Genomic DNA, 46564 nt, shown 5'->3' on the forward strand with positions numbered 1-46564 from the left:
GCCCTTCGCGGCGAGCGCCCTGTTGGTGGCGCTGAACTCCGCGAGCGCGGAGGCCGGGAGTTCGATGTTGAGCACGGTCGGGGTGCAGTCGGCGGCCGTCACATAGCGGATGTGCCGGACGCCGCCGGTGTCCTTGGCGCTCTCCGAGTAGATGAGGTCGGCGTCGGCGGCCCACTTGCGGAACGACGCGAAGTACTGCGCGTACCGGTCGTTCCCGGGGGCGTGGACGTACACGACCTGGACGCGGTTGCCGCTGCTGCCGTCGCCCTCGCACTGAACGGTCTGCCCGGCGGGCCCGTTGGCCGCGCGGGCCGTGGTGCCGGCGCCACCGGCGGCGGGCGGGCCGCCGGCCTTGCGGGCGGACGCGTCCAGCGCGGGGGTGGAGGTGCGCGGCAGCTCGCCGCCGGAGGGCTTGGCGCCGCCGGTCCGGGTCGGGTCCTGGACGGGCGCGGCCGTCTTCACCGCGGGCGGGGTGTCCTTCTTGATGTCGACGCCCTTCGGCGGGGCGTCGGGGCCGTGGGTGCAGTGCCCGCTCGCCGTGCGGTACACCCCCGCGCACGGATCCCCCTCGGGCGCGGGCTTCAGCCCTTCGTAGACCAGGCCCCGCTCCGGATCGCTCTTCGGAACGTCCTCGATGGGCTCGGGTTCCTTCTCCCGGGCCGGCTCCTTGGCCGGCTCCGTGGCCACGGCGGCGTCGGCGCCGTTCTCCCCCTGGGCGAGCGGAAGCGGTCGTTCCGCGTCCGCACCCTGCAGCGACTCGTAGGCCACTCCCCCGATGACCGCCATCACGGCGACGGCGGCCGTGCCGAATATGAGTCGGCGGGATCTGCGGCGCTGGGGCTTCTCGAGTCTTCGGCGTCCGGGCAAGTCGTTCGCACCTCTTCCTTGGTCAGGGAACGGTGCGCGGATCTTGCCAGACGCAAAACGAGTACGTTACGGGGCAAACCGGGCCAGGAGCCCAGTCACTGGCTGTGCCGATCTGATGAACCCTCAAAAAACTTACGGCGTAAGTCAGTTACGCGCGTCAATCGCACGTGGTCCAGTCCTCTTTAAGGATGTCGTGACCCAATCGAGATCTGCGTCCGGGTTTGAATCGAGCGGACATCAACCCGCTTGCACACAGGGCGAGTTGCGACGACCACGAACAGTGCGCCCCCACCTCGGCGACGGGATGGGGGCGCACGGTTGCGACCGAATGACCGGTGAGGCCGCTCAGGCATTGCGTGCTCTCAGCGTCGTTGCGCTGTGTTCAGCTTGGCCATCTGCTCGGACACAAGGTCATCCGGCTCTCTCTGCTTGGCCATGGCCTCGGCAACGAACTCCGTTTCCCCGGGTTGCCGATGCCTTGGAAACGAAAGTGGCGATCACCGTGCCGGATCGGACGATGGTTACCGGGAAGAACACCGCGTCGTGCTCGCGCTGAGCCCGTCGAGCAGCCACACAGCAAGGCCAATGTGGCAGCGCCGGCCGCCGCGCCAACCGGTATCCTCCGCGTCGGTTTCATGCGATTCCTCAGGTAATGGTCTACAGAGCCGAGAGCTTGAGGAGGCTACGTCACGGGGCCTTACGTCACCAGGGCGGGCAGACGATCGTGATCACTTCGACCCGGCCCACAGACACCGGCTCTGCTTTCTCGGTCCATGGCACGGGCGCCGGCCAGTTACCGGCAAGCCGTTCGGGGGTCGTGGAGTGCCGGGGAGTCGATCAGTGACGAGGAGACCGTCGGCGAGTCTGGGGGACAGGTCCAAGGGCGACGAGCCTGTCTCGACTCAGCATTCTCCGAGCACCCGCCGGCGCCGAGGGCAGCCGGCTCCCCTCGGCCGGGGTACCGCATCCGCGGCCTCGCGTCGCGCCGCGCTGTCCGTGAGGACGGCCTAGGTGGAGCCGAGCCCGCCGCGAGCGGCCGCCTCGACGAACGCCGTGAAGGCGCCCGGGGTGAGGGCGAGATGGGGGCCGTCGGGGACCTTGGAGTCGCGGACGGCGACGAGGTGGGGGGCTTCGGCGATCTCGACGCATTCGCCGCCCTGGTCACCGCTGTAGCTGGACTTGCGCCAGGCGGCGCCGAGGGGGGCGCACTCAATGCAGGAGCCCCCCGTGTCGCTGCTGTAACTGGACTTACGCCAACGGGCGCCGGTCAGCTGTGCCTTGCTCCCCATAGCGTTCCTCCATCACCTGCCGGATCACCTCCGCCGAGTCCTTGACGGACAGGGCTGCGGCCTGCAGGTGATCGTAACGGAGCGAGCGCGACTCGACGGCGTGTGGATCGGCGGTCGGATGCCCGGTCTCGTAGTCCTCGGTGTAGGCGAGGGCCGGATCATCCGGGAAGCGGAAGAGGTCGAACGAGCCCGGCAGGCCCGTGTGCACTCCCGCCGTGAACGGCAGCACCTGCACGTTCACCCGCGGATTCCGCTCGTACGACAACAGCCGGAGCAGTTGGTTTCGCATGACCTCTCGGCCGCCGATCTCCTGGAACAGCACCCCCTCGCCGAACACCGCCCAGAACACCGGCGGTTTGTCCTTCACGAGGATGCGCTGCCTCGCCAGCCGCGCGACGGTCCGGTTGTCCAGGTCGCTGTCGTCCACTGCGGCGAGCACGGCCCTCGCGTACTCCTCCGTCTGCAACAGCCCGTGCACCAACTGGGGCTGGAACACGTAGATCTCGGTGGCCCGCGACTCCAGCTCCGCCACCTGCTGGAACCACGCGGGCAACTGGCTCCGCAGCACCAGCCCCACCAGCCTCGACAGCAGCCCACCCGTCCCCAGCGCCGCGTCCACCCGCTCGCTGAAAGCCTCCGTCGGCAGTTTCCGTGCCGTCTCGATCTGGCCGACCAGCGAGCCCGTGTAGTTGATGACGTCGCCCAGCTGCCTCTGTGTGAGCCCGGCCGCCTCGCGGTGACGGCGAAGCTCGTAGCCGTAGTAGTCGAGCGGCGAGGCGCTCGGGTCGAGGATGTTGATGTGGGCCACGCCGTACCCCTCGTGCGCGGACAACTCCGCCCACCACAGGACGGGTTGTATTCGGTCAGTAGCCGAGCGTAGCCGTCGGCGTCCACGCTCGTGGCGTGACCGAAGACATCACCCGCACCTGCGCCCCCGCACCCGCCTCCCAGTACGGCATGCGGTTCACCGTCGGAGCGCACTCCGCCCGCCATGTGCGCCGGATCCTCCGCAGCTACCTCGACCTGTGGGGCATGCCGGGCCTCGTCGACGACGCCTCTCTCGCACTCACCGAACTGCTGGCCAACGTCGTACGCCATGTCCCCGACCGGCGCTGCGCGCTGCTGATCGAGCGCGGCCCCGAGGGCGTGCGCGTGGAGGTGCGCGACGAGTCCCCCGTACTCCCCCGGCTGCTGAGCGCGTCGCCGGAGGACGAGTCCGGGCGCGGGCTGGCGCTGCTGGGCGCGGTGGTGCACAAGTGGGGCGTCTCGCAGACAGGCGCGCCGGGGAAGACGGTCTGGTTCGAGTGCCGTGACGTGCCCCGGCCGGACGACAGCAGCGTCAGAAGGTGACGGGGTGTGAGGGCTGGACGGCCATGGGCACCGAGGCCGTCAGCCAAAGTCCGAACCCGTCGGCATGACCACGATGTCGCGGACGCAGATACGCTGCGGCTGCTTCCAGCAGAACATGATGATCTCGGCGAGTTCCTCGGCGCTGATGAAGTCGGGATGGCCGAGGCGCTCGCCGTACTCCTCGAAGCTGATGCCCATCTCGGCGTGGATGTTGGTCCTGACGAAGCCCGGCGCGACGTTGATGACGCGGATGCCGCTCTTCGCCTCGCCCTTCTGCAGGGAGCCCGCCAGTGATCGCAGTGCCGCCTTGCAGGCGTGGTAGACCTCGCCGTCGGGGCCCGGCGCCCGGTCGCCGACGGAGCTGATGTTGATGATCGTGCCGCTGTTGCGTACCTTCATGTCGCCCAGCACCGCGTGGATGCCGTTGAGCACGCCCTTGAGCAGCACGTCGACCTCGTACGAGATGTCCACCGGGTCCCGGTCCTCCAGGGTGCCGATCCGGAGGAACCCCGCGCAGTTCACGAGACATTCGGTCGGTCCGTGCAGGGCCTCCGCCGCACGGATCGCGGTTTCGAGGGCCTCGTGGTCGGAGACGTCGACCGCGGCCGTGGCGATCTGCTCGGAGGGCAGCCCTTCGAGCGGCGTGGGGTGCCGCGCCACCAGGAGCAGAGGGTGCCCCTGCTCGGCGAAGGCCGAGGCCACTGCCCTGCCGATGCCATGGCTCGCTCCGGTGACCACGACCAGGGGTGCTGCATCCATGAGGCCCTCCGAGCGGACAGTGGGTGGAAGGGGGCGAGGTGGGAGTGGCACGGCGTAGTGTCACACCCCGCTACGGTGCCGACTGGCACACACGCCGGGCGTGTCACTTCGGCGGAGCGGCGATGAGTTCCGGCCGCGGCGGTAGTCCTACCCTCCGGACGCACTCTGCGGAAGGGGACCGATGAGCGGCCTGCGCGAGACCCTCATGAGACACGTCGACGACGGATCGGTGCCGGGCGCCGTGGGGCTGGTGGCGCGCGGCGACCGGGTGGAGGTGGCGGCCGTCGGGACTGTCGACGTCGACGGCAGCGCCCCGATGGCCAGGGATTCGATCTTCCGGATCGCTTCGGTCACCAAGCCGGTCGTCGCCGCGGCGGTCATGCTGCTGATCGACGAGGGCCGGCTCGCGCCGGACGACGCGGTCGCTCCGTGGCTGCCGGAGCTTGCGGCGCCCGTGGTCGTCCGTACGCCGTCCGGTCCCGTCGACGACGTCGTTCCCGCCGCCAGGCCCATCACGGTGTTCGACCTGCTCAACTCCTGTGCCGGGTACGGCTTCTCGTCCGACTTCTCGCTGCCGGCGCTCGCCCCGTTGTTCAGCGAGCTGAAGCAGGGGCCGCCGCAGCCGCAGTCCGTCCCCGCGCCGGACGCCTGGACGGCGGCGCTGGGCCGGATCCCGCTGCTGCACCAGCCCGGCGAGAAGTGGCTCTACAACACCTGCTCCGACATCCAGGGCGTCCTGATCTCCCGGGTCACGGGCCGGCCGCTGCCCGAGTTCCTGTCCGAGCGGCTGTTCGAGCCGCTCGGGATGGCCGACACGGGCTTCGCGGTGCCGCCGGACAGGCTGGACCGCTTCACCAGCCATTACCGGCCCGACGAGCCCGGCGGGCTCGTACTCGTCGACGGAACCGACGAGCACGGGCAGTGGAGCAGCGTGCCCGTGTTCCCGTCCGGCGCCGGCGGCCTGGTCTCGACGGTCGACGACTGGTGCGCCTTCGGCCGGATGCTGCTCGCCGAAGGAACCTTCGGGGACCACCGGATCCTGTCGCCCGAGTCCGTACGCCTGATGACCGGCGACCGGCTGACCAAGGCCCAGCGCGAGGCGAGCGACCTGTTCCTGGAGGGCCAGAGCTGGGGTTTCGGCGGGGCGGTCGACATCGAGACCGAACAGCCGTGGAACGTGCCCGGCCGCTACGGCTGGGTGGGCGGCACCGGCACCACCGCGCACATCGTCCCGGCCACCGGCACCGTGAGTGTCATGTTCAGCCAGGTGGCGATGACCGGGCCGACACCACCCCTGCTGATGAGGGACTTCTGGCGGTACGCGGCCGCTTACTGAAGGTCACGGCCGAATGGCGCGCCGGCCGTGGTCGGGGGATGCTGGCTGAACGCGACGATCCACCCGGGGAGGCGCCGCATCGGCGTCTTCCCGGGCCCGACCGGGCGGGCGGCGTCGGGCCCCGATGGTCGTGCGCCGTCGTGCGGGCGGGTGGGCGTGTGGTGGTCGCGGTCGCCGTGGATCGGGCCTGAGGCAGAGGAAGTCCGCGGAGCCGTGGCATCGCTCACCGTGGACGGTGGAGGCCGGGTCCGGGATGCGTGTCCCCGCCCGGGCGTTCGGACTTGGGATACGTTTCCGGTATGTCTGAACAGCAATGGAACGCCGTGGACGCCTACTTCACCGACCTGCTGGTTCCCGAGGACGACGCCCTGAGGTCCGCCGTGGCCGCGAGCGACGCGGCCGGCCTGCCGCAGATCGCCGTCGCGCCCAACCAGGGCAAGCTGCTGCATCTGCTGGCCCTCACCCAGGGCGCGACGAGGATCCTCGAGATCGGCACGCTCGGGGGTTACAGCACCATCTGGCTCGGCCGGGCACTGCCCGCGGACGGACAGCTCGTCTCGCTCGAGTACAGCGCCGAGCACGCGGACGTGGCCCGCGCCAACCTCGCCCGCGCGGGGCTGGACAAGAACGTCGAGGTGCGGGTCGGGCCCGCGCTGGACAGCCTTGCCGCGCTGGAGGCCGAGGGCACGGCCCCGTTCGACTTCTTCTTCGTCGACGCCGACAAGGCCAACAACCCCCACTACGTGGAGTGGGCGCTGAAGCTGTCCCGCCCGGGCAGCGTCATCGTCGTCGACAACGTCGTACGCGGCGGCTCGGTCCTCGACGCGACGAGCGAGGACCCGGCGATCGTGGGCACCCGCCGGATGTTCGAGGTCGTCTCCGAGCACCCGCGGCTCACGGCGACCGCCGTCCAGACGGTGGGCGCGCGCGGGTACGACGGTCTTCTGCTGGCCCGCGTCACGGGCTGAGCCCGGGCGGAGCACCGGCAGGGCGGCACCGTACGCACGTCCGCGGACGGGACGCCGCCCGCCGGAGTTCCGCCCGCCGTCCCGCGGTCCGGGGCGGCGGGCGCCCGGTGCGCCGTCCCCGCCGCCCCCGCCGGGTCGGGCCGCCGGGCGGCACGTGCCCGCCCTATCCTGCACCTCATGAGTGTCGTGAAGATCAATGTGCTGACCGTCCCGGCCGAACAGCGTGAGGCCCTGGAGCAGCGGTTCGCCGCTCGTGCGGGGGCCGTGGAGTCCTCGGACGGCTTCGAGTGGTTCGAGCTGCTCCGCCCGCTGGAGGGCACCGACGACTACCTCGTCTACACCCGCTGGCGCAGCGAGGAGGACTTCCAGAACTGGATGTCCGGCCCCATGCAGGCCGCCCACCGCGGCGAGGGCGGCGGAGGCGACCGCCCGAAGCCGGCCGCGACGGGCTCGACCCTGTGGTCCTTCGAGGTGGTCCAGCAGGCCGCGCCGAAGCAGGGTTGAACTCCCGGCGTGCGGCAGGGTGTCGAGGGTGACCGTCCGTACGGGGACCGCCGGTGGCGACGCGCCGTGCTCTTCGCCTCCGAGCGGAGCTTCAGGGTCTGGCGCTACGGCGTCGGCCATTCGCAGCTGCTGCTCCGTGCGGCTCCGGACGCCGGGCACCCGGTGCGTGCGGATCTCCTCTTCGAAGGCGTGGAAGCCATGCAACTGGTGACCCGCTACGAAACCCTGGAACTTCATACGTTCGACGAAGCGGAGAGCGAGCGCATCTTCGAGAGGTCCGGTGTGCCTCCCCGGTGGAGATCGGACCGGCTCGTCCTCGGTCTCCGGTCCCGGAGCGGTGCGGGCTACGTGCAGTGCCAGAAGGTGTCCGCCCTCCTTGGCTGCACGAAGGTCCTCGGGCCGGACGATCCGTCCGAGTCCCTCGACGTCGTGTGGAGTCTGCGCGGCTGACGCCGCGTGAGCGCAGACCGAGGGGAGCCCCGCCGGAACGTCGTTCCGGCGGGGCTCCGCGCTGTTCGGCGGAGGTGGCGTGTCAGGGCCCCGCGCCCGGGACCACCGGCCGACGCGGTGCCGGCGGGAGCGGCGGTGGGGGCGGGAAGGCACCGCGGGGGCCGCCGCCGGGTGCCGGGTCGCCCGCCGGGGCGGTCGACTGCCAGGCGGCGAAGAGGGGGAGCCGACCCGAGGCGTCGAGAACGACGACGCCGAAGGGGCGGTCGTAGGCGAGCCGGTGGGTGCGAACGGGGCGGGGCGCGCCGCCCGCACGCGCGAGGACCGCCGTCGCGGCCGCCGCCTCCACACCGAGTTCCGCGATCTTCAGGACGGCTTCCTGGACGACCATCGAGATCGCGAGCGGCTCGGGCGACAGCGCGGAGAAGTCGGCGAGCGGAGTGGTCGCCTGCCGTACCCCCAGCGCGGGCAGTTGGGGTGTGACGTCCGTCGTCGTGCGCAGGGCGAGGCGGGGCACGGCGAGGCTGACGGCCTCCGCTTCGACGGGTGCGCACGCCTCCCGCGGGGCCCATGCCGCGGGCAGGACCTCCGCGGGGCCGGCGTCCGGCGAGCCGAGGACAAGGCGGACGACCGCGCCCGCCGCGCCCTCGCAGCGCAGTTGGGACACCTGGGCCGGGCCCGTGGTCCATGCCTCGCCGGGAGGCAGCCGCCGGTGCATCGTCGGCACCTGGTGGACCGTCCCCGAGGCGTCCGTGAACGGCGCGGGCCTGGTCGTGTGACCCGGGAAGGGCGTCCGCCAACGGGCCTTCAGCGCGAGGACGTTGACCAGGGCCAGCAGCGCCTCGGGCGGGACGGGGACCGGCAGCTTCTCGATCTGCCCGCCGGTCGCCCGCTTCACCCAGGCGTCGATGTCGTCACGGTCGTCGCCGAGATGGCCGAATCCGATGGCGGGCAGTGCCTCGCGGTAGGCCCGGTGGACGGGGATCCTGCTCCACACGCGGGTCGCCACGCCCAGAGCGTCCGTACCGGCGAGTTCCCCGGCCGCGGCGGTGACGGCCGTGGCCGCGTCGGCCCCGGCCACGCCGAGCAGTGCCCGGAGTTCCTCCGCGGTGCCGCCGCGCGCGCCCGCCGCCACGGCACCGAGCGCGAGCCACAGCCCGGCGGGCGAGCAGACGAAGTCGCCCTGCCCGTCGAACTCCCGGAACCACCGCTCCCCCAGCGCCTGGACGGCTCTCGCGTGTCCGGGGTACGGGCCCGGCCGGACCGCCGGCCCGGATGTCGCCCCCGTGCGTTCCGTCCGCGCCGCGTCGTCCACCGCAACCGCCCCCCGTCATCCGCGTCTCCCGTGTCCGGGTGCAGTGTGCCAGGGGGCGGCCGGGGCCGTGTCGGGTCGGGCCCGTGCGGGCACGACGGCCGGGGTGCGTCAGATGAGGCCCTGGGCGAGCATCGCGTCCGCGACGCGTTCGAAGCCGGCGATGTTCGCCCCCGTCACGTAGTCGCCGGGCCTGCCGTAACGGGCCGCCGTCTCGTACGCCGTGTCGTGGACGGCCCGCATGACCTGGGCCAGCTCCTCCTCCACGCGGGGCGCGGACCAGCTGTCCCGGGCCGCGTTCTGCCGCATCTCCAGCGCGCTGGTGGCCACGCCGCCCGCGTTCGCGGCCTTCCCGGGGCCGAAGGCGACACCGGCCTCGCGGAGGATGCGCACCGCCGCGGGGGTGGTGGGCATGTTCGCGCCCTCGGAGACGGCCTTGACCCCGTTGCTCACGAGGGCCGCCGCGTCGTCGGCGGTGAGTTCGTTCTGGGTCGCCGAGGGGAGGGCCACATCGGTCGGCACCTCCCAGACGCTGCCGCCCGGCACGAACCGGGCGGACGCGCCGCGACGGCTCGCGTAGTCGCTCACCCGGCCTCGCTCGGCCTCCTTGATCTGCTTGAGGAGCGGCAGATCGATGCCCTTGTCGTCGACGACGTACCCGGTCGAGTCGGAGACGGTGCGCACATGCGCCCCCAGCTCCTGCGCCTTCTCGACCGTGTAGAGGGCCACGTTGCCGGAACCGGAGACGCTGACCTGCTGGCCGGCGAGCTGCTCCCCGCGGACCTTGAGCATCTCCGCGGTGAAGAGCACGTTCCCGTAACCGGTGGCCTCCGGGCGTACGTGCGAGCCTCCCCAGCCGGTGCCCTTGCCGGTCAGTACGCCCGCCTCCCAGCGGTTGGTGATGCGCCGGTACTGGCCGAAGAGGAAGCCGATCTCCCGGCCGCCGACGCCGATGTCACCGGCGGGCACGTCGGTGTGCTCACCGAGGTGCCGGTGCAGTTCGGTCATGAACGACTGGCAGAAGCGCATCACTTCGGTGTCGGTCCGCCCGCGCGGGTCGAAGTCGCTGCCGCCCTTGCCGGCGCCGATCCCCAGGCCGGTCAGGGCGTTCTTGAAGATCTGCTCGAAGGCGAGGAACTTCACGATCCCCAGGTTGACGGACGGGTGGAAGCGCAGGCCGCCCTTGTAGGGCCCGAGGGCGCTGTTGAACTCCACCCGGAAGCCGCGGTTCACGTGGATCTCGCCGCGGTCGTCCTGCCACGGCACCCGGAAGATGAGCTGCCGTTCCGGCTCCGCGATGCGTTCGATCATCTTGGCCTCACGGAGTTCGGGCCGGCTGTCGAGCACGGGTCCCAGTGTCTCCAGCACTTCGTGGACGGCCTGGTGGAACTCCGGTTCGCCGGGGTTGCGGCGCCGGATGTCCGCTTCGAGGTCGTCCAGGGAGGCGGTGGCGCTGGAGGAGATGGAGGGCATCGATCGGGTTCCTTCTCGTCGGCGGGACTGGTGCTGTGGGGGTGCCGTGAGGGTGTGCCGTGGGGACCGGGTGCGGGTCCTGCGCGCTCCCGTGCCGTCCGGCGCAGACGGTCAACGGCGCGGAGGGGACCGGGGACACGTAACGGCCGGTCCCGGGCGGGGTTCGGCGTGTCCTCTCGCGGTCGGTGGACGTCTGTCGTGCACGGGTACACATACGGACGCCGGGCCCAATATCGTCGATCATGGTTCCGCCCGGCTTCCCGCCGCTCCGCCCCACACGCCTCCCCCGCCACACCTCCCCGTCGCGGCTTCCGCTCCGCTTCCTCCCGCGGGCCCACGGGTGCGTCCCGTCAGGCGGCGCTCCTGGAGCCGGCCGCCCGCCGCCGGAGCCCGGGGGTCGCGAGCGCCGGCGGGGTCCAGACGCCGTCCGGCGGGTAGACGTCGGTACCGGGCGGCACGATGTCGTCGATCAGGTCGAGGGCGGCGTCGTCCAGCACCACCGCGGCGCCCTCCAGCGTGCTCCGCAGCTGCTTCATCGTGCGCGGGCCGATGATCACCGAGGTGACGGCCGGGTGCGCGAGTGGGAAGGCGACGGCCAACTGCGGCAGCGTGCACCCTACTTCCCCGGCCACGCCGACGAGCCGCTCGACGGCGTCGAGCTTCGCCGCGGTCCGCGGCGCCGACGGGTCGAAGCGGTCCGGGTGCAGGGTCGGACGGCCTCTGCTCAGATCGAGGGTCCTGCCCTTGCGGTAGCGGCCGGTCAGGAAGCCCGAGGCCAGCGGGCTCCAGGTCAGCACCCCCATCCCCAGACGCTCTGCCACCGGCAGCACATGCCTCTCGACGCCTCGGGCCAGCAGCGAGTACGGCGGCTGCTCGGTGCGGAACCGCCGCAGTCCCCGCTGGCGCGCCACGTGGTGCGCCTCGACGATCTCGTCCGCGGGGAACGTCGAGCAGCCGAACGCCCTGATCTTGCCCTGGCCGACGAGATCGGTCAGGGCGGCGAGCGTCTCCTCGACGTCGGTCGTGTGGTCGGGCCGGTGCACCTGGTAGAGGTCGATCCGGTCCGTTCCCAGCCGGCGGAGGCTGTCCTCCACCGCCCGTACGATCCAGTGCCTCGAATTGCCGCCCCGGTTGGGGCCCTTGCCCATCGGGAAGTGGAACTTGGTCGCGAGTACGACGTCGTCACGGCGGCCCCGCAGCGCCTTGCCGACGATGGTCTCCGACTCCCCGGCCGAGTACATGTCGGCGGTGTCGACGAAGTTGATCCCCGCGTCGAGCGCGGCGTGGACGATCCGGACGCATTCGTCGTGGTCCGTGTTGCCGATGGAACCGAACATCATGGTGCCGAGGCAGTAGGGACTGACCTGGACGCCGGTGCCGCCCAGAACCCGGTGGTGCATTCGACTCTCCTAGCGTTCGGCCCTGTTGAGAACGGCGCGAACCCTACGCGTTGGAGCGCGCTCCATGGCAAGCACGGCCGTCGCCGTCCCGCGCCCCGGCCGGGGCCGCAAACCGTTCGCGGAGCGGCCGGCCGATCGGGTACAGAAGTCGGCATGACGCGATGGACCGTGCTCCCCGAGCGCTTCGACACCCCCGACGCCACCGCCCTGCGGCGCGACTACTACGCCGACGTGGCCGGCAGCCACTGGGGGCGGCCGGCCACGGACGCGGAGATCGACGAGGGTCTCGCCGACGACGGGGTGGCCCGGCTCGCCTCCCCCACCGGCGAGTTCGTCGTCGGACGCCGCGGCGGACGGGCGGCGGCCTGCGGCGGGGTGCTGCTGCTCGACACCGAACGGGCCGAGCTGACGAGGGTGTTCGTGCGCCCGGCGTTCCGCGGCACGGGTGGTGGCGAGGCGCTGCTCTCGGCCCTGGAGGACGCGGCCCGGCGGCTCGGGGCGCGCCGGATGGTGCTCAACACCCGGCTGGACCTGGTCGGTGCCCGCACCCTCTACGCGCGGCAGGGCTACCGGGAGATCCCCGCGTACTGCGAGGGCCCGTACATGGACGTCTGGTACGGCAAGGAGCTGGTGCCCCGCGAAGGGAGCACGGCGGCCTGAGCCGTGCCCGCCCGGCGGACCGGCGGCGGGGCCGCTCCCGGTGGCGCCCGTCGGCGCGCGGTCCGCAACCGACCGCGAGCCCGGGGCGCGCACCTTCCGGCGCCGGTGGCGCGCTCAGTGCGTGGGGAAGTTCCAGGCCTGGTGGTCCCGGTGCGGTTCGCCGCCGGAGGGGCGCTCGCCGTCGGAGCCGCACAGCTCGGAGGTGAGTTCCTTCACCAGCTGGATGAGGTCGGTGGGCCGGTCCGGTCCCCACCAGTCGCCCAGCAGCTCCGCCAGGGACTCCTCGCGCGCGGCGGACAGCTTCGCCGTGGCGTCCACTCCCTTGTCGGTGAGCATCAGCGACAGTCCCTCGCGCCTTGCCAGCCCGCGTACCTCCACCTCCCGCGAGGCATCGGTCACGGCTCTGACCGGTACGTTGGTGGCCTCGGCCAGGCGGGACGGCTCCACCAGCCCATGACGTTTGATGCGCAGCAGGAGCCAGCTCGCCGCCGGGCTGATGTCGAGCCCGGACCGCGTGGTGATCTTGGCGTAGACAGCCTTGCGGCCCTCCCGCGAACCCAGCACGGACAGCGCCCGGGCGCACTCGTCGTACGACGAGCGCTGTACCGGGTTCGGGGCGATGGTCTCGCTGACCTCCGGCGCGGTGACCGAGCCGCGCAGCTTGTCCTCCCGCAGGAAGAAGGCGAGGACGAAGCCGACGACGACGACCGGCGCCGCGTACAGGAAGACGTCCGTGATGGAGGTCGAGAACGCCTGGATGACCGCCGGGCGCAGTCCGGGGGGCAGCAGGGTGATGGTGTGCGAGTCGGCGGCGAGCCGTTCGGGGCTGGTCCCGGGCGGCAGCGGGCGGCCGGCGAGCGCCTCGGCGAGCAGTTCACGCAGCCGGCTCGTGAAGAGGGTGCCGAAGAGCGCGACGCCGAACGAGGCGCCGATGGAGCGGAAGAAGGTGGCGCCGGACGTGGCGACGCCGAGGTCCTCGTACCCGACCGCGTTCTGCACCGCCAGCACCAGCACCTGCATGACCATGCCGAGGCCGGAGCCGAAGACGAAGAAGTAGGCGCTCATCTCCCAGGTCGGGGTGCCCGGCTCCAACTGGTGGAGCAGGAGGAGGCCGACGGCGGTCACGGCGGTGCCGGCGATCGGGAAGACCTTCCAGCGGCCCGTCCGGCTGACGATCTGGCCGGACGCGGTGGAGGTGATGAGCAGTCCGACCACCATCGGCAGCATGTGGACGCCGGACATGGTGGGGGTGATCCCCTGGACGATCTGCAGGAACGTCGGCAGGTACGTCAGCGCCCCGAACATGGCGAACCCGACGATGAAACTGATGGCGGAGACCAGCGTGAACGTGCGGTTCCGGAACAGCTTCAGCGGCAGTACGGGCTCGGCGGCGCGGCGCTCGGCGCGGATGAACGCGCCGAGCAGCAGCACCCCGAGCACGGTCAGGGAGATGATCTGCGGCGAGTTCCAGGCCCAGGTGGTGCCGCCGAGCGAGGCGACGAGGACCAGGCTGGTCGCGACGGCGGCGATGAGGACCGTGCCCAGGTAGTCGATGGTGTGCCGGGTCCGGCTGACCGGGATGCGCAGGACGGCGGCGATCACGAAGAGCGCGACCACACCGATGGGCAGATTGATGTAGAACACCCAGCGCCAGCTGAGGTGCTGGGTGAACAGGCCGCCGAGCAGCGGCCCGAGGACGCTGGTCGCGCCGAAGACGGCTCCGAACAGCCCCTGGTAGCGGCCGCGTTCGCGCGGGGAGACGATGTCGCCGACGATCGCCATCGACAGCACGATGAGGCCGCCGCCGCCGAGGCCCTGGACGGCCCGGTAGGCGATGAGCTGCGGCATGTTCTGGGCGAGGCCGCACAGCGCGGATCCGATCAGGAAGATGACGATCGCCGTCTGGAAGAGCTTCTTGCGGCCGTACTGGTCACCGAGCTTGCCCCAGAGCGGAGTCGCCGCGGTGGAGGCGAGGATGTACGCGGTGACCACCCAGGACAGGTGTTCCAGGCCACCGAGGTCGCTGACGATGGTCGGCAGCGCGGTGGCCACGATGGTCTGGTCGAGCGCGGCGAGCAACAGGCCCAGCAGCAGCGCTCCGATCGCCACGAGGACGGTCCGGCGGTTCGTGCCCTCGCCCGGCCGGTGTATCGGTCCGGGGCCGGCGGCCGGCGTGCTCACTTCCTGCGCCATGGAGTCGTCCTCCGGTCCGCAGCACGCTCGTCTGCTCCTCCCATCCTGGGTGTTTCATCCGGTTATGGCCTGCCGAGCGGAGGCTCGCCGTCCGGGCACTGGACAGGGGCTGCATAATCGCTGGCAGCGCAAGGGGAGGGAACCCACGATGACGGGACACGTCTGTCCTGAATGCGGCAGGCAGGACGACACCGACGGCAGATCCGGCGGGGTCCGGAGCTGCGACTGCGGGAAGGCCGCGACGGCGGACGGATTCGATCCGCTGCGGGTCCGGCCGTACGTGGCGCTTCCGGATCCGGCGGACGGGCCGTACGCGACCGTGGCCGGGCCGCCGGCCGAACTGACGCAGGTGCTCGCGCCCGGGACCCACGGCACCGACGGGCAGGGCGGCGCGCCCGAGACACCGCTGGGGGCCGCCGGGCACGGGGGCACGTACGACTACCGGTACGAGCACGGCCACGCCTACGACGTGACCGCGGCGGACCCGGCGGCCGGAGGGCGGAGTCGCGGCCGCGGCGGGCGGCGCGTGGTCGTGGCAGTCGCCGCCGTGGTGGCGGTGCTCGGCACCGCGGCGTACGCGAGCGGGCTGCTCACGAAGAACGGCGGCGGGGACGACCGGGCAATGCCCGACAGCGAGACGACGGCCCCGTTCGTGTCGGCCGCGCCCGACGCGTCGGTGTCGGCCTCACCGTCCGCGACGGGGAGTGCGTCCCCCTCCGCTTCGGCCTCCCCCTCGGCGTCGGCACCGTCCCCGGCCTCGTCGTCGGCAGGTCCGAGCTCCTCGCCCCCGGCCCCGCTCGCCGCGGGCCCGACGTCCCCGCCGACGACGGCCGCACCGACGGGCGGGGCCTCACCCACCCCCTCGTCCCCCGCCCCGGGGGTCACCCTGCAGCGCGGTGACAACGGCCCGGAGGTCGTCGAGCTTCAGGAGCGGCTGGAGCAGGTCGGCCTCTACGGCGGACGGTCCCACGGCCGCTACGACAGCCGCGTCGAGGACGCCGTGGCGGTCTACCAGTACTACCGCGGCATCGAGGACGACCCCGAGGGCGTCTACGGCCCGGCGACCCGCCGCGCCCTGGAGGCCGAGACGCGCTACCCCTACGACGGCGGCAACGGGGGCTGGGACGGCGACGGCCGCGACTGAGCGCCGTCTGCTCGCTCGACCGGGTGCGTGTCCGTTGCGCACCTCGGGCAGGGCCTCGGGGCGCGAAGGGCCGGGCGGACGGGCGGGCACGCCGCCCTCCACCGGAAGGACAACCCCGCGGACGCGCGGCGCCCGGACGCCTGCCGCCGGTCAGGCAGAAGGCGCGGGCGCGAACGTCAGCGCGCCCGAGGCGTCGGCCGTGACGTGGACGCCGGTCAGGTCGAGCGCGTGGGCGTCCGGGGCGAAGGCGGCGGCGCGGCGGCCGATTCCGAGGACCCGCATTCCCGCGGCGCGCGCAGCCGTGATGCCGGCCTCGGAGTCCTCGAGGACCACGCAGTCCGCCGGTTCGAAGCCGAGTTCGGCCGCTCCCTTGAGGAAGCCCTCCGGGTCCGGCTTGCTGGCACCGACGCACTCGGCGGTGACCCGCGTCCGCGGCATGCGCAGCCCCGCGGCGTTCATCCGGGCCGTGGCGAGCGCCTCGTCGGCGGACGTGACGAGCGCGTGCGGCAGGGCGGAGATGGTGTCCATGAACGCGGGGGCACCGGCGACCGGCACGACGCCGTCCAGGTCCGCCGTCTCCTGCGCGAGCAGCTGCCGGTTCTCGGCGAGGTTCTCCTCCATCGGCCGGTCCGGGAGCAGCGCGGCCATGGTCGCGTATCCCTGGCGTCCGTGGACGAGCTTCAGCGTCTCGTCCGGGTCGAGGCCGTGACCGACCGCCCAGGAGCGCCAGACGCGCTCCACGGCGGCGTCCGAGTTGACGAGCGTGCCGTCCATGTCGAGCAGCAGCGCCTTGAAGGCGCCGATGGCCTCGGGGCGAGACCCCGGGGCGATGGTCTCTGCGGGCGTCTCTGAGCGGGACAACGGGGCCGTCCTAGGAATCCGGTGCGGATGGCGGGCTCCGTCGACGGGAGGCCGCGGGCCCGGGTGCAGAGCGGCCTCCACCCGCCGGTCAGGGAGTGCGGGCGGAGGCCACTTTGTTCCTTCACGATACAAACCAAAGCGCTCCCGCGCCACTCCGGGTCCCGGAACACCCTCCAAAGGGTCGGCACCGATGCCGGGCTGCGGGCGAAAACCGCAGGTGGGAGGCGTCAAAGGCCGGTCAGTTCCGGCGGGCGGGCACCGGGCTCCCGGATCAGGGGCCGCCGTCGCGATCGGCCGCCGGCCCCGCCCGTCGACGTGACGGGCCGCGCCCGCCGTCCCGGCCCCGCGCCTGTCGCCAGGCCCGCCCCGCCGCCGACGTGACGGCCGCGCCCCTCGCCGCCCCGGCCCCGCGCCTGTCGCCAGGTTCAGCCCGTGATCGCCTCGTACAGGCTCAATCCGGCCAGCGCCAGCATCAGTCCCGCCGCGATCTTCGTGATCAGCCTCAGCGGCACGTACTTCAGGAGGGTCCTGCCACCCACGATGCCCAGCCCGGCAACCGCCCACAGCGCCAGTACCGCGCCCAGGCCGACGGAGAGCGGATCGTCGTAGCGGGCCGCGAGGTTCGCGGTCATGATCTGGGTCAGATCGCCGAACTCCGCGACCAGGATCAGCATGAACCCCGCGCCGGAGACCTTCCAGAAGGACTGGTCGGAGGGGGCCTTGACGCCCTCGTCGTCGTCATCCGACTTCTTCAGCAGCAGCATCGCCGCGCCCGCGAGGAAGAGCACGCCGACGACCGCCTGCACGAGCCGCTGCGGCAGCAGCGTCAGCACACTGCCCGCCGCGATCGCCAGCGCGACGTGCACCGCGAAGGCGGCGGCGACACCGGCGAAGACGTACGAGGCGCGGTAGCGGGTACCGAGCATCAGCCCGGCCAGGGCCGTCTTGTCGGGGAGTTCGGCGAGGAAGACGACGCCGAAGGTGATCGCCATGATCGTGACACTGAGCACGGGAAGAGGTTCCTCAATCGGTCGGGCCCTGCCGCACCGAGAGACCTGAGCAAGAGCGTTTCAGGGGTCGCTTCGGCGCGGCAGCGGCCATGAATGGTCATGGTCACTGCTGGCCGAAGGTCTCGCTGGCGGCCGCCGCGCGGTCGCCTCCGGGCGCCGGCCGGGCGAGCCCGGCAGTATGTCGACGTTCCGGCGAAGAGCTACTCCCCTTCTGCTCCGTACAGAGTACGGGAAGCCGGCGGAAAGCCGCCGGGAGCCCTCGGCCGCCGCCTCCGCCCGACGCCGTCGGGGCCGCGCCCGGCGCCCGACGGGCCGGCGGGCCGCCGTCAGGGCCCCTGGCCCCCGCCCCGCGCCGGCGCGACCCGGCCGTCCCGGTGCAGCCGCCCCCGCGACACCAGCTCCAGCACCACGGCGACCGCGACGGTCTGCACCGCCATCAGCGCGACCAGCACGAACAGCTGGACCGCGCCCGCCTGGAGCGGTGACGCCCCGCCCAGCAGCATCCCGACGAACGCGCCCGGGAGTGTGACCAGCCCCACCGTCCTGGTCTGGTCGAGCCCCGGCAGCAGCGCGTCGGCCGCGGCGTCCCGGGCCACCTCGAGACGGGCGTCGCGGTCGGGCAGCCCGATCGCCATTCCGGCCTCGACCTCACCGCGCCGGTTGGCGAGTTCGTCGAGCGCCCGCCGCCCCGCGAGCACCGTCGCCGTCAGCGCGCCGCCGATGAGGATGCCGGTCACCGGGATGAGCGCGATGCCCTTCACCGGGACGAGTCCGGTGAGCAGCAGGGCCGCGACCACCGGCACGACCCCCGCGCCGATCGGCAGGGCCGCGAGCCACCAGGTGCCGTTCGGGGTGACCCGGCGCCCCGCCGTGCGCACGGCGACGGCGTACATCACCAGCAGGAAGGCGAGCAGCAGCGGGACGGAGCGGACCGCCCAGCCGATGACGAGCGAGACCGCGCCCAGCTGGACGGCGGCGCGCAGGCCCGCCACCGCGATCTCGCGTGAGCGGCCCGGCCCGAGGTGGGCGACGGCCGCGACGCAGGCGGCGGCCGCCAGGAGCACGGCGAGGACGATCCCGAACGTCACGTTGACCGGCAGCAGCACGCATCAACCCTAAGCCGGACGAACCGAATTGCCGGGGCGTCAGACCCCTTGAAGTGACGTGTGCATGTCGCCACCCTGTTACCTGGCGCCCATCCCCGTGAAATCCGGCGCCGCAACGATGGCGCGGGCCCCGCCGCAAAGGGTCCGCTCCGGTCAACGCCCCCCACCCTTATGGGAGTTCGCATGTCAGGTGTCTACGCGCGTCGAGTGACCCGTACCGCCGTGTTCGCCGCGTCCGTCGCCCTCGCGTCCGCCACCGCGCTGCTCACCGCGCCCGCCGCCCAGGCCGCCCCGCCCACCCCGGTCAGCGCTTCCACGGCCCGTACGTACCTGGGCCAGCTCACGGTCAAGGCGGAAGGTTCCTCCACCGGCTACAGCCGCGACAAGTTCCCCCACTGGATCACCCAGTCGGGCGCCTGCAACACGCGCGAGGTCGTTCTCAAGCGCGACGGTTCCGGCGTGGTCCAGGACTCCAGCTGCGCGGCCGTCAGCGGAAGCTGGTACTCGCCCTACGACGGCGCCACCTGGTCCGCCGCCGCCGACGTCGACATCGACCACGTCGTGCCGCTCGCGGAGGCCTGGCGCTCCGGCGCCAGTTCGTGGTCCACCTCCTCGCGCCAGGCGTTCGCCAACGACCTGAGCCGCCCGCAGCTGATAGCCGTCACCGACAACGTCAACCAGGCCAAGGGCGACCAGGACCCGGCCGAGTGGCTGCCGCCGAGCAGCTCCTACCGCTGCATGTACGCCCGTATGTGGGTGCACACGAAGCACTACTGGAACCTGTCCGTCGACTCCGCCGAGAAGTCCGCGCTGCAGTCCGTCCTCAACGGCTGCTGATCCGCGCCCCGCCCCGGCCGGCGGGCACCGTCCCGCCGGCCGGACAGCGCAGGGACCAGGAGAGCCCGCGGCGCCCGGACACGGCCCCGGCCTGCCGCCGACGCGGTCCGAACCGGGTCCCTCCGGCATGGAACCGCGCTACCCTCCCCCGTCGTTCCGTACGGTACGGGGGCGACGGAGGAGGGCACATGACAGCGGGGCTGCGCCTGGGACCACTACTGCGGTACGTGGACTGGGAGACCGGTGAGCACGCGACCGTCTGGATCGAGGCGGACCGGCCGTGCACGGCCGAGGTGCGCTGCCTCGGCGCGCCTCCCGGCGAGGGCACCGCGCCCGCCGGAGAGGACACCGCGAACGGCGTCCCCGGCGCCGAAGGCCCCCCGGACGCCACCCGTCCGGGAGCGCCGAAGGGCGCGGGCGGCTCCTCCCGCACCTTCCAGATCGAGGGCCACCACTACGCGCTGATCCCGGTCTCGGGCCTCACCCCCGCCTCGTCGACCGCGTACGAGGTGCTGCTCGACGGCCGCCGGGTCTGGCCGCCCGCCGACTGGCCGTACCCGCCGAGCGTGATCCGCACGCCCGCCATCCCGGCCGAGGGCGTCCGGGTCTCCTTCGGCTCCTGCCGCTGGGCCGCGCCGCCGGCCCGCGAGCACGACCCCATCGGCCCGGACGCGCTGGACACCCTGGCCGGCCGGATGGCGGCCGAGCCGGGGGGAGAGCGCCCCGACGTACTCGTGCTGCTGGGCGACCAGGTGTACGCGGACGCCACATCCCGCGAGACCCAGCGGTGGCTCGCGACCCGGCGCGATCTGAGCGAGCCGCCCGGCGCGGAGGTCGCGGACTACGAGGAGTACACCCGGCTGTACGAGGAGTCCTGGCTGGACCCCGTGGTCCGCTGGCTGCTCTCGACCGTCCCCAGCTGCATGATCTTCGACGACCACGACGTCATCGACGACTGGAACACCAGCGCCTCCTGGGTCGCGGAGATGCGGGCGACGCCGTGGTGGCGGGAGCGCATCCTCAGCGGTCTGATGTCGTACTGGGTCCACCAGCACCTGGGCAACCTCTCTCCGGCCGAACTGGCCGACGACCCGGTCTACGCGGCCGTGCGGGACACCCCGGACGGCACCGACGCCCTGAGGTCGTTCGCGGCCCGGGCCGACGCCGACCCTGCCTCGGTCCGCTGGAGCTACCGGCGCGACTTCGGCAGGACCCGGCTGCTGATGATCGACACCCGTGCCGCCCGCGTCCTCGACGAGCGGCACCGGGCGATGCTCGACGACGAGGAGATGCGCTGGCTCCGCGGCCAGGCGCTGGAGGCACCGGGCTCGTACGACCATCTGCTCCTGGGGACCTCGCTGCCCTGGCTGCTGCCCCCGGCCATCCACGACGTGGAGAGCTGGAACGCGGCGCTGTGCCGCGGGGAGCGGGGCGAGCGCTGGGCCCGCGTCGGGGAGGACCTGCGCCGACGCGCGGACCTGGAGCACTGGGCCGCGTTCCCGGCCTCCTTCGAGGAACTCGCCTCCCTGATCAGGGAGGTGGGCAGCGGCCCGCTGGCGCCCTCCACGGTCTGCGTGCTCTCCGGGGACGTGCACCACGCCTATGTCGCGGAGCCCCACTGGCCCGACCCGGAACCGTCCGCCCGGGTGCTCCAGCTGACCTGCTCCCCCGTGCACAACGCGATCCACGCCTCGATGCGGGCCGGCTTCCGCTTCGGATGGAGCCGCGCGGGGCGGCGGTTCGGACGCGCCGTGGCCCGGCACGGCCGGGCCGGGCGGCCGGTCATCCGCTGGGACAAGACGGGCGGACCCTGGTTCGGGAACCAGCTGATGACCTTGACCCTGAACGGGCGCTCGGCCGAGCTCCGGCTGGACCAAGCCGTCACGGATCGTACGGGTACGCGGCTCCTGACCGTGGACGAGCGGAACCTGACGAATGGTCCGTGACACTTCACACGGCGGGTGACGATCCTCACCCCCGCCCCTCGGACTCCTCACACGGCAACGGCATGATGAGGCGGACGATCCGCTTCCCGCGCCGCCCCACGCCCCCATAACGCCCCGGGAGTCAGTGTTTTGTCCGTGTTCCCGCCAGCTCCCCCCGCCATAGCCCTCGTCGGCGCAGGTCCCCGCGGCACCTCGGTCCTCGAAAGACTCTGCGCCTCCGTCCCTGAGCTGGCCCCGGACATCCCGCTGACCGTGCATGTGATCGACCCCGCCCCGGCCGGCCCCGGGCAGGTGTGGCGCACGGACCAGTCCGACGAACTGCTCATGAACACGGTCGCCTCGCAGGTGACGCTGTTCACCGACGACAGCGTGGCCTGCGAGGGGCCGATCCGGCCGGGCCCCAGCCTGTACGCCTGGGCGGCGGCCGGCGGCGACCCGGCACTGGGTCCCGACGACTATCCGACCCGCGCCTGCTACGGGCGCTATCTGGCCTGGGCGTTCCGCACCGTCGTCGGCAACGCCCCCGACTCGGTCAGGGTGGAGGTGCACCGCGCGCGTGCGGTGCGCCTCGACGACGCCGGTGACGGCTCGCAGTTCCTCGGGCTGGACGACGGGACGGTGCTGTCCGGACTCGGCGCGGTGGTGCTGGCGCAGGGGCATCTGCCGGTGGCCCAGGGCGCGGTGCCGACCCGGCTCGGCGCCTACGCGCAGCGGCACGGACTGCGCCACTTCGCCCCCGCCAACCCGGCCGACCTCGACCTCTCCGGGATCGCCCCGGGCGAAGCGGTGCTGCTGCGCGGACTCGGCCTCAACTTCTTCGACCACATGGCGCTGCTGACGACGGGCCGCGGCGGCTCGTACGTACGGCAGAAGGCCGCGGACGGCGGGGAGCGGCTGGTGTACCGGCCGTCCGGCCGCGAGCCGCGGCTGTACGCGGGCTCGCGGCGCGGCGTTCCCCACCAGGCGCGCGGGGACAACGCGAAGGGCGCGTCGGGCCGGCACCACCCGCTGGTGCTCACCCCCGATGTGATCACGCTGTTCCGCAGGCGCGCGGAAGCGGGCGATCCGCCGGACTTCCTGGGCGAGATATGGCCGAGGATCGCCAAGGAGGTGGAGACGGTCTACTACGAGACGCTGCTCGGCCCGGCCGCCGCCCCGGACTCCGGGTTCCGGGCCGCGTTCCTCGCCACCGCGCACGGCAGCGCGGAGGAGGCGGCGGTCCTGGACGCACACGGCTGCCAGGAGTCCGCGCGCTGGTCCTGGGAGCGGATCTCGCGACCGTACACGGGAGAGTCCTTCGCCGGCCCGGACGCCTTCCGGCAGTGGCTGCTCGGCCATCTGCGGCGGGACGCGGGGCACGCCGCGCTCGGCAATGTCCACGGTCCGGTCAAGGCGGCCCTCGACGTGCTGCGGGACGTCCGCAACGAGGTGCGGCAGATCGTGGACCACCGCGGACTGTCCGGGATGTCGCGCCGGGACCATCTGGACCGCTGGTACACGCCGTTGAACGCCTTCCTCTCCATCGGCCCGCCGCGCCGCCGGATCGAGGAGATGACGGCGCTGATCGAGGCCGGCGTGCTGGAGGTGGTCGGACCGAGGACGACCGTGCGGGCGGAGGGCGGGACCTTCGTGGCCGAATCACCCGACGTGCCGGGATCCGCGGTGACGGCGACGACGCTGATCGAGGCTCGGCTGCCGGAGCCCGATCTGCGCCGCAGCCGGGACGAGTTGCTGGGCCGGATGCTGCGGACCGGCCAGTGCAGGCCGCATACGATCGACGGTTACGAAACGGGCGGCCTCGACGTGTCCGGTCGCCCCTACCACCTGATCGACCGTCAGGGACGGGTGCACCCCGGAAGGTTCGCCGTCGGGGTCCCCACCGAGGGAGTGCACTGGGTGACGGCCGCGGGGGCGCGGCCGGGCGTGGACTCGGTGACGCTTTCGGACGCGGACTCGGTGGCCCGGGCCGCACTGCGCGTGAGCGCACGGCGTGAACTTCTCATGAAGGACGGTCGCCGACCGAATATTGAACTTGCAAGTATTGATTAGGTCTGCCTTACTTACGTCTCATCGGTTTCATGTCCCCAGACCGAAGGAGACCCCCCACATGGCCACTCGTCAGCTGACCTCCCGACTGGATCAGGCCCGGCCGTACGCGCTCGGCGTGTTCCGCATCGTCGTCGGCCTGCTGTTCACCTGCCACGGGGCGCGCTCGCTCTTCGGCGTGCTGGGCGCGGAGAACGCGGGCGGCACGGTGGCGGCGGGCACGTGGCCGGGCTGGTACGCGGCCGTGATCGAACTCGTCGGCGGCGCACTGGTGCTGGTCGGCCTGGGCACCCGCGCCGCCGCGCTCATAGCGTCGGGCGCGATGGCGTACGCCTACTTCACGGTGCACCAGCCCGAGGGCCTGTTCCCGATCCAGAACAGCGGCGAGGGCGCGGCGCTCTACTGCTGGGCGTTCCTGCTGCTGGTCTTCACCGGCCCAGGCGCCCTCGCGCTGGACGGCCTGTTCTCGTCGCGGGGCGGCGCGAACGAGGAGACCGAGCACAAGGGCTCGGCGCCCGTCGCCGCCTGAGGCGCACTGCGTCCCGGGCAGTTCGTGTGAAGCGACCTGCGGAGGTTCGCCCGCGCCGATTCCTCCGCGGAGAGTTCCGAGCGGAGATTCGCTCGCGGTGCCTTCGGCCGCGAGCCGGGTCCGGGTGTCCGGGCCCGGCTCGTCGCTCAACAGCCCTCCACGAGCCCGGAGTCGGGGATCACGACGTGCCGTAGCCACCGAACGGGACCGTGAAGCAAGCCACTCGGGCGCCCGCCCCGCCCTGCACGGCGTGCAGGACGACCGAGTGCGCCCCGCCGCGCCGCAGCCCCCAGTCGTGCCGCGTCTCGGCGTTGCCCTCCCCGGCGGCGTCGGTGGTGAAGTCCAGCCACAGTTCGTTCGCGGGCTCGGCTTCCGGTGCGGCCCGGTGCTGGTAGTGGGGACCTGCCGCGGCCGGGTCCGCGTCGCACGGCGCGGTGTGCACATGGGCGCCGAAAGCGTGCCCCGGCTTCAACCCGCCCACACGCGCACGCACCACCGTCTCCGAGCGCTCGGTCGACTGCTCCACCACGATCCACGCCCCCGGGGGCACGAGCGTCCGGTCGTACGTCAGCGCCGTCGACGGAACGAACGAACCGGGCGGAGCGAACCGCCCGTACGCCGTCAGCGCCACCCCTTCGCCCTCGGCGGGCCCGCCGACGGAACCGGGCGGTCGGGTCCCGTCGGACAGCCGGATCGCTTCGGACAACCGGGCCCCGCCGGACGGTCGGGCCGGGTCGGAGCGCGTCCCGTCGGGCAGGACGAAGCCGCCGGACGTGGCCCGCGCGGCGACCAGGCCGGGCCGGTCGTCGTCGCCGGACCCCTCACCGGCGCCGTAGGCCGCGCCCACGGCCCCCGCCGCCAGTGTCACCAGGGCCGCCGCCCCCGCCAGCGCGCCTGCCGCTGCCACCATGTGCCACTCCTCGTGTCCGGGTGCTCGCCGCCCGCGTACGCACCGTGCCGGCGTACGCACCAGGCCCTCGTACCGCGACCGGCCCGGCAGGGTGTCGAGCCGCGCCCGGAGCGGGGCGACGGCGCGCCCGACTGCACTCGTACGGCCGTGTCCGACTTCACCCCCACCCTGGCGATCTCTCCGATCTGCACAGGCGTACGCTCTGTGGCTGTCATGCCGCCCCTGCCGCTCCCCTGCGACGTCGCGGCGTTGTCGTCCCGTGGGGAGTCGTGGTGTTCGAGGCGGTGGAGCTGCTGACCGGCAGTCCGTGGATCTACGCGGTCGTGGCGCTCTCCGTACTCCTCGACGTGTTCCTGCCCGTGCTGCCGAGCGGTGTGCTGGTGGTCACCGCCGCGACCGCGGCGGCGGCCGGGTCCACGGTCGCCGCGGGACACGGCACCATGGCCGGATCGGCCTCGACGACGGTCGCGTCCGCAGCCGGCCAGGTGTCCGGCGAGCCGCCCTCGCTTCCCGTGCTGCTGCTGTGCGCGGCGACCGCGTCCGTGCTCGGCGACCTGGTCGCCTACCGGCTGGCCTGGCGCGGCGGGGAGCGCCTCGACCGCGCGATCGCTCGCTCCCGCCGGCTGGTCACGGCGCAGGAACGTCTCGGCACGGCGCTGAGCCGGGGCGGCGGACTGCTCGTCGTCATCGCCCGGTTCGCGCCGGCGGGACGCTCCGTCGTCTCCCTGGGGGCGGGCGCGGCGCGGCGCAGGGTGCGGGAGTTCCTGCCCTGGTCGGCCCTGGCCGCCGTGGCCTGGGCGGGCTACAGCGTCGGCCTCGGCTGGTTCGGCGGGCAGTGGCTGGGCGCGACCTGGGTGGGCCTGACGGTGTCCGTCCTCGCCCTCTTCGCCGCCGGCTCCGTCGCTGCCTACGTCATGCGGCGTCCGGCGCCGAAGCCTGCGTAGCCTTCCTCGCGGCGCCTGGGCCTCCGCGCACCTCCAGCCCGTCGAGAAGCCTGCGCGTCGCCTCCGTCACCTCGTCCACGGCGCGGTCGAACACCTCCCGGTTGTGCGCGGCGGGCGCCCGGAACCCGGACACCTTCCGCACGAACTGCAGGGCCGCGGCCCTGATGTCCTCCTCGGTGGCTTCCTCGGGGAGGACCGGCGGTCGAAGGGTCTTGATGCTGCGGCACATGAGTCCAGTGTGGGCCACACCACCGACAAGCGGGCCTCCCCGGGGCCGTCCCTCACTCCACGGTCCCGCGGGCGGCCACCGGCGGCACGACCCTCACGTTGAACTCGTGCGTGCCCAGCGCCCCCGCCACCCCCAGGAACAGCAGCGCGAAGTGCTCCTGCCCCCGCGCTGTGGCGATCCCTCCCAGGTCCAGCAGCGAGCCCTCCGGCCAGCCGAGACCGCCCAGGAGCCCGGCCACGATCCGCTTGGCCCCGGGGTCGTCCCCGGACAGGAACAGCGTGCCCGGCTCGTCCAGCCTGCCCGGATCGGCCATCACCGAGGCGGTCACGGTGCACAGCGTCTTGACGACGGCGGTACGCGGGAACGCCTCCTGGAGGATCTCGCCCAGGCTGCGGCCGGGATGCGCGAGCCCGTCGCCCTCGAAACCGACCGCCGGGTCGAGCAGCACCTTCCCGTCCAGCACGGCCGGGCCGAGCGCCTGCAGCAGCGCGGGTGACTCCGTGCCGGGCGTCGCGTTCACGATCACCTCGCCGTGCGCCGCGGCTGCGGCCTGCCCCACGACGGGCAGGCCGGCGACGGACCGCCGCCCGGGCTCGCGGGAGCCGAGGACGACGTCGTGCCCGGAGGCTCGCCAGGCGGCCCCCAGCGCCCCGGCGACGTTGCCGGTGCCGATGATTCCGACGCGTTTCGGGCTGAGTCCGGTGCTCATAGGCCGACGCTAACCGCGCTGCGCCGGCCGCGAATCGGGCCGAGGGACCAGCCGGGTCCCGTACCGGGCCTAGGCCTTGGGAGGTACACGCCTCGTTCGGTCCGGACGAGCCATCGGGGCTGAGGCCGTCCGCATCAGGCGGAGCGGAACGGGCCGTCAGGATCAGGCGCGCATCACGCGGCGCGCGTCAGACGAAGGACCGGGCCCGTGCGCGGGGCCCGAGGGGCGGCGTCGGCGGCCCCGGCCTCCTCGTCGGCCTCGGCGGCCCCGGCCTCCTCGTCGGCCTCGGTGTCCTCCGCCCGCTCGGCGGCCACGGCAGCGGCCCACTCCACGAGCAGGACCTGGTACTTCGCCTCGTCCGCGGCGGACAGCCGGCTCCCGGACTTCGCCCACAACGCTCGAATCTCCGCATTCACCACGGCAGCGGACCGCACGGAACCAAGCTCGCGAAGGGTTGGGGACATGGGCACAAGGTTACGCGGCGGGACCGACAACCGTGACCCGCCGAACCGCCGCGGTGACGCACACCACTGGCCATCGGACCGGGGTTGTCGCTGGTGGGGCCACCGGAGACCCCGGTTCGACGTGTCCTCTCTCACACCTCCCAACGCCTTGGTCGCCGCGCGGAGTTTGCGAGAACACTGATCCGGCGTTCACGAGGATTGATGACCCGTTCCCGGGAGTGGCCGCGTCCCCCTTCCGGATCACGGCGGTGCCGCGATCAGGTCCGCCGCGGCTGGGCGCCGCTCCGGATCACGGCGGTGTCCCGTGCCCCGGCGGCGCCGCGTACGGCGGGAACCGCGGCCCCGGGCGCGCTCGTGTCCTCGTACGGGTGCGAGGGAAGCCGGCGGGTATCGCGGGGGGAACCGTGCAGATCATCGAGGTGACCGGGTACGCCGTCAGATCCGCAGTGATCACCATGAGGCGGAGGGGGACGCCGCTCGAGTTCGTGATCTTCCCGATGCTGCACGTGGCTTCGCCGGCCTTCTACTCCCAGGTGCGCATCAGGCTCAGGGAGTGCGACCTCGTAGTCGTCGAGGGAATCCGGGGGAAGTCGGTCCGGGTGAGCGCCCTCACCCTCGCGTACCGGTTCGCCCCTCGCCGACGGCGCAACGGACTGCAGGAGCAGCGCGAGGAGCTGCTCCTGCCCGAGGGGGTGCCCGTGATCAACCCGGATGTGACCGCGGAGGAGGCGATCGCGGACCTCAGGACGCTGCCGCGCTGGACGTACCTGCTGCTCATGGTCGCGGCGCCCGTCATGGGCCTGGTGTTCGCGCTGCGCGGCCCGCGTGCCTTCCTCGACGAGGACCTGGTGGTCGAGGATCTGCCGTCGACGTTGCGGGCGGAGCTGCTGGCCGACGATCCCGTGGGGCACGCGATGACCGACCGGCGCGACCGCCGGTTGCTCGACGCGCTCGGCGAGATCCACGCGGAACGCGGCGGTGAGCCGATCCGGGTGGCCGTCGTCTACGGGGCCGGCCACGTCCCGGAGATCGTCTCGGGGCTGGGCGATCGGTACGGCTACCGGCCCTGCGAAGCGGAATGGCTCACCGTGCTGGTCCCGGCGTAGCCCGCCGGCGGGAGGCCCGGCCCGCACGGATCCGTACCGGGAGCGGTCGACGGTGTGGTCTGCTGGGCCCATGACCGATCTCTGGCCCGAGACCACTCCCGGCCTCCTCCGTCTGCCCTCCGGGCGGCTCGTGCGGGGGCGCGGCCTGCGGCACCCGCTGCCGGACGGCCCCGCACCCACGTACGCGGTGTATCTGCTGGGCAAGTGGCCCCCCGAGGTCCCCTGGGAAGCCGACTGGCTGCACTGGCCGGACTTCCGGCTGCCCGGCGACAGGGACCGCGCCCGCGACGTGCTGGGCGAGGTCTGGGCGCGGGCCGCCACGCAGCGGGTCGAGGTCGCCTGCGGGGGCGGGCGCGGCCGTACCGGCACCGCTCTGGCGTGCCTGGCCGTCCTCGACGGCGTACCGGCCGCCGAGGCGGTGGCCTTCGTACGACGCCACTACGACCGGCACGCCGTCGAAACTCCCTGGCAGCGTCGGTACGTTCGCCGTTTCCCGGCTTCCGTGGGCCCGTCGCACGGAGGATGATGCGGTAGGCAGCATCCGCACCGGACCTGGGGGGAGCATGCGCTCTCGAGCCGCGGCCTCCGCACTCGCCTTGGCCTCGTTGATCACCCTCACCACCGCCTGTGAGGACACCGCCGGCCCTTCCGGCAAGCCCGCGCCGCCGTCCGCCTCCGACGACGCCGGTGCCGGCGCGACGCCCGGCGCCGCGCCGGCGCAGCTCCCGGACCTCGTCGGCATGGGGCTCCAGTCCGCCCAGGACAAGGCGCAGTCGCTCGGGTTCCACGCCCTCACCTCCCATGACGCCCTCGGCCGCGGGCGCAACCAGGTCCTGGACCGGAACTGGAAGGTCTGCTCCCAGAAGCCCCGCCCCGGCGCGCACCCCACCCGGACGAAGATCGATCTCGGCGCGGTGAAGCTCGAGGAGACGTGCCCCGCCCAGGACAAGGGCGGCACTCCCACGACCGCGAGCGCCACCATGCCGGACTTCACGGGGAAGTCGGTCAAGGTCGCCCGCCGGTCGCTCGATTCGTCCACCGGCCTCAGGATCGAGGACGCGTCGCCGGACGGCCGGATCGTCCTCGTCGAGTCCAACTGGCAGGTCTGCACCCAGGATCCGGCACCTGGCGCGCCGCTGAACGGGCGTCCGGTGACGCTGACGGCGGTGAAGTTCGACGAGGCCTGCCCCTGAGGGCCGTCCCGTAGGTGCGTTGCTCACGAGCCGTGGTTCTCCGGGCGGGCGTCCTCCCGGCGCCGGGTCGTGCGCCCGGCGCGCGCTGCGTCGCCCCCGGGCGATCCCCCGTCCGGGTGGCGGCAGCGGGTCCGCACCCCCGACCGGACCCCGACGCACCACGCTGGACCGGACCTGAAGGAGAGTCCGCATGGTGCCCAAACCTCCGTCGTGCCCGCAGTGCCCCTCGCGCCCGCCGCTGTGGAAGGACACCACCCGCACCGCGCCGGGCTTCGAGGACCGGTGGCGTTGGTACTGCACCCACTGCACGAGGCGCTGGGCACCCACGCCGGAGCACCGGCTCAGGTTCACGGTCTTCCCACGCGTCCCGCAGCGCCCGCTGCGGTGACCTCCGGCGCCCGCCGGCCCCGGGCGGACCGGCAGCGGACCGGCCCCTCAGAGCAGGTCCTCGATGGTGATCGGCAGCTTGCGTACCCTGCGGCCGGTGGCGTGGTGAACGGCGTTGGCGATCGCTGCCGCCGCGCCGACCTGGCCGATCTCTCCGACTCCCTTCACGCCCAGGGGATTGACGATGCTGTCCTCGACCTCGATGAGCTCGACGTCGACGTCCGGGGCGTCCGCGTTGACCGCGACCAGGTACTCGCCGAGGTTCGAGTTGACCCAGCGGCCGGTGTCCGGATTCATGTAGTTGGCTTCCAGCAGCGCCTGGCCGAGGCCCCACAGCATGCCGCCCGTCAACTGACTGCGGGCCGTCCTCGCGTTGAGCACCCGGCCGGGCGCGAAGGCTCCGGTCATCCGCCGTACGCGGACCAGACCCAGTTCCGCGTCCACCGCGACCTCGGCGAACTGGGCTCCGAAGGTCATCATCCCGTAGGGAACGTCACCGGACGGCGGGCTCCACTGACCCGAAGCCTCCGCGTCCGGCTGGAAGTTGCGCTGCAGCAGTTCGGTGTACGCGTCGGTGGCGGTGCCCGCGATCATGACGCCGTCCCGTACGACCACGTCGACCGTGTCGGCTCCGTGCAGCGGTGAACGGGGGTCGGTGACGGCCCGCTTGATCAGCTGCTCGCGCAGCCCGGTGGCCGCGGCGTGCACCGCCGCGCTGATCATTCCGGCGCCCGCGGAGCCGACCGCCGCAGCGATGTTGGGGAGGTCGGTGTCACCGTTCTCGAAGCGGCAGCGGTCCACGCTCACGCCGAGGCCCTCGGCGGCCACCTGGGTCATGACCGTGGCGACGCCGGTGCCGAAGTCCGGAGTAGCGGCCTGGACGACGGCGGTGCCGTCGGCGTAGAGACGGGCCCGGGCGCGCTGGGGGTTGGCGGGCGGGGCGACCGGATAACAGGCGGCGGCCATGCCGGTACCGATCAGCCAGTTGCCCTCCCTGCGGGTGCCCGGCCGGGGGTCGCGGCCGGCCCAGCCGAAGCGCCGGGCCCCGCGCTCGTAGCACTCCCGCTGACCGCTGCTGGACCAGGGTCGGCCCGACATGGCGTCCACGTCGGTGTAGTTGCGCAGCCGCAGTTCGACGGGGTCCATGCCGAGCTCGTGGGCGAGTTCGTCCATCGAGCACTCGAGTGCGTACATCCCGCTCGCCTCGCCGGGTGCCCGCATGAACGTGGGTGTCATGGTGTTGGCCCGGAACAGCCGGTAGACGCCCTCGTAGTTGGGGCACGCGTAGATCTCCGAGGAGACGCCGATCGACGGTTCGGCCCAGTCGTCGAAGTGGGAGGTCGGGGACAGCTTGTGGTGCCGGATCGCGGTGAGCCGGCCGTCGCGCGTCGCCCCCATCGTCAAGTGCTGTTCCTGCTCTTCGCGGTGCCCGACGGAGGTGAACATCTGCTCGCGCGTGAGCACGAGCTTGACCGGCCTGCCGACCTCCCGGGCGGCCATCGCTGCGAGCGCCGAATGGGCGTGGATCATCGCCTTGCAGCCGAAGCTGCCGCCGACGTAGTGGCCCATGACCCGGATCTTCGACATCGGGAGGCCGAGCAGCCGGGAGACGGTCATCTGAGTGGCGTTGACGCCCTGGGTGGTGTCGTACAGCAGGAGCTCGTCGCCTTCCCACTGGGCGGTGGTGCACGCGGGCTCGATGGGGTTGTGGTTGTTCGCCGCGTAGGTGAACGTGCCGTCCACAAGTACGTCCGCCTCCGCCAGCCCGGCTGCGACGTCGCCTCGCTCGATACGGCCCGGTATCCAGCCGCCGAAGATCTTCTCGGGCACGTACGTGTCGTCCCGGCCCTGGTCGAGGGTGGTGACGGGGGTGCTCTCCGCGTACGAGACGCGCACGAGCCGTGCCGCGTGCTGCGCCCGTTCCCAGGTGTCGGCGATGACGACGGCGATCTGCTGGCCCGCGTAGTGGACGGTGTCGTCCTGCATGGGGAAGAACGTCTGCCCCGGCGCCGCCGTGCCGGCCAGGGAGGGGATGAGCGGTGGCTGCTCGGCGATCCTCGGCAGGTTCCGGTGGGTGAGGACCGCGAGGACGCCCTCCTCGGCGCGTGCGGCGCTCACGTCGATGTCGGTGACCCGGCCGGCGGCGATGCGGGAGCCGACGACGTACGCGTACGCCGTGTCCGGCACGGGGATCTCGGCCGAGTACCGGGCGTGACCGGTGACCTTGGGGCGGCCGTCGACCCGGTCGAGGGGCTGCCCGATGGCGGAGGGCGTGGTCGTGGTCATGGCGAACTCCCGCTCCCGGCACCTGGGCCGGTGCCGTCGCCGAGCGTGTCGAGGGCGCGGACGATCGCGCGCTGTGCGAGTTCCACCTTGAAGGCGTTCATGGGCGTGGGCCGGGCGTCGGCCATCTCCACACGCGCGGCCAGGGCGAAGTTGTCGCGCACGGTGGCCGCCCCGATCAGGAAGTCCTCGGCCCGCCTCGCCCGCCAGGGCTTGGTGGCGACCCCGCCCAGGGCCATCCGCACGTCCGCGATCGTGCCGTTCATGACGGAGAGCGCGAGCGCCACCGAGACGAGCGCGAACTCGTACGACTCGCGGTCCCGGACCTTCAGGTAGAGGGAGTGCCGGGCCAGCGGCATGGCGGGGACCTCGATCCCGGTGATCAGCTCTCCGTGTTCCAAGGGGTGTTCGCGGTGCGGGGAGTCACCGGGCAGGAGGAAGAAGTCGTCGACGGGGTACGCGCGTTCGCCGTTCGGTCCCAGCGTGTGCACGCGCGTGTCGAGCGCAGTCAGGGCCACGGCCACGTCGGACGGGTGGGTGGCGATGCAGTGTTCGCTGGTACCGAGCACCGCGTGGCCACGGCTGAATCCCTCGATGGCCGAGCAGCCGGTGCCGGGCTCGCGCTTGTTGCACGCGGACTCGGCGTCGCGGAAGTAGGAACAGCGCACGCGCTGCAGCAGATTGCCGCCCATCGACGCCATGTTGCGCAGCTGCGCGGATGCCCCCAGCTCGAGAGCCTGGGCGATCAGCGGGAAGCGCTCGCGGACGACGGGGGCGGCGGCGACGTCGCTCATCCGCGCCAGCGCGCCGATGCGCAGACCGCCGTCCGGCGTGCCCTCGATACCGGTCAGCGGGAGGTCGTTGATGTCGACGAGCCGCCGGGGGTTGAGCACGTTCTGGCGGAGCAGATCGACCTCGGTGGTCCCACCGGCGAGGAAGTCGCTGGTGGGGTCGGTGCTCACGGCGGCGACGGCGGTCGCCGTGTCGGTCGCGCGGAGGTAGGTGATCGGCCGCACGGCGGGGCTCCCTACGTTCGGTCGCGGACCGTCACGGGTCCTGGTCCGCGTTCGGTGGGGGCTGCGTACGGTCTCGGACTAGGCGCGGTCGCGGACGGCGCGTATCGCAGCCCGGATGTGGGGGTAGGCGGCGCAGCGGCAGATGTTGCCGCTCATCCATTCCTTGATCTCGGCGTCGTTCCCGGCGTGTCCCTCCTCGATCAGCGCCACGGCGGACATGATCTGGCCGGGGGTGCAGAATCCGCACTGGAATGCGTCCTCGGCGATGAAGGCCCGCTGCATCTCGTGCAGTTCGCCCTCCCCGGCCAGGCCCTCGACGGTCGTCACCTCACGGCCTTCGCAGGTCATGGCGAGGGTGAGGCAGGCCAGCACCCTCCGCCCGTCCACCCACACGGTGCATGCTCCGCAAGTGCCCTGGTCACAGCCCTTCTTGGCACCCGTCAGATCCAGCCGCTCACGGAGCGCGTCCAGCAGGCTGACACGGGGCTCGATGTCCAGTGTGTGCTCGGTGCCGTTGACCGACAGCCTGACCCGGACCGGGCCAGGGCCCCGTTCCTCGAGTGCCGCCCCCCGTTCGGTCAGGGCCGGGCCGCGTGCGGACATGGCACACCTCCAGAGAAAGCACCTCTTCATGCTCATACACATGGAAAAGTGCCGCAACCGTAGGATTTGCGACATGAGCCGGAGCGTGCTTGAAGCCCGGGAAGCGGTCACCGTCGTCTACACCTGGGAGGTGGTGCCCGGCAGGGAGAGGAGTTCGAGCAGTGGGCCCGCCGGCTGCTGCGACGCCGGCTGTATCCGGAGTCCTGAGCCGGGCGGCCGAGGAGCGGCGCCCCGGCAACGCGAACGAACTCCTAGAAGCCTTCGTCCAACGGCGACAAGGTCACCTCGATCTCCCCGACAGTGGCCGACCACCGCTCTCCGCGCACCACCGCCGCACGCCCCTCGTCGAGCATGCGGGACCGCATGAGGCGCGCCGATTCGCCCAGGTTCCTGCCCTCGGGACCGGTCATGACGCGTTCCCTGATGCGTGTCACGGAACGGTCCAGCGCGGCCGCGGCACTCTCCACGTCGGGCACTTCCTCACCCGCCGACGCCACCGACGACACTTGCCAGGACATACGCACGCCCATGCGGGAAGTCTAGTGCCGATCAGGCAACCTTCGCCCCGTCGCGCAAACCGTGCCCGACGCGGCACCAGTTGGAAGGGATCAGTGCTTCAGGGCGACCTTGACCGCCACGATGAGCAGGCCGAGGACCAGGTTCGCCGCCCCTGCCGCCAGCACGATGCGCCCCGACGCCCCCGCCCTGAACGCCGCCACGGCCGCCCAGCCGACCTGACCCGCCACCGCGACGCAGAGCGCCAGCCACACCGTCCCCTCCAGCCCGAGCCCCAGCAGCGGGCTGACGGCGACCGCGACGGCCGGTGGGACGGCCGCCTCGAGGATCGGCCGCTCGGCGAGGCACACGCGCCGGATCTCGTGCGCGCTCGGCGACACGTACGCGATGCGCTCCCCGAAGAGCCGGGCGAAGACGTGCGCGGCCCAGAAGACCACACCCGTACAGAGCAGAAGCAGTACGAGTTCCAGGCGCGGGAACGAACCGAGCGTCCCCGCGCCGACGACCACCGAAGCGGCGAGCAGCGAACCGTACACGGCACCCGTGTAGTCGCCCCGCGAGGACGCGACCGCCGGTGCTGCCGGCCGGCGCTCGGCAGGGGTCTGGCCTGTCATGCCTCCAGTGTCGCGGGGCACCCCGCAGCCCGCGCGGCCACCCGGGGCCGAACAGGCACGAACCCGAGAGGAGCGGGCAGGTACGGCCCCGGGCACACCCCTGAAGCCGGTCCGGCGGGGCTCAGAGCTCGTCCTCCGCCACCGCCCACTGCGGCCGGACCGTCGACGACGCCGCCCGATGACCAAGGGGGCGCGCCTTGTCGCCCGTGTGGGGCGAACCGCCCGGGCGGCTTTCCGCGGGACGCTGATGACCGTACGCGTCGTACCCCGCTCCGGGGCCGCCGGTGCCCGTACCGCCGGCACCGGCCGTACCGTCGCCACCGCCGAAGCCGCCGCCACTGCCGACTCCGCCGCCGGCGGCCCGCCGGCCACCCACGCCGGCACCACCCCCGCCGACCCGCCCGCCGCTGCCGAAGCCACCTGATCTCGGCGCGGGCTGCTGGTCGAGGTGCCACGGTCGGGTGTCGGCGGACCCGCGGGCCGGTGACAGCCGGGCCACGGTCTGGTGGGACATGCCGAGCAGTCGACACGCGTCGCCCTGGCTCATGCGCAGGTCCTCGACCAGGGTGCGCACGGCGCCGGACAGCGCCTCCCGCTCGGCCGAGTCGGCCGCGGCGCGCCGTCTCCGCGCCTCCGTCACCGCGTGCAGCAGGGGGGCGAACTCGGGAACAACCAGGTCCACGGTGACCGCGTCGGGACGCATCCCGAGTGCCTCGGCGACGGCCTCGCGGGCCATGTCCTCGGCCTCGTCGAGGGTGCGGCACTGCGTGTGGATCGCGAGTTCCGGAATGTCGACGGCCCACCACCGGCCGATTCTGCGCAGACGCGCCTGATAGCCAGTGCTCATGGGGACTCGGCCTCCTTCGGTTCTCGGCGGCAGGATCCGGCCGTCCCGCAGCTGCCCCCGCGGGCACTTCACGGGCGCTGGAGCGCGTGCTCCACGGGCGCTTCCGCGGGGCGGTTACCGGAGGGCCCGCGTGCCGCGAGAGCGGTACGCGGCACCCGCTCGGCCGCTTCGGGGGACGGATGCAGCTCGACGGACGGATGCACGGGAGACGGATGCATCGGGGACGGACGGGACAGGGTCGTACCGGCGCCGGTGGGGTCAGCGCCGACGGCCGACCCGGTGCGGACACGACACGGCGATCAGCCGATGCACAGCCCGACCAGGCAGACCTGGACCGGCGACCCGCCCGGCGTCGTGGGCAGCAGCCCGGCAGGCGGCGTGGCCGGACCGGGAGGTTCGACGGCGGCAGGCGGCGAGCTGGTCTCCGGGGCCGGCGTCGCGGGGGCGTTGCCGCCGGGTGCCTCCTCCGGTGCCTGCGGCGTGGACGGCGGGGCAGCGGGCTGGTCGGCGGTGGACCGGGACCCGGTCGACTCGCTCGACACGGCGTTCTGCGACTGCCCGGTCGTACCCGCCCCCGTCCCGGCCCTGGCGTCCTCCCGAGGCGCCGCCGACTCGGCGGCGGGCCTCTGGTGAGTCCTGGCCGTCGGCGGGCGGTCGGTGCCGGGCCGCTGCGAGGCCTCCGTGGCCGGTGCCCCGGCCGACGCGCCGCCGGGCGACGCCGACCCGGACGGAGTCACCGCCGCCGACGGCTCCGGTGGTGCGGAGGCCTGCGCGTGGCCGGCGGAGGGCTTGCCATTGGGCAGCGCGGCGATCGTGAGACCACCGCCGACCAGGGCGACGGCCGTCGCGGCCGCGGCCCGGCGCCGGTGCTTCTTCCACCGCGCGAGCTGCCGCCGCCGAGCCGCACGGCCCTGCCCGGTGGCAGCGCCGCCGGTGGTGCCGGCGTCCGCGTCGGCGTCGTCGCCCGTGGGCACGCCGGGGCCGTCGACCGGCCCGGCAGTGTGCGGCGGGGAGGTGTCCAGTGGGGCGTCGAAGTAGGCGGCGCCGCTGGGGTAGGAGCCCCGGTCGCGGACGTCCTGCCCGTCCGTCGCCAGTCGCGCGGTGACGGTCGACGTTCCAGCGCCGTGGTGCCGATGTGAAGGCGGGGCGATGTCCGGGGCGTAGGCACCGCAACCCGGGCACACGAGTGCCCCGTTGAGGTCTCTGCGGCACGAAGTGCAGTAGTCCATCTGCGGTCTTTCTGTGCTGACTGCGCCGCCAGGGACGCCGGCGAACTGTACACGCACGCGGGATCGAGCGGCCAGTAACGCTAACGGCCCGATCCGAACGGTGCGCGCAGCCCTTGTGATACTGCTGCGAAGATTTCCCGGCGGTCACCACGGCTATTCCAGGTCCGGTCGCCACGAATCGGACGACCGGGACGCCGTGCCGTGAGGCCCGCGACTTTCCGCAAGATTCCGATCACGCTTTACGAATCGGATCACGGACCTCACCGGCATACGCGGCCCAGTCGCGCGAAATCCGTCAGAGCCGACGAACCCGCGCGGCGATCCCATGGCCGATCAACAGGTAGATCAAGGCCGGGAGACCGTAATTGAGGATGACCCGGAGACCTTCGCTGTCCATGGTGAAGATGTCCTGCGACCAGCCCGCGAGCCAGTCGGCCACGTCATGGACGAAGCCGACGAAGACGTTTCCCTGGTTGGCGCCGAGCAGATGGAGCAGGATCCAGAGAATCAGAAATCCGGCGGCTATGTCCGCGATCGTGTGGATGACCACGGCCGCCCGGTTTGCTCCGGCGCCGTCCCGGTTGGGGTGATAACCCTCCCGCTGCGGCGGATAGGGGCTGTAGGGTTCATTTACCGGCATGGGTTCATGGGGGTTGCTCATGCCCTGCCTGCTTGCCTCACGCGAATGCGGGAAACCTTTTTCAAACCTGCGATTGCATATCGATTTCACCGGTGGATCGGGCCTTGGCGCCGGAGCTGAATGAATATCGCCGTGAACGGGTCCGTACGGGCGCCCGCGCCGGAGCTCAACGCCGGAAGGCGTCCACATGCCGGGCTCGGTCTCCCGCGCCGCGCGGTCGAAGGTCGGCATGCCTCCGAAGAACAGCCCTCCGCCGACGAGCAGACCGACCACGATCAGGACGGGCACGAGCGCCGCCGCCGGTACCGCGCGTACGAACAGCGCGATGACCGTCCACACGAGTGCGCAGATCGCGTCGGGCAGTTCGACGCGCCCGAGGTCGAACGCCGCCTTCCTGCGGTCCAGTCGCCCGCGCACCGCCAGGTGGGGACGATCGCGCGAACCAACGAACGTGCGAACCACCGACCGTCTGAACCCCCGACCGTGTGAGCCGCGCCGGACAGGCCGCCGGGGCGCGCGTCCTCGTACTCCCTGGAGGCACGCCGAACCTCCGCGAGCCACGGCGGCCGCACCCCGCCACCCCGCACGGCAGGACCGTCGACCACCGCCGCGGGCCGCCGGACCGGGCGGGCCCACGGAGGGGTGATCCTGTGGGCGGGTGTGCGGCGCGCCATTCGGCCGGTTCCCCGGCGCGTCGGGCGTAACGTCGGGACCGGAAGCGGCGGGGCCGGCACCGGCTGCCCGGCCGTCTGCCAGGCGACCCTGCTGTGGAATGAGGCGAGGCCGTGGGTGGAAGCCGCCGCTGCGACGTGGTCCGCAGCACCTTCTCGACACCGGACGTGGAACGGGGCCTGGAATCCCTGGCCTCCGCGTACGGGACACGGATCCAGGTGACACGGCCGACCGTGGGCGACGGGCTCTACAGACACGAACGGCGGGCGATGGGCCCGCTCGCGCTGGACTCGATCACCTTTCCCATGGACGTGTCGTACGACGTGGAGCCGGTGGGCCCGCTGATGGTCCTGGAGGTCGTGTCCGGGGCCATGACGGTCGACTGCGACAGCCTCAGCAGCAACTCCGCCGCCGGGGCCGTCATGGCACCCGCCCAGCCGGGCATCCCCTTCCACTCCCATCTGGACCATCTCCGCACCCGCGTCGCCGTCATCGAACCGGCGCTGCTCCGGGAAGTGTCGGGTCTGGGCCGGGAGGAGTCGCCCGGATCGCTGCGTCTCCTGCGGCAACAAGCCGCGGCCGAACCGGCGCACGCGGCGCTGTGGCGTTCGGCGACGCGCTATGTCTGGGACCTCTTCGGCGCCGAGGGCGCGGCCGGCACTCCGCTGGTCCTGGACACGGCGGCCCGCATGCTGGCCGGCGCGGCACTGGCCTTCTTCCCCAACACCTACACCGCGCAAGAGCCGTTGCTGCGCGGACCCGGCCACGTCGGTGAGACCACCATGCGCCGGGCCGTCGCGTACATCGACGCCCACGCCGAGGGGCCGGTCGCGCTGTCCGACATCGCCGCTGCGGCGGGCGTGTCCGCCCGGGCCCTCCAGTACGGCTTCCGCCGCCACCACGGCACCTCCCCCATGGGCTATCTGCGCCGGGTACGCCTCGAACGCGCCCACCGCGAACTCCAGGCGGCCGCGCCGTCGGACGGCGAGACGGTCGCAGAGATCGCCGCACGCTGGGGCTGGGGCAAACCGGGGAACTTCTCGGTCGTCTACCGGCGGGCGTACGGGATCTCCCCCTCGACGACTCTGCGGGACGACGGCGGCGCGACGACAGCCCCGTCATGACCGGCACCGGCGGCGTGACGAGCACGAAGCCCCCCGGACCGGTCACCCCGAGGACCGGTGGCGCGACGCGAACGGAGCCGTCCCGCCCTGCCGTCACGAGGACCGGAGGCGGCGTCACGCGCACGGAGTTCCGTACCCGGCGCGCGGAGGAGGCCGGACGGTACCTGGGGGACGCCTACGGACTGAGCCTTCGACTGGGAGCCGCGACGGACGGGCCCGAGTACAGCCTGGTCCGCACGGACGCCGGAGCCTTCACCGACGGCGTGGTCTCCCTGCCCGCCCGCATCGAGTTCAGCACGGACGAGGTGACCGACCTGACCGTCGTCGCCATGTCGGCCGGGCTCTTCGAGCGCACGGCCGCCGGAGTGGACGAGCGGTTCACGGCGGGGGACGTCCTGCTCGTACGCCCGGGTGGACGGCCCTGCTTCGCCCGCCACACCGGCACCTGCTGCGCGACCGTGAACCTGTCGGCCGGGCTGCTCGCCGAGGCGGCCGCCACCGCGAACCCCCGGCGCCCGGGGGTCCCCCGCTTCACCGGCTCGGCCCCCTCGGACCCTTCACTCGCCGCCTTGTGGACCCGTACCCGGGACTTCGTCGCGGAGACGCTCGCCTCCGGGGTCACCTCGCCGCTGGTGCTCGGACAGGCGGGCCGACTGCTGGCCGCCACGGCGCTCACCGTCTTCCCCAACACCGCCACCGCCGAAAGCCCGTTGCCGGCCGACACCCGCGACGCGACCCCCGGCACCCTGCACAGGGCGATCGCCTTCATCGACGCCAACGCCCACGCCGACATCTCCCTGGCCGACATCGCCGCCGCCGTCCACGTCACGCCCCGCGCCCTGCAGTACGCCTTCCGCGGCCACGCCGACACCACTCCGCTCACCCATCTGCGGCGCGTACGGCTGGCCCGCGCCCACGCCGACCTCAAGGCCGCGGCCCCCGGGGCCGGGGCCACCGTCGCCGGCATCGCCACCCGCTGGGGCTTCGCCCACCAGGGCCGATTCGCCGCCGCCTACCGCCGGTTGTACGGCACGAGCCCCGGCGCCACCCTCCGCGGCTGACACCCGCGACGGGCCCCGGCCCCCCGGTCCCGCACTCGTGCGGGTCCGAACAGGGTCCCGGCCGACAAGAGTTCACCAACCGCTCGCGACGCAAAGGCTGTGCAGGACGCGCGTAACACGGCACTCTGGATCCGCCCGTGGACTGGCCACGTGGCGCGCACCAACTCCCGTCCTTGGTACGGAGGTTCTGCATGCGTCGCCGATCCGCCCTTCCGCTCGCCGCACTCGCCCTGGCGCTCCCCGCCGTTCTGATTCCGGCGCAGACCGCCTCAGCCGCCCCCGCAGACAAGCCCCAGGTGCTCAGCTCCTGGACCCAGACCAGCGCCTCCAGTTACAACGCCTGGGCAGCCGCCCGGGCCAATCAGGGCGCCTGGAGCGCCTACGGCTTCGACTGGACCACGGACTACTGCTCCTCCTCGCCCGACAACCCGTTCGGTTTCCCTTTTCAGATGTCATGCGCACGACATGACTTCGGCTACCGGAACTACAAGGCCGCAGGAACGTTCAGCGCCAACAAGACCAGACTCGACTCGGCGTTCTACGAGGACCTGAAGCGCGTGTGCGCCCGCTACTCGGGCGCCACCCGCACCTCGTGCAACGGCACGGCATGGACCTACTACCAGGCCGTGTCGATCTTCGGCTACAAGGCTCCGGAGGAGACCCGGGCCGCGTAAGCCCGTGTGCGACCGTGGGCCCCTCGCTCCGGCGAGGGGCCCACGGGACGTCCCGCCGACGGGGAGCGCCGCCCGCGTGCAGCACCCGTCCCGACGACCGGCGGCATCGAGCCCCCGTTCCGACGACGGAAACGACCTGCCCCGAACGCTCACCCTCTGCCCTCGGCCGGTCACTCGCCCACCCGTCGCCGCACCGGCTGCTGCCGTCGCCGGCGCCTGAAACACGCCGGGCTGCCGGAGGCCGCGCACTACTGCGCCTCGCCTGCCGAACGGCGCGCTCTTGCCTGCCGCGCAATAGTGGATGAGGGGGCCTTGGGCGTTGCCGCAAGCCTCACGCGAAGGAGCCGGTCATGTCGTACCCCGAGTATCCGGAACCGCGGTACCTCGGGGCAGGAGGCGAGGTCAACGCCGTCTTCAGACCGGCGGACACTCCTGCCGACATCTCCTCGGAATCGGGCAACCGGACGAGCTACCTCGCGACGCACGCCAGGACGGGCGGGGAGTACGGGCTGTACCGCGTCGACCTGGCTCCGCGCTCACCGGGGCCGAGCACGCACTTCCACCGGGCCATCTCGGAGTCGTTCTTCGTCCTGGAAGGGGAGCTGAACCTTTTCAACGGCGAGGCCTGGACGGCCGGGCACCCCGGCGACTTCCTCTACGTACCGGTCGGCGGACTGCACGCGTTCCGCAACGACTCGGACGCGCCCGTGTCCATGCTGCTGCTGTTCGTGCCGGGTGCGCCCCGTGAGGAGTACTTCGAGCGGGTCGGCGAGATGGCGCGCAAGGGCGGCAAGGAGTTCGCGGATTTCCTCGTCCGTCACGACTCGTTCTTCGTCGACACCGAGGGTTTTCCCGGCAAGACGTGACTGATGCCCGGTCGAAGCGGGAAGTTGGGAGCCACCGCGGGCTGCGGCAGGGTGATTCCGGTGCGGTCGATGGCCCGAAGCAGGGGCCCACGCGCTGGTGACGTTGAACCGATCGGTGTACCGGCAGGAGCACTCCAACTCGCTCTGGCACACAACGGAACGGGGCAAACCGTGTTGCGCAGCAGGCACGAGTCGGATTCGATCACGGTCATGACCGATGGCGCCACGATCGACATTGCCGACGACCAGATCCTCGCCAACCGGATCATCCGCGGGCTCATCGCGATCCGCGAGCACCTCGGCTGCTCCCTCCGCGAATCACTGGAAGTCTTCGCCGCCCGATACGAGGCGTTGCGCGACGAAAGGCCTGACGACTTCGTGTGCACTCGTGACGAGTACTGGGTGGGCTTCTACTCCTGAGGACCGGCGAGTCCGCTCTCACGCCCTGGACACTCGTGCCGCACCCTCCAGGCTCAGCCGTCCGCCCGAGTGCCAATCGCCCACGCACCTGGATCGGTTCGCAATCGTGTACGTTGCCACGGGATCCATAGTGTTCTGTCGGGGGCGCCGTTGAATTTGCAACATCAGACCACGAACCTCGTCAACGCGTCCTGGTCCATGGTGCGGCTACGCGACCTGATCTTCGAGATGCCGAGTCTCCCTTTCTCGGAACTCGGCGAGAACGGGGGCATGGCGGTCGACGGTGAAGGCCGGGCCTTCGCCACCGTGTACAAGGAAGCCGTCAAGACGGTCTGCGACAAGGCCGGGTTTGCCCACCAGGTCATGGCCAACGGCGCGGGCGCTCTCGCTGCGGGGGCGTTGTGGCTGGTGGGCGCGGACGGTTTCGAACCGCCGACATCCGCTTTGTAAGCCTGGCGGCGACATCTAAGACGTCGCCCCAGCTCATCCTGTGTGTGCGCTGCGACGGCCGTTACGAAGCCTGCGGCGCCGCGGTACTCCTCAAATGACCGTGGCTGACCGCTCGACCTGGCGCGGATGCTCAAAGCTCAATGCGTTTGCGCGCGACGTCGTCGGCAGGCTCTCCGTAGCGGAGCACAACGTGCGCCGGCCGAAACGGGAGCGCGCGCAAGCCAGGCTCCATCACCCGGTACAGAGCATCGGCATCAGGGCCATAAGCAAAGATCACCACCTCACCCCCACCGATCTCATTGCCATCGACCTCACCCAGACCGGCAGCTTTGACCGCGACCTCCATGGATCGCTCAGCTTCAAAGACCATTGACCACTGGTCGGGTTCTCCGAGGTCGTCACCGCCCAGCTGGAAGCGAGCGATCACGGCGTGCTCCGGAAGGCGCTCCGGCAAGTCGAAGAGTGCGTCCTGCATGGCAGCACCCTTCCACTGAGCTCTGACAGTCGCTCTGTGACCGCATCGCGGTTCGCAGGGCTTCGAGTTCGGTCCTGGGAAACGGCCGGCCCCACAGAGCTCGTAGGCCTCGTCTCCCAGATCGTTGTCGATCCGGTCGAAGGCTCGGACGGCCGTCCGTGCGAGGGCCGCGATCGTGTGGCGCCCTGACCAGAGAACCGTCCCTGAGCTGTGCGGCACACGGTCGTCGTCGGCCCTGACCAGACGAACATCGACCCACGAACCACTCCGATGGAAGAACCACCGGTAGACCTGCGGCTCCCCTTCCAGCTCGGCGCGTGTGTCTTCGTCACCCAACACCAGCCTGGCCACGGCATACAGGAATTGCTCGGCTCCGTCAGTGACGTATGAGGCGATGACCTCCGCCTCACCTTGATCGTCCCCCACCTTGACGAAGGCCCAACCGTGACTGTGCAGAGTCCACGTGATCGTTAGAGATCTCATCGCATCCCCCTGACGCGGACCCTATGACGAGGCGCGCAGGACGTCCAAAGACATGAGCTTGGGAATCACAGTGCTTCCGGGCGCCGTTGACGTCTTGGCCAGCGCCAACGGGTGAAAGGCTTGCGCTATTCGCAGGCGACGCCATCACCGTCGCGGTCCAGGTGCCTACCGTAGCCGGCATCCCCAGTGCGGATCGGAGCGGCGCCAGCGGCGCGCACCTCGGTGCAGTTCGCGTAGTAGGCCGAACCGCCGGACCCACTGCCGTCGTCGCTGTCGTCCGCCGCGGGGGCCACCGTGACACGGATGGTCTTCGTCTTCGTCACAGTCGGCGCGGGTTCCGGTTCGGCCGTCACGGTCTTCGTGGCAGCCGGCGCCGGAGTGGCGGTCACCGTCGCGGTCACAGTTGCAGCGGGTGCCGCCTTCTTGCTCGCTGCGGTGTCGGTCTTCGTCTCGCCGTCAGACCCGGCGACGATGCCTATGAAGAACACCATCAGCGCAGCCGGGATCAAGATCCGCTTGCGTGCCCACTTCGGGCGCTCCGGCTGCGGAGTCGGCGGCACGTACGGGCTGGGGCCCCCACTGGCGGGCGGCTGACCCCAAGGTGGTGGCTGCGAAGGCGGATTGTGCGACATGGATCCCCCCAAGGGAAGGCGACGAAGGGAGCTAACCGTAGGGGACACGCTGTTGCTTACTGGGCAGTTTCGCCAGATAGGTGGTCCTCTCCAAGCACTTGCGACACCAGCTTTAGGAGTTCGATCTGGGACCGTTCCGGCTGCTGCTGCCTACTGATGCGGCGGCCGGACGAAGACGCTGGTGTGCGCCTCCGTCCGGCTCCGTTGATGTCAGCCGTGGATGTCAGGAGCCTTCTGATCCGTAGCTCTAGCCGAGTCGGTCAGCGGCGGCCATACCGGTCGCTTCGCGGCCCTGGAGGGACGGTATCGGGCGGGGACGGTTACTGGCGTTGCGGTACGCAGCAGCTGTACCGCAACCAGACGGCACCGACCACCTGGGCGTGCAGGACGAACTGCATTGGCCCCACGCTTCTTTGCAAGTGCGCTGCACGCGTGACTCTTGATCAATTCTATGTGATCGTCGTGGTCTGTCCGAGCGGGGCTGACCTCCGCGCTCGGAATTTCGCAAGCGCGACGGTGTCGCGCGATCTGTTGGGGGAAGCCTTGTTCAGTTCCAAGTCCCGCACGTTCAAGTCCGCGTGCGCGCTTTCGCTTGCCGGTGCCACTCTGGCAACCATCGCCCCTACCGCCTCTGCTGCCGAGCAGCCTGCGCAGCGTCCCGCCAAGGTCGTTGCCACCGACAGCAGGGGTGGCGCCTTCCTCGACCTCGCGTCTCAGGGCTACACCTACGAGGAAGCCGTTGAGGCCTTCAAGGACTCTGACGTCGTCACGGTCGTGCGAGGGGAGATCCCGGCCGAGGACCAGGCCGAGGGCCCCAAGAGGGTCGCACGAGGCGTCACCCTCGGCTGGTACGTCTACGTGAAGCTGAGCAAGTCCCAGGCCACCGCCATCAACTACGGTAGCGCCGCCACTGCGGCGGGCATCATCGGCGCGATCACCGGAGGAATCGGCGGTGCGGTCGCGGCCGGCGTCTACACTTATATAGCCACCCTCGGAGCCGAAGGCATCGCCAAGTGCAAGAAGGGCGTCGAGATGAAGTTCAGCTACACGGGCAAGGCACGCGGCGTGAAGTGCTACTAAGGGGGTCAGGTCAAGGATGAGTAGCCGCAGATCGACAACGATCGGGGCGTTGGTCGCGGTCTTCGCCTTCTTCCTTGGCTTGCTCATCCATGACCAGTTGAGCTCGCCAGGCGGTGACCTCGGCCAGGCGCTGATCATCTTCGCGCTTGTTGCTGTACCGGGCGCTCTCCTGGTCGCATGGCTGGCAGGCGCAGGGCGCCGGAATCGCTGAGCGCCGCTGGCCACGGGCGGGATCACTCGATCTTGAAACCGTCGTGGCAGCGTTGTCACCGTTGATTCAAATCCCACACCCATCGCACGTGAACGGCCTCTGACCACGCAAGACGGTCAGGGGCCGTTGTGCTGTGCGGTTCCCGCTCGGCTCCGTTGTTCCCCCCGGGTCCCCATGCGATCGGGCACGGTAGGGGCACGCGAGACCGCAAAACTGCGCGGCCGCGCCCGGGCACCTGAAGCCCTAGTTTGGAAGACGCCGTATGCGGATGGCGGCTGACCTGCCAAGCCCTTGACCTGGACGGGAGCGTGGTTGGTGCCGCTGTTCCCCTTGAGTCCCCGATACCTCCCGCTGGGGTCACGTCCGTTGGAGTGGTGTATCGACGGCCACTCGGCGATCTCGTTTTGAGGCTATGCGGTGAGTTCGGTGGGCAGGAGGGTGTCGTTGTTTTCTGACTCGATCGGGTGGAGTCGGGCCTTGGCCAGCAGGTCGCGGCCCATGTAGCGGCGGGCTTCGGTCCACTCGTCGTTCTGCTCGGCCAGGACCGCCCCGACCAGCCGGATGACGGCGGTGCGGTCGGGGAAGATGCCGACCACGTCTGTGCGGCGGCGGATCTCCTTGTTCAGCCGCTCCTGCGGGTTGTTCGACCAGATCTGTCGCCAGATCTCACGCGGGAAGGCCGTGAAGGC

The 46564-nt window shown here is 72.0% G+C and carries 49 protein-coding genes (1 of these 49 only partly in view); 23 read left to right on the forward strand and 26 right to left on the reverse strand.

The genetic code is table 11. The annotated features are described in order from the left end of the window. The 3 genes from BLT82_RS27245 to BLT82_RS27255 all read right to left on the reverse strand — a co-directional run. Window positions 1–867, reverse strand: the start of a protein-coding gene (locus tag BLT82_RS27245; RefSeq protein ID WP_244529648.1) for an RICIN domain-containing protein. 1212 nt of this gene lie to the left of the window's left edge; 867 of the gene's 2079 nt are visible here — the first part of the coding sequence; its start codon is at window positions 865–867; the stop codon falls past the left edge of the window. 1007 nt (window positions 868–1874) lie between these two features. Continuing rightward, entirely contained in the window at window positions 1875–2156 is a 282-nt protein-coding gene (locus BLT82_RS27250; protein ID WP_093659477.1) for a DUF397 domain-containing protein, read from the reverse strand. Beyond that, window positions 2116–2964, reverse strand: coding sequence for a helix-turn-helix domain-containing protein (locus tag BLT82_RS27255; RefSeq protein ID WP_093659479.1), 849 nt, complete (start codon window positions 2962–2964; stop codon window positions 2116–2118). The genes BLT82_RS27250 and BLT82_RS27255 overlap by 41 nt, the downstream gene beginning before the upstream one ends. A 149-nt stretch (window positions 2965–3113) precedes the next feature. On the opposite strand from BLT82_RS27255, the gene BLT82_RS27260 reads away from it, so the two are divergent. Then, on the forward strand, window positions 3114–3506 hold the full coding sequence (locus tag BLT82_RS27260) for an ATP-binding protein (RefSeq protein ID WP_093659584.1): 393 nt from the start codon (window positions 3114–3116) through the stop codon (window positions 3504–3506). 39 nt (window positions 3507–3545) lie between these two features. Here the strand turns inward: BLT82_RS27260 and BLT82_RS27265 are convergent, their stop codons facing one another. After that, window positions 3546–4265, reverse strand: a complete 720-nt coding sequence (locus tag BLT82_RS27265; protein WP_093659481.1) for an SDR family oxidoreductase — start codon at window positions 4263–4265, stop codon at window positions 3546–3548. Window positions 4266–4446: 181 nt separating this feature from the next. Here BLT82_RS27265 and BLT82_RS27270 point away from each other — a divergent pair, with 181 nt between their 5' ends. The 4 genes from BLT82_RS27270 to BLT82_RS27285 all read left to right on the forward strand — a co-directional run bounded on the left by BLT82_RS27270 (window position 4447) and on the right by BLT82_RS27285 (window position 7523). Beyond that, window positions 4447–5601 (forward strand): serine hydrolase domain-containing protein, encoded by a 1155-nt coding sequence (locus BLT82_RS27270; protein ID WP_093659483.1) that lies wholly within the window; start codon window positions 4447–4449, stop codon window positions 5599–5601. A gap of 299 nt (window positions 5602–5900) precedes the next feature. After that, a complete protein-coding gene (locus BLT82_RS27275) occupies window positions 5901–6569 on the forward strand; it encodes an O-methyltransferase (RefSeq protein ID WP_093659485.1) in 669 nt (222 codons plus the stop codon). Between the two features lie 177 nt (window positions 6570–6746). Beyond that, window positions 6747–7073, forward strand: a complete 327-nt coding sequence (locus BLT82_RS27280; RefSeq protein WP_093659487.1) for an antibiotic biosynthesis monooxygenase family protein — start codon at window positions 6747–6749, stop codon at window positions 7071–7073. A 9-nt stretch (window positions 7074–7082) separates the two neighbouring features. Further along, window positions 7083–7523, forward strand: coding sequence for a hypothetical protein (locus tag BLT82_RS27285; protein WP_093659489.1), 441 nt, complete (start codon window positions 7083–7085; stop codon window positions 7521–7523). Window positions 7524–7605: 82 nt separating this feature from the next. Here BLT82_RS27285 and BLT82_RS27290 read toward each other — a convergent pair whose 3' ends face one another. From BLT82_RS27290 to BLT82_RS27300, 3 genes are all read right to left on the reverse strand, one after another. Next, window positions 7606–8835: a serpin family protein gene (locus BLT82_RS27290; RefSeq protein ID WP_093659492.1), complete on the reverse strand. Its 1230-nt coding sequence runs from the start codon at window positions 8833–8835 to the stop codon at window positions 7606–7608. A 108-nt stretch (window positions 8836–8943) separates the two neighbouring features. Next, entirely contained in the window at window positions 8944–10305 is a 1362-nt protein-coding gene (gene gdhA, locus BLT82_RS27295; RefSeq protein ID WP_093659494.1) for an NADP-specific glutamate dehydrogenase, read from the reverse strand. Window positions 10306–10655: 350 nt separating this feature from the next. Further along, window positions 10656–11705, reverse strand: coding sequence for an aldo/keto reductase (locus BLT82_RS27300; protein ID WP_093659496.1), 1050 nt, complete (start codon window positions 11703–11705; stop codon window positions 10656–10658). A 153-nt stretch (window positions 11706–11858) separates the two neighbouring features. On the opposite strand from BLT82_RS27300, the gene BLT82_RS27305 reads away from it, so the two are divergent. Further along, window positions 11859–12365 (forward strand): GNAT family N-acetyltransferase, encoded by a 507-nt coding sequence (locus tag BLT82_RS27305; RefSeq protein WP_208868049.1) that lies wholly within the window; start codon window positions 11859–11861, stop codon window positions 12363–12365. Between the two features lie 114 nt (window positions 12366–12479). Here the strand turns inward: BLT82_RS27305 and BLT82_RS27310 are convergent, their stop codons facing one another. Continuing rightward, window positions 12480–14558 (reverse strand): MDR family MFS transporter, encoded by a 2079-nt coding sequence (locus BLT82_RS27310; RefSeq protein WP_093659498.1) that lies wholly within the window; start codon window positions 14556–14558, stop codon window positions 12480–12482. A gap of 148 nt (window positions 14559–14706) precedes the next feature. On the opposite strand from BLT82_RS27310, the gene BLT82_RS27315 reads away from it, so the two are divergent. Continuing rightward, window positions 14707–15702: a peptidoglycan-binding domain-containing protein gene (locus tag BLT82_RS27315; protein WP_244529650.1), complete on the forward strand. Its 996-nt coding sequence runs from the start codon at window positions 14707–14709 to the stop codon at window positions 15700–15702. A gap of 150 nt (window positions 15703–15852) precedes the next feature. On the opposite strand, the gene BLT82_RS27320 is transcribed toward BLT82_RS27315, so the two are convergent. From BLT82_RS27320 to BLT82_RS27330, 3 genes are all read right to left on the reverse strand, one after another. Continuing rightward, the gene (locus BLT82_RS27320; RefSeq protein WP_244529655.1) at window positions 15853–16476 is read right to left on the reverse strand and encodes an HAD-IA family hydrolase; all 624 of its coding nucleotides are present in this window, start codon (window positions 16474–16476) and stop codon (window positions 15853–15855) included. Window positions 16477–16988: 512 nt separating this feature from the next. Beyond that, entirely contained in the window at window positions 16989–17573 is a 585-nt protein-coding gene (locus tag BLT82_RS27325; protein ID WP_093659502.1) for a TMEM165/GDT1 family protein, read from the reverse strand. 326 nt (window positions 17574–17899) lie between these two features. Beyond that, window positions 17900–18679: an ABC transporter permease gene (locus tag BLT82_RS27330; RefSeq protein ID WP_093659504.1), complete on the reverse strand. Its 780-nt coding sequence runs from the start codon at window positions 18677–18679 to the stop codon at window positions 17900–17902. A gap of 183 nt (window positions 18680–18862) precedes the next feature. On the opposite strand from BLT82_RS27330, the gene BLT82_RS27335 reads away from it, so the two are divergent. The 4 genes from BLT82_RS27335 to BLT82_RS27350 all read left to right on the forward strand — a co-directional run bounded on the left by BLT82_RS27335 (window position 18863) and on the right by BLT82_RS27350 (window position 24037). Then, window positions 18863–19516 (forward strand): HNH endonuclease family protein, encoded by a 654-nt coding sequence (locus BLT82_RS27335; protein WP_093659506.1) that lies wholly within the window; start codon window positions 18863–18865, stop codon window positions 19514–19516. 188 nt (window positions 19517–19704) lie between these two features. After that, window positions 19705–21462 (forward strand): alkaline phosphatase D family protein, encoded by a 1758-nt coding sequence (locus BLT82_RS27340; RefSeq protein ID WP_093659508.1) that lies wholly within the window; start codon window positions 19705–19707, stop codon window positions 21460–21462. A 135-nt stretch (window positions 21463–21597) separates the two neighbouring features. Next, a complete protein-coding gene (locus BLT82_RS27345; RefSeq protein WP_244529651.1) occupies window positions 21598–23511 on the forward strand; it encodes an FAD/NAD(P)-binding protein in 1914 nt (637 codons plus the stop codon). 58 nt (window positions 23512–23569) lie between these two features. Further along, window positions 23570–24037: a DoxX family protein gene (locus tag BLT82_RS27350; RefSeq protein WP_093659510.1), complete on the forward strand. Its 468-nt coding sequence runs from the start codon at window positions 23570–23572 to the stop codon at window positions 24035–24037. A gap of 178 nt (window positions 24038–24215) precedes the next feature. Here the strand turns inward: BLT82_RS27350 and BLT82_RS38195 are convergent, their stop codons facing one another. Continuing rightward, window positions 24216–24947, reverse strand: a complete 732-nt coding sequence (locus BLT82_RS38195; RefSeq protein WP_244529652.1) for a superoxide dismutase family protein — start codon at window positions 24945–24947, stop codon at window positions 24216–24218. Between the two features lie 272 nt (window positions 24948–25219). Between BLT82_RS38195 and BLT82_RS27360 the strand changes: the two genes are divergently transcribed. Next, a complete protein-coding gene (locus BLT82_RS27360) occupies window positions 25220–25891 on the forward strand; it encodes a DedA family protein (protein WP_093659512.1) in 672 nt (223 codons plus the stop codon). Here BLT82_RS27360 and BLT82_RS27365 read toward each other — a convergent pair. The 3 genes from BLT82_RS27365 to BLT82_RS27375 all read right to left on the reverse strand — a co-directional run bounded on the left by BLT82_RS27365 (window position 25860) and on the right by BLT82_RS27375 (window position 27293). After that, window positions 25860–26120 (reverse strand): DUF2277 domain-containing protein, encoded by a 261-nt coding sequence (locus tag BLT82_RS27365; RefSeq protein WP_093659594.1) that lies wholly within the window; start codon window positions 26118–26120, stop codon window positions 25860–25862. The two genes, BLT82_RS27360 and BLT82_RS27365, sit on opposite strands and share 32 nt — an antisense overlap. A 52-nt stretch (window positions 26121–26172) precedes the next feature. Then, on the reverse strand, window positions 26173–26829 hold the full coding sequence (locus tag BLT82_RS27370) for an NADPH-dependent F420 reductase (protein WP_093659514.1): 657 nt from the start codon (window positions 26827–26829) through the stop codon (window positions 26173–26175). A gap of 173 nt (window positions 26830–27002) precedes the next feature. Then, entirely contained in the window at window positions 27003–27293 is a 291-nt protein-coding gene (locus BLT82_RS27375; RefSeq protein ID WP_244529657.1) for a hypothetical protein, read from the reverse strand. 404 nt (window positions 27294–27697) lie between these two features. Between BLT82_RS27375 and BLT82_RS27380 the strand changes: the two genes are divergently transcribed. The 4 genes from BLT82_RS27380 (at window position 27698) to BLT82_RS27395 (ending at window position 29980) form a co-directional block, all read left to right on the forward strand. Then, the gene (locus BLT82_RS27380) at window positions 27698–28399 is read left to right on the forward strand and encodes a hypothetical protein (protein ID WP_093659516.1); all 702 of its coding nucleotides are present in this window, start codon (window positions 27698–27700) and stop codon (window positions 28397–28399) included. 70 nt (window positions 28400–28469) lie between these two features. Further along, window positions 28470–28925 (forward strand): phosphatase domain-containing protein, encoded by a 456-nt coding sequence (locus BLT82_RS27385; protein ID WP_093659518.1) that lies wholly within the window; start codon window positions 28470–28472, stop codon window positions 28923–28925. A 37-nt stretch (window positions 28926–28962) separates the two neighbouring features. Beyond that, the gene (locus tag BLT82_RS27390; RefSeq protein WP_093659520.1) at window positions 28963–29592 is read left to right on the forward strand and encodes a PASTA domain-containing protein; all 630 of its coding nucleotides are present in this window, start codon (window positions 28963–28965) and stop codon (window positions 29590–29592) included. A gap of 190 nt (window positions 29593–29782) precedes the next feature. Then, the gene (locus tag BLT82_RS27395) at window positions 29783–29980 is read left to right on the forward strand and encodes a hypothetical protein (protein WP_244529653.1); all 198 of its coding nucleotides are present in this window, start codon (window positions 29783–29785) and stop codon (window positions 29978–29980) included. Window positions 29981–30027: 47 nt separating this feature from the next. On the opposite strand, the gene BLT82_RS27400 is transcribed toward BLT82_RS27395, so the two are convergent. The 8 genes from BLT82_RS27400 to BLT82_RS27440 all read right to left on the reverse strand — a co-directional run bounded on the left by BLT82_RS27400 (window position 30028) and on the right by BLT82_RS27440 (window position 37727). Then, window positions 30028–32265: a xanthine dehydrogenase family protein molybdopterin-binding subunit gene (locus tag BLT82_RS27400; protein ID WP_093659522.1), complete on the reverse strand. Its 2238-nt coding sequence runs from the start codon at window positions 32263–32265 to the stop codon at window positions 30028–30030. Continuing rightward, window positions 32262–33278, reverse strand: a complete 1017-nt coding sequence (locus tag BLT82_RS27405) for an FAD binding domain-containing protein (protein ID WP_093659524.1) — start codon at window positions 33276–33278, stop codon at window positions 32262–32264. Before BLT82_RS27405 ends, BLT82_RS27400 begins: the two co-directional genes overlap by 4 nt. 78 nt (window positions 33279–33356) lie before the next feature. Beyond that, window positions 33357–33881, reverse strand: coding sequence for a (2Fe-2S)-binding protein (locus BLT82_RS27410; RefSeq protein WP_093659526.1), 525 nt, complete (start codon window positions 33879–33881; stop codon window positions 33357–33359). 251 nt (window positions 33882–34132) lie between these two features. Next, window positions 34133–34411, reverse strand: coding sequence for a hypothetical protein (locus BLT82_RS27415; RefSeq protein ID WP_093659528.1), 279 nt, complete (start codon window positions 34409–34411; stop codon window positions 34133–34135). A gap of 78 nt (window positions 34412–34489) precedes the next feature. Further along, window positions 34490–35011, reverse strand: coding sequence for a hypothetical protein (locus BLT82_RS27420; RefSeq protein ID WP_093659530.1), 522 nt, complete (start codon window positions 35009–35011; stop codon window positions 34490–34492). Between the two features lie 121 nt (window positions 35012–35132). Beyond that, window positions 35133–35858, reverse strand: a complete 726-nt coding sequence (locus BLT82_RS27425; protein WP_093659532.1) for a type II toxin-antitoxin system HicB family antitoxin — start codon at window positions 35856–35858, stop codon at window positions 35133–35135. 299 nt (window positions 35859–36157) lie between these two features. Further along, window positions 36158–37087 carry an SCO2400 family protein gene (locus BLT82_RS38605; protein WP_167746103.1) on the reverse strand — a complete coding sequence of 310 codons (930 nt, stop codon included), beginning with the start codon at window positions 37085–37087 and terminating at the stop codon, window positions 36158–36160. Window positions 37088–37382: 295 nt separating this feature from the next. Next, the gene (locus tag BLT82_RS27440) at window positions 37383–37727 is read right to left on the reverse strand and encodes a hypothetical protein (protein WP_093659538.1); all 345 of its coding nucleotides are present in this window, start codon (window positions 37725–37727) and stop codon (window positions 37383–37385) included. Window positions 37728–38512: 785 nt separating this feature from the next. On the opposite strand from BLT82_RS27440, the gene BLT82_RS27450 reads away from it, so the two are divergent. The 6 genes from BLT82_RS27450 to BLT82_RS27475 all read left to right on the forward strand — a co-directional run bounded on the left by BLT82_RS27450 (window position 38513) and on the right by BLT82_RS27475 (window position 42994). After that, window positions 38513–39523, forward strand: coding sequence for an AraC family transcriptional regulator (locus BLT82_RS27450; RefSeq protein WP_143041551.1), 1011 nt, complete (start codon window positions 38513–38515; stop codon window positions 39521–39523). Continuing rightward, complete coding sequence (locus tag BLT82_RS27455) at window positions 39520–40584, forward strand: helix-turn-helix transcriptional regulator (protein WP_208868051.1); 1065 nt, start codon at window positions 39520–39522, stop codon at window positions 40582–40584. Before BLT82_RS27450 ends, BLT82_RS27455 begins: the two co-directional genes overlap by 4 nt. 191 nt (window positions 40585–40775) lie before the next feature. Beyond that, a complete protein-coding gene (locus tag BLT82_RS27460) occupies window positions 40776–41258 on the forward strand; it encodes a phospholipase (RefSeq protein WP_093659544.1) in 483 nt (160 codons plus the stop codon). 350 nt (window positions 41259–41608) lie between these two features. After that, complete coding sequence (locus BLT82_RS27465) at window positions 41609–42124, forward strand: cupin domain-containing protein (RefSeq protein WP_093659546.1); 516 nt, start codon at window positions 41609–41611, stop codon at window positions 42122–42124. 210 nt (window positions 42125–42334) lie between these two features. Continuing rightward, the gene (locus BLT82_RS27470; RefSeq protein ID WP_093659601.1) at window positions 42335–42544 is read left to right on the forward strand and encodes a hypothetical protein; all 210 of its coding nucleotides are present in this window, start codon (window positions 42335–42337) and stop codon (window positions 42542–42544) included. Between the two features lie 150 nt (window positions 42545–42694). Then, complete coding sequence (locus BLT82_RS27475; RefSeq protein WP_208868052.1) at window positions 42695–42994, forward strand: hypothetical protein; 300 nt, start codon at window positions 42695–42697, stop codon at window positions 42992–42994. A 130-nt stretch (window positions 42995–43124) separates the two neighbouring features. Here the strand turns inward: BLT82_RS27475 and BLT82_RS27480 are convergent, their stop codons facing one another. Continuing rightward, window positions 43125–43469, reverse strand: coding sequence for a hypothetical protein (locus BLT82_RS27480; RefSeq protein ID WP_093659548.1), 345 nt, complete (start codon window positions 43467–43469; stop codon window positions 43125–43127). A gap of 608 nt (window positions 43470–44077) precedes the next feature. After that, the gene (locus BLT82_RS27490) at window positions 44078–44443 is read right to left on the reverse strand and encodes an excalibur calcium-binding domain-containing protein (RefSeq protein WP_342029426.1); all 366 of its coding nucleotides are present in this window, start codon (window positions 44441–44443) and stop codon (window positions 44078–44080) included. 684 nt (window positions 44444–45127) lie between these two features. On the opposite strand from BLT82_RS27490, the gene BLT82_RS27495 reads away from it, so the two are divergent. Continuing rightward, window positions 45128–45664, forward strand: coding sequence for a hypothetical protein (locus BLT82_RS27495; RefSeq protein WP_093659552.1), 537 nt, complete (start codon window positions 45128–45130; stop codon window positions 45662–45664). Window positions 45665–46285: 621 nt separating this feature from the next. Here the strand turns inward: BLT82_RS27495 and BLT82_RS27500 are convergent. Continuing rightward, window positions 46286–46564: transposase (locus BLT82_RS27500; protein ID WP_208868053.1), on the reverse strand; the 279-nt coding region annotated here is incomplete at its 5' end.

The sequence above is a fragment of the Streptomyces wuyuanensis genome, from assembly GCF_900103455.1.
GTDB classification, from domain to species: Bacteria; Actinomycetota; Actinomycetes; order Streptomycetales; family Streptomycetaceae; genus Streptomyces; species Streptomyces wuyuanensis.

Bases quoted from the DNA above. Each gene is read 5' to 3' on its own strand.
- BLT82_RS27350 (WP_093659510.1), top strand. From the start codon at position 23,570: ATGGCCACTCGTCAGCTGACCTCCCGACTGGATCAGGCCCGGCCGTAC.
- BLT82_RS27275 (WP_093659485.1), top strand. From the start codon at position 5,901: ATGTCTGAACAGCAATGGAACGCCGTGGACGCCTACTTCACCGACCTG.
- BLT82_RS27490 (WP_342029426.1), bottom strand. From the start codon at position 44,443: ATGGTGTTCTTCATAGGCATCGTCGCCGGGTCTGACGGCGAGACGAAG.
- BLT82_RS27395 (WP_244529653.1), top strand. From the start codon at position 29,783: ATGGTGCCCAAACCTCCGTCGTGCCCGCAGTGCCCCTCGCGCCCGCCG.
- BLT82_RS27455 (WP_208868051.1), top strand. From the start codon at position 39,520: ATGACCGGCACCGGCGGCGTGACGAGCACGAAGCCCCCCGGACCGGTC.
- gdhA (WP_093659494.1), bottom strand. From the start codon at position 10,305: ATGCCCTCCATCTCCTCCAGCGCCACCGCCTCCCTGGACGACCTCGAA.
- BLT82_RS27280 (WP_093659487.1), top strand. From the start codon at position 6,747: ATGAGTGTCGTGAAGATCAATGTGCTGACCGTCCCGGCCGAACAGCGT.
- BLT82_RS27440 (WP_093659538.1), bottom strand. From the start codon at position 37,727: ATGCCGGTAAATGAACCCTACAGCCCCTATCCGCCGCAGCGGGAGGGT.
- BLT82_RS38605 (WP_167746103.1), bottom strand. From the start codon at position 37,087: ATGGACTACTGCACTTCGTGCCGCAGAGACCTCAACGGGGCACTCGTG.
- BLT82_RS27420 (WP_093659530.1), bottom strand. From the start codon at position 35,011: ATGACAGGCCAGACCCCTGCCGAGCGCCGGCCGGCAGCACCGGCGGTC.
- BLT82_RS27260 (WP_093659584.1), top strand. From the start codon at position 3,114: ATGCGGTTCACCGTCGGAGCGCACTCCGCCCGCCATGTGCGCCGGATC.
- BLT82_RS27390 (WP_093659520.1), top strand. From the start codon at position 28,963: ATGCGCTCTCGAGCCGCGGCCTCCGCACTCGCCTTGGCCTCGTTGATC.
- BLT82_RS27460 (WP_093659544.1), top strand. From the start codon at position 40,776: ATGCGTCGCCGATCCGCCCTTCCGCTCGCCGCACTCGCCCTGGCGCTC.
- BLT82_RS27250 (WP_093659477.1), bottom strand. From the start codon at position 2,156: ATGGGGAGCAAGGCACAGCTGACCGGCGCCCGTTGGCGTAAGTCCAGT.
- BLT82_RS27270 (WP_093659483.1), top strand. From the start codon at position 4,447: ATGAGCGGCCTGCGCGAGACCCTCATGAGACACGTCGACGACGGATCG.
- BLT82_RS27465 (WP_093659546.1), top strand. From the start codon at position 41,609: ATGTCGTACCCCGAGTATCCGGAACCGCGGTACCTCGGGGCAGGAGGC.
- BLT82_RS27365 (WP_093659594.1), bottom strand. From the start codon at position 26,120: ATGTGCCGCAGCATCAAGACCCTTCGACCGCCGGTCCTCCCCGAGGAA.
- BLT82_RS27375 (WP_244529657.1), bottom strand. From the start codon at position 27,293: ATGTCCCCAACCCTTCGCGAGCTTGGTTCCGTGCGGTCCGCTGCCGTG.
- BLT82_RS27425 (WP_093659532.1), bottom strand. From the start codon at position 35,858: ATGAGCACTGGCTATCAGGCGCGTCTGCGCAGAATCGGCCGGTGGTGG.
- BLT82_RS38195 (WP_244529652.1), bottom strand. From the start codon at position 24,947: ATGGTGGCAGCGGCAGGCGCGCTGGCGGGGGCGGCGGCCCTGGTGACA.
- BLT82_RS27470 (WP_093659601.1), top strand. From the start codon at position 42,335: ATGACCGATGGCGCCACGATCGACATTGCCGACGACCAGATCCTCGCC.
- BLT82_RS27370 (WP_093659514.1), bottom strand. From the start codon at position 26,829: ATGAGCACCGGACTCAGCCCGAAACGCGTCGGAATCATCGGCACCGGC.
- BLT82_RS27385 (WP_093659518.1), top strand. From the start codon at position 28,470: ATGACCGATCTCTGGCCCGAGACCACTCCCGGCCTCCTCCGTCTGCCC.
- BLT82_RS27310 (WP_093659498.1), bottom strand. From the start codon at position 14,558: ATGGCGCAGGAAGTGAGCACGCCGGCCGCCGGCCCCGGACCGATACAC.
- BLT82_RS27300 (WP_093659496.1), bottom strand. From the start codon at position 11,705: ATGCACCACCGGGTTCTGGGCGGCACCGGCGTCCAGGTCAGTCCCTAC.
- BLT82_RS27480 (WP_093659548.1), bottom strand. From the start codon at position 43,469: ATGCAGGACGCACTCTTCGACTTGCCGGAGCGCCTTCCGGAGCACGCC.
- BLT82_RS27315 (WP_244529650.1), top strand. From the start codon at position 14,707: ATGACGGGACACGTCTGTCCTGAATGCGGCAGGCAGGACGACACCGAC.
- BLT82_RS27415 (WP_093659528.1), bottom strand. From the start codon at position 34,411: ATGGGCGTGCGTATGTCCTGGCAAGTGTCGTCGGTGGCGTCGGCGGGT.
- BLT82_RS27305 (WP_208868049.1), top strand. From the start codon at position 11,859: ATGACGCGATGGACCGTGCTCCCCGAGCGCTTCGACACCCCCGACGCC.
- BLT82_RS27335 (WP_093659506.1), top strand. From the start codon at position 18,863: ATGTCAGGTGTCTACGCGCGTCGAGTGACCCGTACCGCCGTGTTCGCC.
- BLT82_RS27320 (WP_244529655.1), bottom strand. From the start codon at position 16,476: ATGGACGGCACGCTCGTCAACTCGGACGCCGCCGTGGAGCGCGTCTGG.
- BLT82_RS27410 (WP_093659526.1), bottom strand. From the start codon at position 33,881: ATGTCCGCACGCGGCCCGGCCCTGACCGAACGGGGGGCGGCACTCGAG.
- BLT82_RS27265 (WP_093659481.1), bottom strand. From the start codon at position 4,265: ATGGATGCAGCACCCCTGGTCGTGGTCACCGGAGCGAGCCATGGCATC.
- BLT82_RS27400 (WP_093659522.1), bottom strand. From the start codon at position 32,265: ATGACCACGACCACGCCCTCCGCCATCGGGCAGCCCCTCGACCGGGTC.
- BLT82_RS27340 (WP_093659508.1), top strand. From the start codon at position 19,705: ATGACAGCGGGGCTGCGCCTGGGACCACTACTGCGGTACGTGGACTGG.